Source organism: Limosilactobacillus reuteri subsp. reuteri (assembly GCF_000016825.1).
Taxonomy (GTDB): Bacteria; Bacillota; Bacilli; order Lactobacillales; family Lactobacillaceae; genus Limosilactobacillus; species Limosilactobacillus reuteri.
The window spans coordinates 818,014-875,684 of record NC_009513.1; the positions used below are offsets into that span (position 1 = coordinate 818,014).

Genomic DNA, 57,671 nt, shown 5'->3' on the forward strand with positions numbered 1-57,671 from the left:
TCGATACAATTACGATTGCCGGAATGGGCGGGAGTTTGATTGCTTCTATTTTAGAGAAGGGCAAGGATAAGTTAACGGAAATTAAGCGACTTGTCCTGCAGCCGAATGTAGGGGAAAGTCAATTGCGTGAATGGTTAATGAATAATCATTACCAAATAATGACCGAAAAAATAATTGAAGAAGACAATCATATTTATGAAATTATCGTTGCGGAGCCATCAGTTGTCCCATTTAGATACAGTAAGTATGAGCTTGATTTTGGACCATTTTTATTGGAAAACAAAGGGCCTGTTTTTAGGAAAAAATGGCAAGAATATCTTCAACGTGAAGCCCATGTTATTGATCAGATGCAAAGGGCTCAACAGCCACCAGTAAAAAAGATTAATGAGATAAACGAGTTTTTATCACAAGTAAAGGAAGCGATCGCCGATGACAACCGGTAACCAATTAATTGCGCGTTTTGAAAAATTTGCTAATCCGCAACTAGCAGAAAAATGGGACCATGTTGGCCTGCAAATTGGCAATCCAGATCTCCCAATCACTCGCCTAATAACCACCCTTGATGTTCGCCCAGAAGTGGTTGATGAAGCAATTGAGCAAAATGTTGACTTTATTTTTGCTCATCATCCCATCATGTTTCATCCAGCAAAAGATCTAGATACGCGGGATCCGCAAAATGCAATGTACGCTAAACTTTTGGCGAATAATATTACTGTTTATGCAGCTCATACGAATTTGGATACTGCTAATGGCGGAATGAATGACTGGTTAGCAGATCAACTTCACCTAACTAATACTGTGCCTTTAGTGCCCGCAGGAAATGATCCAATAAGCGGTGAACCAGTTGGGATGGGGCGTGTTGGTGAGCTGGCTGAACCATTAACACTGCAAAAATTTGCAAAATATTGTATGGATGTTTTTGGTATCCGCGGATTACGGTTAATTGTCAACCCGCTTGACCAAGAGAGAGAGATTAAACGTGTTGCAGTACTTGGTGGTGCTGGTCAAGACTTTTATCAACAAGCTCTTGAAGCTGGAGCAGACGCTTATGTCACCGGGGATGTAAGTTACCACTTTGCGCACGATATGATTGCTAATCACCTTGTTGTTATTGATCCTGGACATCATATTGAAGTGGTAGCTGCCCACCAGCTTGCTAACTTAATCACCCAGTGGAAGAATGAAAATAATTGGCAGTTTGAGGTGCTAGAGAGTAGAGTTAATACAGAGCCGTTTACTTTTATTACTAAATAGGTTTTAGATAAGGAGATGCTAATCATGAGTGAGGAAAAGTATGAGGGGTTATTACCACGTTTTTTGAAGTATGTTAAAACTGAAACAAGGTCAAATCCAGATTCAAAAACAATTCCTTCTGATCCTAAAGAAACTGCATTTTTAAATGAATTAAAAGCTGAATTGATATCTTTAGGGTTGAGTGATGTTCATATTAATCCACAAAGTTCATATTTGGTAGCCACAATTCCAAGTAATATTGACAAGGATGTACCAACGGTTGGCTTCATTGCCCATATCGATACTGCAGATTTTAATGCTCATAATGTTAATCCACAGATTGTCGAAGATTACGATGGCAAGTCAGATATTAAGCTTGATAAAGATGGCCAATATGTCTTAACTACTACTGAATTTCCATCATTGAAAAAATATCAGGGCAATACTTTAATTACTACTGACGGGTCTACTTTGCTTGGGGCTGATGACAAGTCAGGAGTAGCGGAGATTGTTACAATGGCTGCTTACCTGATGGCTCATCCTGAAATTAAGCACGGAACAATTAAGATTGGCTTAGGACCTGATGAGGAAATCGGTACCGGGGCTGATCATTTTGATGTTAAAGATTTTGGGGCCGATTTTGCCTATACGGTTGATGGTGGCCCACTTGGCGAATTGGAATATGAAACATTTAATGCAGCTCAGGCAGAAATTGAGATTCAAGGAAAAGATGTTCACACTGGGGTTGCTAAGGGAACAATGATCAATGCTATTCAGGTTGCAATTGACTTGCAAAATAGTTTGCCGGCACATGATCGCGCAGAACGGACAGATGGACGGCAAGGATTCTATCACTTATACAAGTTTGATGGAACTGTTGATCATGCTTCAATGACTTATTTAATTCGTGATCATGATAAGCAAACGTTTATTGAACGAAAACATTTACTCGAACGGGTTGTTGCTGGCTTAAATGATGAACTTGGTGCAGACCTAGTAACGATGAATCTTTATGACCAATACTACAACTTAAAAGATGCGCTTAAAGATCACATGGAAGTTGTTGAAATTGCGAAGAAAGCTATGGAAAATCTTGATATTAAACCTGATATCTATCCAGTTCGTGGCGGGACGGATGGTTCAACAATTTCTTATAAGGGCTTACCAACTCCTAATCTTTTTGCTGGTGGAGAAAATATGCATTCGCGTTTTGAATATGTATCACTGCAAACAATGGAACGCGCATTGGATACCCTGCTTGAGATTGTGCGGTTGACTACGGAAGAAGATAAATAAATTAAAAAGGATCGAGCCATTTTGGACTCAATCCTTTTTAATTAATCTTCATTTTTGCTAGGATTTGCATCTGCGGTAATTTTATCCACACAATTGATAACAATTAATCCCATAATTACAGAACACCAGCCGACAAGGGTGTAGTCTGGTGTCATCGATTCTAGTTGACTTGTGATGTAAGCTAGGACCTCACCCAGAATAAGTGCCCAAATACCAGCCACGATATTCTTTGATAAAAAGTTCATGTTGGTCATCCCCTTTGAAGTCATACCATATTCTAGCATATTTATTAATGCTTTTGAAAGGGTTGGGTTAATTTCTCTATTTAGTCTGATTTGATATAATTTTATTGAGAGGTGAAATGAAGTGGATTTTACGCCCTTAGATGTTAAGAGTAGTTATAGTTTGCTAAAAAGTCCAACCCGGATTTCTGACCTAGTTACAACGGCTAAGGAACGAGGGTATAAGGCATTAGCGTTAACAGACGAAAATGTTTTATATGGGGCTGTCGAATTTTATAATGCAGCTAAAAAAGCAGGAATTAAACCCATTCTCGGCTTGCGGCTGGTAGTTGCATTAAATGAGACAGATGGTACCAAGCTAGATTTAGTATTTCTAGCTAAGAATCAACGAGGGTACCAGCATCTGATGGACTTATCGACGCTTCAGCAAACACGAAAAGATAAAAAAATATCTTTAACGATTGCACAAATTAGTCCTTTATTGGGTGAATTGTTTATAATTATTCCTCCTCAAAGTACGGTTTTTAGTGTACTTGCTCAGCCAACATCAATTTTAACTGAGCTTGCTAATCTGGGGGATGATGATAGCGTCCTGTTAGGAGTCAATTCGCGGTTAGATGACGTTCAAATAGATACCTTGCAGCAATTATCAAAACAATTATCTTTACCATTAGTAGGGACGTCTCCAGTTGATTATTTAAATGCTAATGATCTTTTTGCTAGTCGGGTTTTACAAGCGATTGATGCCGGAGTTGAGTTAAAAGATCCGACAATAGAAGCGGGACGAAGAGGACAACATTATCTTCATTCGAAAGAACAGATTGTCCAAGATTACAATGCAAAGGGGCTTAGTGCAGCCGCGCAAAAGACAGTTGAAGTAGCAGCCCTGTGCAACGTTGAACTTCAATTTAGGGCCCCGGTCCTTCCTCATTTTAAAAATCAAGCAGGGATACCATCGCAACAATATTTACGTTCCCTATGTATTCAAGGATTGAAAAAAAGACGAGTAGCACCAGGAAAAACTATTCAACAGTACCAAGAACGTTTAGCGATGGAATTAAAAGTAATCCATGAAATGGGCTTTGATGATTATTTCTTAATTGTATGGGACGTAATGAATTTTGCTCACCAGCAAAAGATTACGACCGACCCTGGACGAGGATCAGCTGCGGGATCGTTAGTTGCCTATGCTTTAGCAATTACAGAAGTTGATCCTTTGCAATACGACTTATTATTTGAACGCTTTCTGAACCCAGAACGAGCTCAAATGCCCGATATTGACTTAGATATTCCTGATAATCGGCGTGATGAAGTTTTGCAGTATGTACATCAAAAATATGGTCACCAACGCGTAGCCCAAATTATTACTTTTGGAACGTTGGCTGCTAAACAGGTCGTTCGTGATGTGAGTCGGGTCTTTAACTTACCCCGTTACGATATGCAAAGGTTAATCGATGCATTACCGCATGGCCTTCACGTGACACTCAAAGATGCATTAAAGGAGTCACAACAATTAAAAAATCTTCTTGATGATAATCCTAAATTTCGTTTGCTGATTCAAGTTGCACAGCAATTAGAGGGATTGCCGCGTCATTATTCAATTCACGCGGCAGGTATTGTCCTTTCTGAGCAGCCATTACATGAAATTGTGCCGTTACAAGATGGTAGTGATGGCTTATTAATGACGCAGTTTGCCAAAGACACAGTAGAAGCGCTGGGGCTATTAAAAATGGATTTTTTGGGATTGAAGAACCTTTCAATCATGGATAACACCCTTCAAATGATTCGGCAAGAAGACCCTACTTTTGATTTGCAAAAAATTAACTTTAATGATCAGTTGACTCTTCAACTGTTCCAGCGAGGAAAAACTGAAGGGATTTTTCAATTTGAATCAAGTGGGATCAGAAATGTATTGGTCAATCTTCATCCAACGAATTTTGAAGATATTGTGGCAGTGAATGCACTTTATCGTCCGGGCCCAATGGAAAATATTCCTCACTTTACCGCCCGCAAAGCTGGAAAAGAGAAAATTACTTATCCTGCTCCTTCACTTGAAAAAATTCTGGGACCAACTTACGGTATTTTGGTCTATCAAGAGCAGGTAATGCAACTGGCCTCGGTAATGGCTGGCTTTACCTTGGGAGAGGCGGATCTTTTACGCCGGGCAATGAGTAAGAAGAAAAAGGCCACAATGGAGGATATGCGGACAAAATTTATTGCTGGCGCAACAGAACACGGATATTCAGCACAAGTTGCTCACCAGGTATTTGAATATATCGATCGCTTTGCTAATTACGGGTTCAATCGTTCGCATGCAGTTGCCTATTCTATGATGGCGTTTGAGATGGCATATTTGAAAGTTCATTACCCTGCAGCTTTTTTTACAGCCCTAATGAATGCAGAAACTAATATTGAGAAATTGAAACGTCACGTGGGGGATGCAAAGCAATTTGGCGTTAAGATTAGTAGTCCGCGAATCAATATAAGTGAGAGTAGCTTTCTGTTGCATGATGAGACAGTTTACTTTGGCTTCTCTGCTATTAAAGGAGTACGTCGTGATTTTATCGCCGCAATTCTGGAAGAACGGCAGGAAAATGGTAAGTTTACAGATCTTCGTAATTTTATTGCGCGTATTCCAGAACGTTGGCAAAAACAAGAATTAATCGAACCGTTAATCTATAGTGGGGCCTTTGATAAGATGGGATATAACCGAGCGGAGATGATTGACGCCCTTCCTAAATTAATTTCCGGGATTGAGTTGTTTGCTGGTTTTGCTAATTTTGACGATCCAGCTCTCCAAACGGCAATTGACCAACGAAATGAATTCCCTCTGTTGACCCGTTTAACGAAGGAGAATGAATACTTAGGAGTATATCTTTCCGGCCACCCGGTTACTCAATATTACCAATTAGGACAGCAGCTCCATGCAACTAAAATTGCTGATTTATACCCGAATTCAGAAGCGACAATAATTGTCCTTACAAATCATGTTAAGACTATTTATACTAAACGTGAACATCGAGAAATGGCCTTTGTTAATGGAACAGATGAGACCGGAGCAATTGATATTACTGTCTTTCCTAAACAATATCAGCAGTTCAAAGAGCAACTAGAAACAAATAAGATTTTAATTGTCAGAGGTCGAGTAGAATATCGTGAGGGACGGGGTCTACAATTAGTTGCTAATCAATTGCAGGATGTTAAAAAAGGTCAACAGAAACGCCGCAAGCAACGATGGGTTTTACGAATCTTACCGTCATTGGACACTGAGATGGTGCATCGAGAGTTAAATAATATTTTTAATGAATACCATGGTTCAATTCCTGTCTTGTTGTTTTATCCAGCAACCGATAAGAAGATCCTGCTTGACCAAAAACGATGGTTAGAAAATTCTCAGAAAGCAAAAAAGGCGCTTGGCGCCGTTCTTGGCCAAGAAAACGTTGTCTTACAACAGCTTAATAGTAATCACTGAAAGCTATAAAATTAAATAACAGTTAGAAAAAATAACTAATTTTAGAATGATAGCGCTTTTTTAAAACCTTTTGCATAAAAAATAAAGACACGTTATTTGAAAAGTGCTATCATAACAGTGTGCAAATGAGGCATACAATTACAGATTGTGATTGATGCTATAGATGCAAAAGGAGAGATTCATTTATGAAGAAAACCAAGATTGTAAGTACACTTGGTCCTGCAAGTACTGATGTTGATACGATCGTTAAGTTGATCAATGCGGGAGCTAACATTTTCCGTTTCAACTTCTCACACGGTGACCACCCAGAACACTTGGGTCGGATCGAAAACGTACACAAGGCTGAAGAAATTACTGGCAAGCACGTTGGTCTTATGCTTGATACTAAGGGTGCCGAAATTCGGACTACTGTTCAAAAAGAAGGTAAGATCAACTTTGAAATTGGCGACAAGGTTCGCATTTCAATGGATCCTTCAATTGAAGGTACTCATGACAAGATTGCTGTTACCTACCCAGGCTTATACGATGATACTCATGTTGGTGGCCATGTTCTTTTTGATGATGGTTTAATTGACATGGTTATTGATGAAAAAGACGATGCAAACAAGGAACTTGTATGTCACGTCTTAAACCATGGTGTTCTTGGTTCTCGGAAGGGTGTTAACGCCCCTGGTGTATCAATCAACTTACCAGGTATTACTGAAAAGGACAGTAGCGATATTCGGTTTGGTTTGGAAAACAAGATCAACTACATTGCTGCATCTTTCGTTCGTAAGGCTCAAGATGTTCTTGACATTCGCGAATTACTTAAGGAAAAGAACATGGAAGATGTTCAAATTTTCCCTAAGATTGAATCTCAAGAAGGTATCGACAACTTTGAAGAAATCATTGCTGTTTCTGACGGTTTAATGGTACCTCGTGGTGACATGGGTGTTGAAATTCCTGCCCAAAATGTGCCAATTGTTCAAAAGCACATGATCAAGCGTTGTAACGAATTAGGTAAGCCAGTTATTACTGCTACCCAAATGCTTGACTCAATGCAAGAAAACCCACGTCCAACCCGTGCCGAAGTATCAGACGTTGCTAACGCCGTATTTGACGGTACTGATGCTACTATGCTTTCTGGTGAAAGTGCTAACGGTGACTACCCAGTTGAATCTGTTGCAATGATGAACGACATTGACATCAAGGCTGAAAACCACCTTTGGGAATTCGGTACTGAAAAGTTCGATTGGGACAAGTCTGACGTAACTGAAACTATCGGTTCTGCTGTTGCTAACGCAGCTAAAGACTTAGACATTCACACAATTGTTGCTTACACTGCTTCAGGCTACACTGCTAAGATGATTTCTAAGTACCGTCCTAATGCTGATATCGTTGCATTAACTCCAAACGAACGTGTAGAACGTGGACTTATGATCAACTGGGGTGTTCAACCATACGTTGTTGATGAAATGAAGAACACTGATACAATGTTCGACTTAGCTGCTAAGAAGGCTGTTGAACTTGGCTTTGCTAAGAAGGGCGACAAGATCATCATCGTTGCTGGTGTTCCTTTGGGTGTACCAGGTGCAACTAACATGATGCGTGTTAAGACTATCGACTAATATTTTATAATATTGTCTGCAAAAAGATCGGTCATTGGTAACCGGTCTTTTTTTATACCAATGATAATCATTGATCTTACTAGCAAAATAAGCCTTTACCGTGTAAAATCGATATAGAATAAAAAAGGATAAGTGATAAAAATGAATTCAGCATTAGGAAAAGTTGTTACAGCGGTAATGATTGATGAAAATGATACCGATTATTTTGTTCAACCAGATCGTAATGGGCAAACGTATCGATTACCGAAAAGCGAAAGTTCTCAAGAATTACATATTGGTGGACAGGTACGCGGTTTTGTTTATGAAAATGAGGACCACCAACTACAGATGACCTGTAAGCACATTCCAACGATCCAGGTTGACCATTACGATTATGGTACAGTAGTTAATGTTCGTCGTGATTTAGGGGTTTTTGTTGATATCGGTCTTCCCAATAAGGATATTGTCGTCTCTTTAGATGATTTACCAAGCTTGAAACACTTATGGCCACAACCAGGTGACCGTTTATTAATGTCCCTTCAAGTTGATGATAAGGACCGTCTATGGGGTAAATTAGCAGATGACCAAATCTATCAAACTATTTCAGCAGCTCCAGATAAACGCCTGCTCAACCATGATACTTATGCCACAGTTTACCGCCTTAAGATGAGTGGAACCTTTGTTATTACTGATGATTATCGTTTAGGATTCATCCATCCCAGTGAACGAGACCAAGAACCACGATTAGGTCAACGGGTTAAAGCGCGGGTTATTGGAATTTCGTCACATGGTAGTCTCAATCTCTCCCTTAAGCCTCGTGCCTACCAAGCTATTGGTGAAGATGCACAAATGATTTTGACAATGTTAGAACATGATATAAATCACCGCTTGCCATACACTGATAAGACGGACCCATCGATTATTCGCGATGTCTTTGGCATAAGCAAGGGGCAGTTTAAACGTGCTATTGGACATTTACTTAAAGAAAAATTAGTAAAACAAGAAAATGGCCAATTAATCCTAGTAAAAGAGAATCAAGATTAATGAATAACGAAGTGGCTGCGTTTTTAGCTTTTTTAAAAGATGAACGACAATTAAGCGATAATACCTTGATGAGTTATCAACGTGACTTAGAACAAACTGTGACTTATTTAGAAGATCGAGGGATTGTCGATTGGCAACAGGTGGACCACTATTTACTAATTGACCTTCTTAATAGTCTTCGTCAGCAGGGGAAAGCTAATTCAACAATTAACCGTGTGATTTCAAGTTTACGGCAATTTTATAAATACATGATCCGTCACCATAACCTAACCATTAATCCAATGGAAATGATTGATCACCAGTATACCTTTAACCAACCACCTGCACCGGTAATTTTAACTGAAAAAGAAATTGAACAACTGCTGGCAGTCCCGGATGTTTCAACCCCAATTGGCCTTCGTGATCGAGCGTTGTTAGAGATTATGGATGCAACGGGAATGAGGGTTAGTGAAGTAATTGCTTTGGATCTGACAGCACTTCATCTCGACGTTAAGCTTCTACAACTAACGGGAAAGAATGAACGTGAACGAATGATTCCCTTAAGTCAACCAGCAGTTAAGTGGCTTACCGACTACCTAGACCGCGGTCGACCACGTTTACTCAGAGATGAGCACGAAACGCGGGTGTTCTTAAATGCTCATGGTTATCCTTTGACGCGGCAAGGAATTTGGAAAAAAATGAAGGAATGGGTTAGTGAGGCTAAAATTAAAAAAGAAGTTACTCCTCAAACCATGCGCTATTCTTTTGCTGTTCATTTAATAGAAAATGGCGCCGACGTCCAATTAATCCAAGAAATCCTTGGTTATAACGCGATGAAGGCTCTCCAACCATATTTACAGGTTTCGCCGCAACAGTTATCTGCTAACTATATGAAATATCATCCGCGTGCATAGAAAGGAAAATACGATGTTAGTTCGTTATCGAAAAGATTACCAAAAAATCGCCCTAGGTTTATTGTCCTTAGTAAAAGACCTTCGAAAAGATAATCGCTTTATGGAGGAGATGGACTGGGCACTTGCTAATGATTGGCCAATCTTTTTGTGGAAAGACATGGATGATAGCCACTTTATTGGAATTGTGATTTTAGAAATAGGAGATTGTTACGTACTGATTCGCCGCTTATCATTTACGCCAAGCGAACGAACGGGGCATAATATTTTTTCCTTATTAGATGGCGTTCACGATCAGTATCCTCATAAACGCCTCATGGGAACCTTAGCAACCCAACCAATAATTAGCATGTGGGAGAGAAATAATGAATAAGCAAGTGCAACCACAAAATCTATTTCAACCAGTCATAAAAGTTCATGACTTTGAAGGGTCACTAGATTTATTACTTCATTTAATAAAGCAATCTGAAATGGATATTTATGATATTCAGATTTCGCAAATTACAAGCCAATACCTTGATTACCTTCACCAAATGCAAAGCCACCAATTAGAAGTCGCGGGTGAATATTTTGTAATGGCTGCGACTCTGATGGACATTAAAAGTCAGATGCTGTTACCTTCGCCGCCAGTATTGGATGATGAGCCAGAAGTAGAGGAGATTGATCCCCGGCAAGAATTAGTGGAACAGCTTTTGGAATATCAGCGTTATAAAAAAGCGGCAGATCGATTAAAAGATAAAGAAAATCTGCGTCAACAGGAGTATACTCGGCCAGCAATGCAGGTTCCTCGTGAAATGGTAAAATCTCATGTGGAGCCGGGCATCAAATTAACGGATTTGCAACAAGCTTTTGCAGCAGTTCTCCGCCGCCAACAATTAGCTACTCCATTAGTTGAAACTGTTGCAGCTGAAAAAGTAAGCATTGGGCAACAAATGAACCACGTGATTGAAATTGTTCATGATGGTCCGGTTAGATTTGAAGACTTGTTTAAAGATTTACATACTCGTGATGGCTTAGTTACAACTTTTTTAGCAATTCTTGAACTAGCAAAACATCAAGCAATTACTATTAACCAAGGTGGCTTGTTTGAACCAATAATTTTAGTGGAGGGACCTAAGAGTGACGAATACGAAACTAACCAACCAAGCGCAGATTGAAGGGTTACTTTTTATTAGTGGGGATGAAGGAATTACCCTAGGCGATTTAGCAAAAATTTCTGGTTTTATGAAACCGGCTGTTCTAGCAATATTACAAGAGCTAAAAAAGAAGTATGAAGATGATCCCACGTCTGCTTTTATCTTACTTGAAAGTGATCAGACCTATCGTTTAGCAACCAAGCCCCAGTTAGCAGAGGTCATTAAACATTACTTTGAAGTTCCATTAACGGTGCCATTAACTAAAGCATTACTAGAAGTATTGGCCATTGTTGCTTATCGGCAACCAATTACGCGGCTAGAAATTGATGATATTCGGGGAGTGCAAAGTTCAGGATCATTACAAAAATTAATGGTTCGTGGATTAGTTGACACCCATGAACGCTTGGATGCACCTGGCCGGCCATTTTTATATTCAACAACTCCGGCTTTCTTAAACTATTTCGGGTTAAGCGATTTGGATGAACTTCCACCGCTACCTGATCAAGATGAATTAGAAATGAGTAATTTTAATGGTGATATTTTCCTCGAAGCGTTACAAGCGCGAGAAGAACGAAAGGACGATAATTAATGGAACGATTACAAAAGGCAATGGCGGAAGCAGGAGTAGCTTCTCGTCGGGCATCAGAAAAACTTATCCTTCAAGGGAAAGTTGCAGTTAATGGCAAGATTGTGACTGAACTTGGGACTAAAGTTGGTGTTCATGATGAGATTGTAGTAAATGGGGTTCCAATCCATCATGAACAACACGTTTACTACTTGCTAAATAAACCGCGGGGTGTTATCTCAAGTGCTCATGATGATAAGGGGCGGCGAACAGTCGTTGACATTATTCATGATGCTGATATTGATGAACGCATTTATCCAGTTGGTCGATTAGACTATGACACAACCGGGATTCTTCTCCTAACAAATGATGGTACTTTGGCAAATAAACTGATGCATCCTAAATATGAAGTTGAAAAAACTTATGTTGCTAAGGTTGAAGGAATCGTCAAAAATGATGAGTTAAAACAATTACGTTTAGGGGTGATCATCGATGGCCGAAAGACAAAACCGGCTAAATCGAAGCTCCTGAATGTTGACCGTGCCAAGAAGACAAGTCTTGTTCAATTAACAATCCATGAAGGACGAAACCACCAAGTTAAGAATATGTTTAAGGCAGTAGGACATCCGGTGACTAAACTTCATCGTGAAACATATGGACCATTAAATTTGTATGGTCTTCAGCCGGGTGAATTCCGTGCATTAAAGCCTGAAGAAGTGCAGTTATTAAAGAAAAAGTAAAATTGAATTTGTGAAATAATCCGAAGGCGCATTGAGGGGGCAGAAGATACCTGGTTTTACGGGAAACTACGGAATAGTACGGAAATTGAGCCAAGTTATAAACGTTGACATGACAGTAAAAGCCTATTAGAATAGGACTTGTAAAAATATAAAACGTTTGTCTTCAAGGCGTGGTGAAATTCCCGACCGGCGGTGACAGCCCGCAACCCATTGTTAATGGTTGATCTGGTGTAATTCCAGAGCCGACAGTACAGTCTGGTATAAAGAAGATTTCTGTATTAAATAATCTTTAAATGGTTTATTTGCGTTGCTGACAAACAAATGTTAAGTCAGCAACGCTTTTTTAATACAGGATGCCAAATGGAGACAATCTCAAATGGAGGTTGTTATTAATGACAGTAACGCATCAACGTATTCAACGATTGGTAGGTATAGCATGTTTGGGTGCCTTAGCATTTATTTTAATGTTTTTTGAGTTTCCAGTTTTGCCGATGGCGCCCTACCTTAAACTGGACTTTTCTGATGTCCCTGTTTTGCTAGGGGGATATATCTATGGGCCAGTTGGTGGAATTATTATTGCTGCAATTAAATGTTTAATTCATGGAAGGATTCACGGCTTTTCTCCAGCTGAATTAATTGGAGTTACCAGCGACTTCATTTCATCCCTCGCTCTTCTGCTTCCGTTCTGCTGGGTATGGCGTCATCATAACTGGAGTAAGAAAAGACAAGCGATTACTGGAATTGTTTTGGGAACAGTAATATTGACTGTCTTAATGTCCCTGTTGAACTTGTGGATCCTTACGCCTTTATATATGGCGGTTTGGAACTGGAAGTCGACATTACCAGTATCCCAGTTAGTGGCGATTGGTGTGTTGCCTTTTAACATTATTAAGGGTTTGGTTGTTACAATTGTATATACAATTATTGCGGGTCGGTTACGTTCATGGCTAGATCAGCATAGAATGATCTAAAAAGATAAATTAAGAGGGTTGAGATTTTTCTTGGCCTTTTATTTTTTATGGTAGAATTTTTAAATAAATTACGTATATAAATATATAGGGGGTGAAATCCGTGAATAAATTATTGCGCTTTTTTAGCTATCATCAGCCACGGCGAATTCGTGTAATTGAAAACACTCTGCGAAGCCGGCGAACAGTCGCAACCCTCTTTTGGGCGCGACAATATGGAATCTTAGAATGGTTAGGGGCAGATCGAACACTGAATCGGCAAGAATATGATCAGCTTATTAATCAACTTGTTGCTGATAAACTATTAGCGATTGATGATCAATCCCAAGCAATTCTTACAGAAGAGGGCGCGAAAGTTTTAAAAAACGAAGAAGAGAGTTTCTACATCCCATCGTTTTACGACTGGTACTGGTTAACCAATACGCAACGAATAATCCAACGACTTTTTTTAGCTATTCAAGTTGTATCAGAATTCTCTTATCATCAAAGAAAGTATGTTCCATTGGCGATTTCATATGGTGAAATGGTTGCGGTGAAGCAGTGGTTTCGACAAAATTATCATCACGATCTGGTTAAGACTCTCTATACTGATCTCCATCGGTTTGGCAGCGCGTTGGAAAGTGAAGATCCACGAATGACAACAGACCTTTTTAATGTCATGATTGGTTATCAGCGATCAGGATGGACAATTAATCAAGCAGCTCAAGAATTGAAAATAAAAATCGACGATATCCAGTACTTACGTCATGACGAGATGTTAGCGGTTAGCGCTTATGCTCGTAATTTTCCTGGTCCACTGCAACAATTGCTCCTTCCGCTGATCAATGAGAGTCCACTAAACCGGAGTGCCCAAGTAACGTTTGACTTATATACCCAGGGAGAGCCAATTGAACTGATTGCTCAAGAGCGACGGTTGAAAGAAAATACAATTAGGGAGCATCTCTTGGAAGCGGCAATCCTTATTCCTGACAAGCTAGATTGGGATATCCTTTTGCCAGAAAGTAAGCGTGACGAACTTAGTCGATTCTATAAGGGCGAACCGACCGCATGGAAATTTGACGAGCAAATTGCCAGTTTTTATGAATACCGCCTATATCAAATATTTCAAGGAATAACAAATGAAAAATAAGCAAGAAATTCTAGATGTTTTACAAAATTATTTTGGCTTTGATGATTTTCGTCCAGGCCAAGAAGAGACAATTAACGCCTTACTGGAAGGAAAAGACACTTTATCGATTCTTCCCACTGGTGCCGGGAAATCCCTTTTATATCAATTGCCAGCTTATTTATTGTCAGGAACGATCCTCATTGTTTCACCGTTAATTTCACTAATGCAGGATCAAGTTGACCGTCTTCATCGGCAGGGAGAAAAACGAGTCATTATGTTAAGCGGCCAGCTTGTCGGAAAAGAGCGAGCAAGTGTTCTCCGCAATTTGAAATCATTTAAATTTATATTTACTTCTCCAGAAATGCTTGATAACCAGCAAGTTTTAACTGCACTTAAGAAAAATAAGATTGCGTTAATGGTTATTGATGAGGCCCATTGTATCTCACAGTGGGGTCCTGATTTTCGTCCTGAATATTTATTGCTAAAGGAAGTTCGGCAGCAATTAGGATCGCCGACAACATTGCTGTTGACGGCAACTGCTACCCCTCGTATTCGACAGGATATTTTGAAAAAAATGGGGATGGCGACTGCTTATCAGGTAATTAAATCTGTTGACCGTCCTAACATTTTTTTAGCTGTTAAGTCCATCGCTACTCAAAAGGAAAAGGATGGTGAACTTCTGAAACTAGTTCAAAAATTCACTGGTCCCGGGATTATTTACTTCGCAAGTCGCAAGCTGGCTTCTCAGATGGCAGAATGGCTTGAAAACCAAACTGATTTAAATGTGGCAGCTTATCATGCTGGCGTTGCTCCAATTGAACGATTTCGAATTCAAAATCAATTTATGAATAATGAATTACAGGTGATATGTGCAACGAGTGCCTTTGGGATGGGAATTGATAAAAATGATATTCGTTACGTTATTCATTATCATTTGCCAAGTAATTTAGAGAATTATTTACAGGAAATCGGTCGGGCTGGTCGTGATGGTAAGCAGAGTTTGGCAGTTCTTCTATATGCAAATGGGGATGAAATGATTCAACGGCAATTAACAAGCGTGGATGTCCCACCAGTTACAGTCCTAGAGCAGATTAAGAATGGTGAGTTATCAGCAAGTGTTTTGGGGGAGCAAGCATCTTTATTTGAGTTTTATCTTGAACATTCTTTTACACCGCAGCAAATAATTACGATGTTCGAACGACGTAAAATTCAAACAGAAAAAGAATTGCAAGAAATGGTTGCTTATATCAAAGAGAATGGTTGTAAACGAGAATATCTTTTAACATACTTTGGTGAGCAATTTGATGGTTCAAATGAATTTTGTTGTGATTATGAGCTTTCAGATTGGGCAACTAAACTGATTTTGCCGGTAAGTCAGCCGCTTTCTGAAAATAATAAAGTAGGATGGGAAGACCGCTTAAAAGCCTTATTAAATATTACCGAAAGTTAAAGTTTCATGTTGTTGCTAGACAATCATCAAAAGTTTGCGATACAATCAGAATGTTAATTCTCAAAATAAGGAGGCATGATTACTTTGAGTGAGGAACGGAAAGAGAGCCGACGAGCTAATGATGAATTATGGGATAAAAAGTTTACAGATAACGAAGACCTTGATAGTGATGGCCATTTATCACGAACAGAACACCGTAAGCAACGATCGCATAATTCAATGATTACTACGATCTTAATCGTGTTAATTATCGTTCTCGCCGCTACACCACTTATTTATTGGATTAATAATAAACAGTCCTTTAATCATCCGGTGAGAACAGAACAAGTAGCCGCTAGTTCTGAAAATAGTAAAAAAAAAGAATCTCACAGTTCGAGTACCTCTAGTGAGCATTCAAAGAAAGAATCTAGTGTAAGCAGTAGCGAATCCTCTTCTTCAAGTATTGAAGAATCAAGTTCGACGCAAACCAGCCAAAGTTACAGTGCTCCGCAAAGCAGTAGTAGCTATTATCGATATAGTAGTAGTTATCGTTACGGTAATGGGTATCAAAACCGGACTACTCCTAATCGCTACAGTAGTTATCAGCAGCGTTATAACAATAACCAAACCTATAATCGCTACAATAATAATGCAGAAAATACAAACCGTTATCGTTAAAAATAGAGTATTAGCAGCAATTTTCTGATAAAGTAGTGTATTGGATTGAAAATAGAGGAGTGAATAACTAATAATGTGTAAAGGATTGCAAGTAGCAATTGATGGTCCGGCCTCAGCAGGAAAGAGTACGGTCGCTAAATTAGTAGCAAAAAAGTTTAATTATGTCTATTGTGATACTGGCGCAATGTATCGAGCTGTTACATTAGCAGTATTAAATCAGGGCATTGATCCAAAAGATGATAAAAAGGTTGCTGAAATTGCTCGGCAAATAAAAATTGACTTTGAACCTGGTGAAATTGAACAAAGAGTTTTCTTGGATGGCAAAGAGGTGACTCATGATATCCGGTTGCCGAAAGTAGCGGCAAATGTATCTGCTGTAGCGGCAGTTCCAGCTGTTCGTGAAGAGATGACTAAGCAACAGCGGCAAATTGCTGAAAATGGTGGAATTGTGATGGATGGACGGGATATTGGTACAACTGTTTTACCACAAGCACCTGTAAAGATATTCATGGTAGCGAGTGCCTATGAACGGGCACGACGGCGATATGCTGAAAACCAGGCAAAAGGGATTAATACAACGTCGCTTGAAGAATTACAAAAAGCAATTGAATTAAGAGATAAAAAAGACTCAACGCGAAAAGTTTCACCTCTTACACAAGCACCCGATGCAATCAAATTGGATACAACAAATATGACAATTGATGAAGTTGTGAGTGAAATCAGTAAAATAATTAAAAAAACACAAGATGAATTAGCCTAAATACTGGAAATGTGAAACAAATTTTAGTAAAATATCTTTTAGAGTTGATTGTTGCAAGGAGGATTTTTTTTAATGGCTGAAAACAACGAAAATAAAAACGATATGTTAGAAGCGCTTGATAGCATTGAACAAGTTAAGGTGGGCGATGTTGTCAAGGGTGAAGTTTTGGCAATCGATGACGATCGTCAAGCTATCGTTGGTATTAAAGATGCAGGGGTTGAAGGTGTCGTCCCTGCTAAGGAATTATCAACCAAGCCAGTTGAAGACATCAATGATGCTGTAAAAGTAGGTGACGAATTAGATTTAGTTGTCATTTCTAAGATCGGTAACGATAAGGAAAATGGTAGCTACCTTCTTTCTCACCGTCGTCTTGAAGCCCGTAAGGTATGGGATGACATTCAAAAGAAATTTGATGAAGGTGAACACATTACCGCCAAAGTCACTCAAGCTGTTAAGGGTGGATTAGTCGTTGATGCTGGAGTTCGTGGCTTCGTCCCTGCTTCAATGATTACTGATCACTATGTTGAAGACCTTAATCAATTTAAGGGTCAAGAACTTGAATTTAAGATTGTTGAAATCGAACCAAGCGAAAACCGTTTGATTCTTTCACACAAGGAAATTATTCAAGCTCAACACGAAAAGGCTGCTGAAAAGGTATTTGCTGAATTACAACCAGGTGATGTTGTTGAAGGTAAAGTTGCACGGATGACTAACTTCGGTGCATTTATTGACCTTGGCGGCGTTGATGGATTAGTTCACGTTTCTGAAATTTCATACGATCACGTTGACAAGCCTTCTGATGTATTGACTGCTGGTCAAGATGTTAAGGTTAAGGTATTAAGCGTTGACCCTGAACGGGAACGGATTTCATTATCCATTAAGCAAACTTTACCAGGACCATGGGATGATATTGAAGAAAAGGCTCCAGTTGACAGCGTATTAACTGGTACTGTTAAGCGTTTGACTAGCTTTGGTGCTTTCGTTGAAGTATTCCCTGGTGTTGAAGGTTTAGTTCACATTTCACAAATCTCACACAAGCACATTGCTACACCTGCAGATGTTCTTAAGCCAGGCCAAGAAGTACAAGTTAAGGTAATCAATGTTGATCCTGAACACCAACGTCTTGGCTTATCAATGAAGGCTCTTGAAGAACGTCCAAAGGAAGACGAAAACAACAATAACAACGGTGAAAACTACCGTGGTCGTCGTCGTTCACGTCGTAACAATAACAACCGGAGCTTCATGAATAACGCTCCAGAAGAAGAAAGTGGCTTCTCAATGGGTGACTTAATTGGTGACAAGCTTAAGGACCTACGGAACTAGTTTCTTAAATTAATTATCTTTTAAGGGGAGGCTGGGAATTAACTCAGTCTCTTTACTTTTTTAAAGGTATTTATACAGTAGCGCGGTAGCTGGCTGGATTCCGAACGTTGATAAATCAACGTCCGGAACGCCTAGCCATCCTCGCGGGGGTGGGAAGACGAAGTCGCAAGCGACTTCTTTCCCACTCCCTCTTTAATCATTTAAAATAAAATGAAAGAAGGTGGAAAGATTGGCAAATCCAATCGTAGCAGTTGTTGGTCGTCCAAACGTTGGAAAATCAACATTATTCAATCGTATTGCAGGAGAACGGATTTCAATTGTTGAAGATACTCCTGGAGTTACTCGAGACCGTATTTATGCTCATGCTGAATGGTTAGGAAAACATTTTAGCATGATTGATACTGGTGGGATTGAAATATCAGATCAACCATTATTGACACAGATTCGTCAACAAGCAGAAATTGCTATTGATGAAGCAGATGTAATAATCTTCGTTGCTGATGTAGAAAACGGTGTAACTGATGCTGATGAGCAAGTAGCACGAATTTTATATCGCTCCAATAAACCAGTGGTCTTAGCTGTTAATAAAGTCGATAATCCAGAACGCCGTAGCGATATTTATGATTATTATTCCCTTGGTTTAGGGGAGCCATATGCTGTTTCAAGTGTTCATGGCATTGGAATGGGTGACCTTTTGGATGCTGTTATTAAAGAGTTTCCTGATAACGCCGCTAATGATGAAGACGACTCCATCCACTTTAGCTTTATCGGTCGTCCTAATGTCGGAAAATCATCACTAGTTAACGCAATTTTAGGTGAGAACCGGGTAATTGTATCTAACGTTGCTGGAACTACCCGTGATGCCATTAATACTCAATTTGAAACAGCAGATGGACAAAAATTTACAATGGTTGATACTGCTGGAATCCGCAAAAAAGGAAAAATTTATGAGAACACTGAGCGTTATTCATTAATGCGTTCCATGCGGGCAATTGATGATAGTGATGTTGTACTTGTTGTCCTAAATGCAGAAGAAGGTATTCGCGAATTAGATAAGCATATTGCTGGATATGCCCACGAAGCAGGGTGTGGGGTTATTATCGTCGTTAATAAGTGGGATACATTAAAAGAAAAAGATCACCGAACGATGACAGACTTCACTAATTTGATTCGACAAGAATTCCAGTACCTTAGTTATGCACCAATTATTTTCGTTTCGGCGAAGACAAAGCAACGGTTAAATCAATTACCGGGATTAATCGAAGAAGTATATCAACACCACCGTCAACGGATCCAATCGGCAGTCTTAAATGATGTTTTGATGGATGCAATTGCTGCCAATCCGACTCCAACACAAAATGGTCGGCGTTTGCGAGTATACTATGGGACACAGGTTGCAACCGAACCACCAACATTTGTTATCTTTGTTAATGATCCAGAGTTAATGCACTTCTCCTATGAGCGTTATTTGGAAAATCAAATTCGGAAGGCCTTTGACTTTTCTGGTACACCGATCCATTTAATCAAGCGTCAACGGCAGTAAAAGTTAAAGAATTCATTGTAAAATGAAAAAACATTAAAAATGCGGCTAGAAGTTGAGAAAACCGCTTGTCAGCAGGCTTTCACTATGCTAATCTTAACAATGAAATGATACGAACTTCTCGTAGTTATTTCGTTAATTTTGGACCACTCAAAATTAACATTCACAGACGTGAGTTTAACACTCTCGTTATTTGTGGGAGGTGAAACAACATGGCAAACAAAGCAGAATTAGTAAGCAATGTTGCTACTGCAACTGGCTTAACCAAGAAGGATGCTACTGCAGCTGTAGATGCTGTTTTCAGTTCAATTCAAGCATCTTTAGCTAAGGGTGAAAAGGTTCAATTGATCGGCTTCGGTAACTTCGAAGTACGTCAACGTGCTGCACGTAAGGGCCGCAACCCACAAACTGGAGAAGAAATCAACATTCCTGCAAGCAAGGTACCAGCATTCAAGCCTGGTAAAGCTTTAAAGGACGCTGTTAAGTAATTAACAGTTAAATGTTAAAAAGAGACTAGGAAAGAATTTATCCTTCCCAGTCTTTTTTCTTTTTAAAGACTTGTTCAATGCTTAAAATCATCGATTGTGATATATTTAAAAGTGATAGTAAAAGGAGGGCATAATATGACCTACTCAGAACAAATGCTTGATCAATTAGAAGCAGGAAAGTTAAAAGAAGCCCAAAACTCATTTAAACTCGCACTAATTAATGATGATGATGATATGTTATTTAGCCTTGCAGAAGAATTATATGCATTAGGCTTTCTTCAACAGGCACGAACGATTTACTTAAAATTATTAGATCGTTATCCAGATGAAGACGAATTAAAGACTAATTTAGCGACGATTGCAATTGATGAAGGACATAATGACGAAGCTTTATCATACTTAGCCCAGATTAAACCAGACTCGCCAGCTTATGTTCAATCATTACTGGTTGCTGCGGATTTATATCAGACTGAAGAAGAATTTGAAGTGACGGAGGAAAAGTTAAAAGAAGCTTACGCCTTGGCTCCCGATGAACCAGCTGTTGAATTTGCGCTCGGTGAATTTTACTTTATGGTTGGCCAATATTCTGAAGCAATCCAATATTACTTTCAACTAATTAAAAATGGATATACTGACTTTGCGAAAGTTGATATTGCGGGACGTCTAGGGATTTGTTACGCTCAGAGCGGTCAGTTTAAGAAGGCTTTAGGGTACTTCAATCAGGTTAAACCGGAATACCAGACTAGTGATATTCGTTTCCAAAAGGGATTGACCCAACTTCAATTAGGAGATACTGAAAAGGCAATAAAGACTTTAGAGGATCTTATCAACGATGATAACCAATATGCATCCGCTTATCCTGAACTAGCAAAGGCGTATGAAAAGGAAAATAAGTATCAGCAAGCATTACGGGTTGTCCAAGAAGGGCTCAGTGTTGATCAATACAATGAATACCTTTATTCATTAGCAGCTGAAATTACCAGCCACCTTGGCGATCAAAAGTTAATGAAGAAATACTTGGTAAAGGCGCATGAACTTGCTCCAGAGAATATGACGATTACTTTGCAATATAGTAATTTCTTGCTTCACCAACACGATGATGAGGCAAATATTAAACTCCTGAGTCCATTGGTAAAAGAAGATGAAACAGATCCACAATTATATTGGAATCTAACGCGGTCATATCAACGAACTGATCAGCTTGAATTAGCCGGAAAATATTATGAAGCTGCTTTGCCGGCATACAGTGAAAATCCAACATTCTTAAAAGAATTAATTAATTACTACCGCGAAACTGGTGAAACTGATAAGTTAATGGATGAATTGGAACACTATCTTCGGTTAGTCCCAACAGACACTGAAATGCAAGATCTTTATGACCAATATGAAGATTACAAATAATTTTTAATTTAAATGAGACAGGAAACGTTAACGATTTTAACCGTTCTTTACGCTTCCTGTCTCTTTTTAGTAGTAACTTAATTTGTTATAATCAACTTTGATTATCAAAATGAGGACATGATTAAATGAAAATAAAACAATTACCAGCTATATTTGAACCAGCACGACCTGTCTTACAAAAAATAGAGGAGGCTGGCTACGAAGCATATTTTGTTGGCGGTTGTGTCCGTGACACTATCTTGCATGATGAGATTCATGATATAGATATAGCGACGAGTGCTTACCCTAGTGAAATAAAGGCGATTTTTAACCATACTGTTGATACCGGAATTGAACATGGTACAGTTATGATTCTCGACCATGGAACGGGATATGAAACAACTACTTTTAGAACCGAGTCAGGTTACCAAGACTACCGCCGTCCTGATAAAGTAACTTTTGTTCGTTCATTAAGTGAAGATCTCCAGCGTCGAGACTTCACAATCAACGCCCTCGCCTTACGTGAAGATGGGGAAGTTATTGATCTATTTGACGGACTAGAAGACCTGCAAAAACATCTTATTAAAGCGGTTGGCAACCCTAATGAACGTTTTCATGAAGATGCTTTACGGATGATGCGGGCCGTGCGTTTTGCAAGTAAGCTTGATTTTGTCATTGATACTGCAACGTTAAAAGGAATCAAAGAAAATGCACCATTATTAGAAAAAATTGCAGTTGAACGAATCCGGGTTGAGTTAGAAAAACTATTGTTGGGTCAAAATCCAGTAGCGGGCTTAAAAGATTTTATTGCGACTGGATTGTATCAATATTGTCCAGGGTTGGAAAATGCTCAAGCTGCTTTATCGGCTTTATTAATCCTTAACCAATGGCATTTGGAAAATGAGGCTCAATTATGGTCAGTTTTAGGCTTACAACTCCAGCTTGATCAAAAAGAAATTGGTAAATTCTTAAAGAAGTGGAAGACAGCAAATGATTTAATTGCACAGGTCAAAAAAGTAGTTCCAGCAGTCCAAGCAATTCGTCAACGTGCGCTTACACCAACACTAATGTTTAATACCGGTGAAACAGCCCTCCATGATGCTAACCAAGTAGCTAAGTTATATGGATGGGCAATTGATGATGAAGAATTGCAAAAAGCTTATCAAAAGTTACCAATTAAAAACGCTAAAGAATTAGCAATTGATGGTCGAGTATTAATTACCAAAGCGGGGGTAAAACCAGGACCATTGATGGGGAAGATTCTTCAGCAATTAACGCTGGCAGTGGTAAATGGTGAGATAGCTAACAATGCAACAGTCTTATTAGAAAAAGTAGAAGAGATAACGAAAGAGGGATAATATGCAAACAATGCGTGCAGAGGGTCTAACCAGCACATACGGTGAGAAGACCTTATTTGATGATATTTCGTTTATTATCAATGAAAATGATCGAATTGGACTGATTGGTGTTAATGGAAGTGGAAAAACCAGTCTTCTTAACGTAATTAGTGGGGAAGTAAATCCAGAAGGCGGCGGGCAGATCACTAAGCCTAATGATTACACGATCGGTTATTTAAAACAGCAGCCTGAACTTGATGAAAATAAAACAATCATGGAAGCTGTTTTTGAAGGTAAACAACCAGTCTTTGAAACAATTCGTCAATATGAGCTGGCTCTTGAACGTTTTACAAAGCATCCAGAAGATCCACAAGCAATCGACCGTTACACAAAAATGCAGGCACGGATGGACCAAGAAGATGCATGGGAGGCAGATAGTCGGGTGAAGACGATTCTGACCCAGTTAAAGATAAAAGATGTAAGTCAAAAGATTGCTCAACTTTCTGGAGGACAAAAGAAACGGGTTGGGTTAGCGCAAGTCTTAATTCAACAGCCAGACCTCTTATTGCTCGATGAACCGACTAACCACTTAGACCTTGATTCGGTAGTTTGGCTCCAGGATTTCCTTCGCAGTTATAAGGGTGCTGTCCTCGTTGTTACCCATGATCGGTACTTCCTTGATCAAATTACAAATCATATCTGGGAGCTATCTTTTGGTAAACTTTATCACTACGAGGGAAATTATCAGGACTTTGTAGCAAAAAAGGCGGAACGAGTAGAGTTAGCTAAAGATACTGAGAAAAAGAATCAACAGCTGTATAAAAAAGAATTAGCCTGGATGCGGACAGGTGCAAAAGCCCGTTCTACAAAACAAAAGGGACGGATCAATCGGTTCCACGAATTAGAAGGAAAAATCGGTAATCTTAAAACCGATGAAGATATTGCTATCAATCTTGGATCACAACGTCTAGGGAAAGATGTTATTCAATTTAAGGATGCTAACTTAAAATTTGATAATCACCAAATCCTCCATGACTTCAATTGGCTTGTTCAGGCAGGCGATCGAATTGGAATTACTGGTGAAAACGGAGCGGGTAAGACGAGTTTATTAAATGTGATTGCCCAACGTGTTCCCCTAGATAGTGGTGTCCTTAAGATTGGGGAAACCGTTAAGTTAGGGTATTATACCCAGCAAACAGAAGGAATTGACAATGATAAGCGGATGATTAGTTTCTTGTCTGAAATTGCTGATAATGTTACTGATAAAGATGGCAATAAGCTCAGCGTTACCCAATTATTAGAACGCTTCTTATTCCCTCGTTTTATGCATGGTACTTTGATCCGAAAACTTTCTGGGGGTGAAAAGCGGCGATTATACCTCTTAAAGATCTTAATGCAGCAGCCCAATGTCTTATTACTAGATGAGCCAACTAACGACCTTGATATTGGAACATTGACAGTTCTTGAAGATTACCTAGATAATTTTGCGGGAACTGTAATTACGGTTTCTCATGATCGCTATTTCTTAGATAAAGTGGCTGACAACTTGCTAGTCTTCAACGGGAATGGAGATATTGAGCGTTATACGGGACGCTTTACTGATTATCTAACTGCTAAAAAGGAAGAGGCAGATAAGGATAAAGGGCTTAAAAATGATCAAAAAGCCCTTGCCAAAAAGCAGGTAAATAAGCAAGAACCAGCTAAGAAAGAAAAAACAAAACTTACTTATGCTGAACAACTTGAGTGGGATCATATTGATGAAGAATTAGATGCCCTTGATCAACAGCATCAGCAATTAGAAAATGAAATGGCTGAAGCAGCAAGCGATTATACGAAAATTGCTAAGTTACAGAAGCAGCTAAATGAAATACAAGAAAAAATTGATGAAAAGACAGCTCGTTGGGAGTATTTAAGCACATACGTTGACGAGTAAAGGAAGGGACAAATAAGGATGGCAACAAATGTAAATGAAGAGCAATACTTAGACTTAATCCGTTATGTTTTGGCGAATGGACATCAAAAGGGTGATCGGACAGGAACAGGTACTAAATCTGTTTTCGGATATCAGATGCGATTTGACCTAAGCAAAGGTTTTCCTATTTTAACGACTAAGAAAGTCCCATTTGGCTTGATTAAGAGTGAATTACTATGGTTTTTACGCGGTGATACCAACATTCGCTTCTTACTTCAACACAAGAATCATATTTGGGATGAATGGGCATTTAAGAAGTGGGTGGAAAGTGATGAATATCAAGGTCCAGATATGACGGACTTTGGTCACCGCTGGCTTAAAGATCCAGAGTTTAAGCAGGTCTATCTTCAAGAAAAGAAGGCTTTCTGTCAGCGAATTCTTGAAGATGATGATTTTGCCCAAAAATATGGCGACTTAGGACTTGTTTATGGAAGTCAGTGGCGAAAATGGAAGACGAGTCAAGGCGACACAATTGATCAAATTGCTAATGTTATCCAGCAGATTAAAACTACTCCGGATTCACGACGGATGATTGTTTCGGCTTGGAATCCAGAAGATGTTCCTTCTATGGCTCTCCCTCCATGTCACACCATGTTCCAATTTTATGTTAATGATGGAAAGCTTAGTTGTCAGCTCTATCAACGGAGTGCCGACATCTTTTTAGGGGTTCCATTCAATATCGCTAGTTATGCCTTATTGACGCATATGATTGCTCACCAATGCGGTTTAGAACCTGGCGAGTTTGTTCATACATTAGGGGATGCTCACATTTATCTGAACCATCTTGATCAAGTTAAAGAACAGCTGACAAGAACACCTCATGAAGCTCCTAAATTGATTTTACCTGCTGAACCAAAACCAATCGATCAATATGAAATGACTGATATTAAGTTAGAAGGCTATACTCATGAGCCGGCAATCAAGGCTCCCGTAGCAGTTTAAAAGGAGTGGTTCAAAATGAGTGAGCTGAATTTAATCTGGGCCGAAGATTTAAATGGCTGGATTGGCAAAGATAATACAATTCCATGGCATGTTTCTGCTGATATGAAGCATTTTAAGACAAAGACTACTGGTCACCCAATTATAATGGGGCGAAGAACTTTTGCCTCACTTGGCAATAAACCGTTGCCTAAGCGGGAAAATATTGTGCTTACCAGTAGGAACATAGATGCTGAAGGAGTGGAAGTCGTTCATTCTTTAGCTGCCCTTAAAGAATATCTTAAAGCAAATCCAAACGAATATTTTGTAATCGGTGGGGCAACGATCTATCAGCAATTACTTCCAATGGCGACAAAGCTAACACGAACGGTGATAAATAAGCAAATTGTTGGAGATACAAAAATGCCAACGATCGATTATGACCGTTGGCACTTAGTAAATCACAATAATTATGAAAAAGATGACCAGCTAATTTGTCGTTTTGAAGAATGGGAACTAAACGTATAAAAGAATTGAAAAATACATTAATATCGTGCCGATGAGGACAAAAATATGCCAAATCAAATGGGTATATGCCGTTGGACGACTGTAAAAGAGGGCCCCAAGAGTAAAGGAAAGTCCTCCTAGTAAAAGCAAGCCGAAGCCAACTGGACCAAGTGCACGCCAGAGAGGCATGAAGGCGACTAGACATAGCCAGCCCATAAGAATGTAAATAATGGTTGAATATTTACTTTTATGTTTTAACCAAATACATTTATACACGATTCCGATAACGGATAGGCCCCAAATCACTCCGAAAATTGTCCAACCTAACCAGCCGCGAATGCTAACTAAGCAATAGGGGGTATAAGTTGCGGCAATAAGCACAAAGATCATTGAATGGTCGAGAATTTGAAAAACCCGTTTGGCTCGTGTAAAGATCAAGGCATGAAATAAGGTTGACGAAAGGTAAAAAAGAATTAAAGCACTTCCGTAAATAGTAAAGGTAACAATTCGCATGGGACTACCAGTATGAACAGCTCTAATAATTAACAAGATCAAGCCAGCGATCGATAGTCCTGCCCCGATCCCATGAGTAACCGCATTACCTATTTCTATTAACAAAGTACGCCGATCTCTTGTCTCTTTTTGTGTATCCATCAAAAAACCCCTTTCCAAAGACCAATGAATTTTTAAAATATTTTTGTTATACTAAATAAATAGTAATTGATCCTACAAAATTAGATAAAATTTAGTATAATAGTACTTGAAATAAAATATCTAGTTCTCAATACTAGATAATTATAGCACAAATTGTTCAGGAAGAGTGGTAAGTTTCATGGCAAAGATAAAAATTGTTTGTGACTCATCAGCAGGATTAACTGATGAAGAAATTAAAAAATATGACATTACAATTATACCATTAAGTGTAATGATCGATGGGACGGTATACGTTGAGCGTGAAACAATTACAAACGAACAGTTCCCTGAAATGATGAAGAATGCTAAGTCACTACCAAAGACTTCCCAACCACCAATTGGAAAGTTTGTCGATGCGTTTGATAAGCTAGGCGAAGATGGTAGCGAAGTATTATGCGTTACAATGATGGAATCAATTAGTGGGACCGTCCACGCGGCTGAACAAGCGGCTGGAATGACGAAGACAAAAGTTACAGTCTACGATTCTCAAACGACTGATCGGGCAATGGCTTTTCAAATCATTGAAGCGGCAAAGGTAATTGAAAATGGTGGCTCAGTTCAAGAGGCTATTGAACGAATGAAGTATATATTTGATCATTCAAAAGTTTATTTGGCAATTGATAACTTAGATAATTTAGTTGCTGGGGGCCGAATTAGTAAGTTTGCTGGTGCTTTGTCTAACTTACTAAATATCAAAGTGATGCTTCAAATTGCTGATGGACAAATCCATATTATTATGAAGGGACGAGGAAAGAAAGCTCTTCATAAGGAATGGGATCGAATCTTGAATGAAATGAAGAATGGGCCAAAAGTTATGGGTGCCGGAATCTCCCATGTTGAAGGGAATAGTGAGGTTAATCGTCTTCTAACAAAGATCAAGGCATTTGAGCCTAACTTAGACATCGTTGTTCGAGAGACAGTGCCAATTATTGCAACCCACACTGGAATGGGTGCTTGTTGTTTGCTATACTATACGGAATAATCTTTGATAAAAATAAGTGGAGGCTGAGAAAAATGAAAATTTTTCCCAGCCTCTATCTTCTTAAAATTTTAAAATAAAGGACTATAGAATAGATGAAAAAGTGGACTAAATGGCTATTATTATCGCTTTTGGCTATTATGATTATTGGTGGAGGATGGTATACTGTTAACCACTTTACAAATTTAACTAGTAATAGTTCAAAAGTTGTTAAACCAAAATATGTTGAAAAGAAAAATGTAAAGCTTGTTGCACTAGGTGATTCCCTTACTCACGGTCAAGGGGATGAAACTAATAATGGTGGGTACGTTGGCGTAATTAAGGGAAAAATCGAACATCGTTACCACCAAACTAAGGTGACAACAGTCAATTACGGGGTAACAGGGGACCGATCCGACCAGATTCTTGACCGGTTAAATCAGCAATCTCAATTACGTAGTGACTTACGGAGCGCGGATGTGATTACGATGACTGTTGGTGGAAATGATCTAATGCAAATCCTGGAAAAAAACGTAATGGGCTCTGAACGGCAAGTTACCAGTAGTGTTGAAAGTGGCGAAAAGACTTATCAACAAAAATTAATTAAGCTATTTGATGCAGTTCGAAAGGAAAATCCTAAGGCTCCTATTTTTGTAATGAGTATTTATAATCCTTTCTATACCTATTTCCCAGATGTAACAATTATTAACAAGTCAATTAATCAATGGAACCAAACTACGCAAGATACAATGAATAATTATAAGTCAATGTATTTTGTGAACATTAATAAGTTGATGTCATATGGTCAGTATCAGACTAAGAGTCAGCAACAACAGCTGATCAAGGAAGAAGAGAAGGCTAACCAAGGGCAGGTCAGTCAAAAGCGGGTCATTGAAATTATGAATCATAAGGATAAGAACCTTAATAAATATATTTCAACAGAAGATAATTTCCATCCTAATCATACGGGATACGTCGAAATTGCTGACCAATTATTTAAGGTAATGCAAAAACATGATAGCTGGGAATTCACACGGAGGTAAAAATGAAAAATTCTGAAGAAAAAAAGATTAATTGGTGGAAGTGGGCCTTTTTTTGCTTAGTAGCCTTGATTGTAATTAGCTGTGGGGTTGTATTGAACAAGGCGACTGCACCGACCCCTGCTACTACAACTAGCAAAGCAGTAAAGCCAAGCGATTCATCAGTAACGGTTGAATTGAATAAAAAACAGGTGAATGCTTTAGCTGCTAATTACCTGAATCAGTTTTTAAAAGGGCAAAAGATCCGTTATGATTTTATTGTTGGCGATCAGTATGCTACCCTGACAGGGAATACTAAGTTTCTAGGGGCTAAAGTGCGATTTGCCATTAACTTTATTCCTGAACGGTTAAGTAACGGAAATGTCTTGTTGCGGGCTAAGGGACTTTCAGTTGGACGGTTAAATATCCCAATCAAATTTGTGATGGGTTATATTGCAAAGAATTATAATATTCCTAAATGGGTAACAATTAATCCACAAAAGAAGACAGTTTTATTAGACCTTAACCGTTATAGCAAGCACCGTTCTCTTAAGTACTCAGCTCAGGAAATTAACATGCAAGAAGGACGGTTTAAGTTTTTAATCACGGTCCCAACAAGCAATGAATAAATATTGGAGGAAATCAAAATGAGAATGAGTTTTTATCAGTTTTTAATGACTCAACGAAACCCGAATAGTGCAGATGAAGTTCAACAGTTTGCAAACAACGCTTTTTTTGATACTACTTTTCCTAAGCATTCAGAGGATTTTGATGAAATTTCGCATTATTTAGAAGAAAATGCTGACTATTTGCCATCAATGACAATTTTTGATGAAGCTTGGCAACGGTATATTGATGCAATGAATTAGAAAAGAAGGGAGAAAGTCAAATGGCAACAATTCAATGGTTCCCAGGACACATGGCAAAAGCATTACGCCAAATTCGTGAACAAATGCCACTAGTAGATATTTTATTTGAGCTAGTAGATGCTCGTGTCCCTTATTCGTCACAAAATCCAGAAGTGGCACTAGCTGCAGGAGAAAAGCCCAAACTTTTAATTATGACAAAAACGGACCTAGCAGATCAAAAACGATTAAATGAATGGATTAAATACTTTGAGCAGCATAATCAACCAGTTCTTGCCCTCGATTCACGCCAAAATAACGTGGCAAAAGTTGTAACGGCTAAAAGTAAAGAGATATTAAAAGATAAATTGGCAGAAGAAAAAGCCAAGGGAATGAAAAAGAGGCCAATTCGGGCAATGTGTGTTGGTGTTCCCAATGTAGGAAAATCAACCCTTTTAAATCACCTGGTAAAAAAGAACGTTGCGGCTACTGGAAACCGTCCCGGAGTCACTACTGGACAGCAATGGTTGCGGTCATCAGCAGAATTGGAATTACTCGATACTCCTGGTGTCCTTTGGCATAAATTTGCTACTCCTAAGCAAGGGATAATGCTGGCTTTAACAGGAGCAATTAAAGATAGCTTATACGCAAAGGATGATGTAGCGTTGTTTGCCCTTGATTACTTGCGGCAGCACCAGTCAGAAGTGTTAAAGCAACGTTACCACTTAACTGATGCAGATCTGGATGAATCAGTTACCAATCCAGATTTACTATTAACGATTACTGCTAAAATGGGCTTTCGTGATGATTATGACCGGGCTAGTGAACGGTTGATTTTTGACTTGCGAAAAGGAAAATTAGGACCAATCACTTTGGAAGTACCCGCTGACCTAAATGAGGATGGACTAAATGAATAAGGAAACCATTAGTCAAATTAAGGCCCGTTTACAAACTATCACAGATACAACTGATCCTTACTTGCAAACTATTCATGATGATTCGCGAAAAGGTGTTCAAACGGCAATTCAGCAATTTGAGCGGCGGCTTGCACGGCAGAAGGAAGCTGAAGAGGCGTTCAATAACCGGTTCAAATACGAAAAGTACTATTGGGAAAATGGATGTCAGTATATTGCAGGGATGGATGAAGTAGGAAGAGGACCATTGGCTGGGCCAGTGGTTACTTGTGCAGTAATTTTAAATGCAGATTTTGACCTGATAGGGGTAACTGATTCTAAACAATTAACTAGGCATGAACGGGAAAATTTATATTTACGGATTGTTGATGAGGCGGTTGAAGTTAGCATCGCGGTGAATGATGCGCCAGTGATTGATCAAATGAATATTTATGCTGCTACCCAGGATGCAATGATTCGGGCAGTTAATCACCTTCACCATCGGCCAGATCATCTGATTGTTGATGCTGTCCCGTTAGCAATTGATATTCCCCAGACGACTTTGATCAAGGGGGATCAAAAGAGTATTAGCGTTGCTGCAGCCAGTATTGTCGCAAAAGAATACCGTGATCACCTAATGCGAGACTATGATTATGTTTATCCAGGGTATGGTTTTGCACAAAATATGGGTTATGGAACTAAAGAACATTTAGCCGGCTTAGAAAAAATGGGGGCAACTCCTATTCATCGGCGTTCTTTTAATCCCGTTCCAAAATATTTAAATTAAAAAATGCATTTTCAAAAAGCTTTCGTATATAAATATAAGGAGGCTTTTTTATGTTACAAGTAAACGATTTTCTATTACGGTTAAGTTTGTGTCGCGGAATTGGCTTAGTTTCAAAGTATCGCCTATGGGAATGTGCTCGACAGGCACGCTGCTTTAATAATATTGACTATTTGATTGACCATGCAAATGTTAGCTTACGAAGTGCATCGTCATTAAAAAATAATTGGGCCAGTCCAGAGCTTGATCAAGCAGTGGCCTTAAACAGTCAGGAACAATTTATTACGATTGCGGATCCGTTATACCCGATGACCCTGAAAGAAACGTACTGTCCGCCCTTGGTATTGTTTTATCGTGGTAATCTGAGCTTGCTCCATCAGCCTTCAATTGGTGTTGTTGGCACTAGGCAGATAACTAATTATGGACAGAGCGCTTTACGAGGATTGCTGCCACCAGTAATTAAGCGGCAGATAGTAGTAATCAGTGGTTTAGCTCAAGGAGTAGATGGTTTTAGCCATGAACTGGCGCTAAAACATGGTGGCCTTACTATCGGAGTGATTGGGACGGGTTTAGATCAAGCTTACCCACGAAATCACCAAGTCCTTCAAGATGAGGTTGCCAGACAAGGATTAGTAATTTCTGAGTATGGGCGGGGTGAACCACCTGTGGCTTATCACTTCCCAGAAAGAAACCGAATTATTGCAGGTTTAAGCGAAGTGATTTTGGTTGTCGAGGCAAAGAAAAGGAGTGGGAGTTTAATCACAGCTAATATCGGCTTAGATGAAAATCGGTCTGTATGTGCTATTCCTGGAAGGATTGACGCTCCCTTATCGGTAGGATGTAACAGTTTAATCGCAGCTGGCGCGAAACCAATTCTCAGCGCCCAAGATCTGCTAGATGAGTTTCGGCTGTATGATTCAAGACCTTGATTTCTGGTAAGAAGTTGATTAAAATATTTTGTTCAGTTAGAGATTATATTTGACAGATGGTAGTCAAATGGATTAATAATATTATTGAATGAAATATTAAAAATGTTAGGAGCCTACCAGAATGGCAACCAAAACAACCAAATCAACGGCGAAAAAGACAACTCGTCGCCGTTCAAAAACTAAAAAAAATCTGGTGATCGTGGAATCACCATCAAAGGCAAAAACAATCGGTAAATTTTTAGGCCGGTCCTATAAGGTTGTGGCTAGTTTAGGCCATATTCGGGACTTGCCAAAAAGCCGGATGGGGGTAGATATTGAAAATGATTACACCCCTGATTACATTTCAATTCGGGGAAAGGGTGATGTAATTAAGGAACTACGGAAGGACGCTAAAAATGCGAAAGCCGTATATCTTGCATCTGACCCGGACCGTGAAGGGGAAGCAATTGCCTGGCACGTTTCAAATATTTTAAAGCTTGACGATGATCAAAAGAACCGGGTTACCTTTAACGAAATTACTAAGGATGCTGTTAAAGAAGCTTTTAAGGAACCCCGAGAGATTAATATGGATCTCGTAGATGCCCAACAGGCACGACGGGTATTGGATCGATTAGTTGGATATTCAATTAGCCCAATTTTATGGAAGAAAGTCAAAAAAGGCTTAAGTGCTGGTCGTGTTCAATCAGTTGCCCTTTATCTGATTATTCAACGTGAAAATGAAATTAAAAACTTCAAACCAGAGGAATACTGGACAATTGATGCTGATTTCAAGAAGGGCAAAGAAGAATTCAAGGCTAGTTTTTACGGTGAAAATGGTAAGAAGGTTTCCTTGAAGAATAATGATGACGTTCAGGCAATTCTTTCTAAAATCGATAAAAAGAAAGATTTCGATGTTACTAAGGTGACTAAAAAAGAACGTCGGCGGCAACCACAGCCACCATATACGACCTCGACCATGCAACAGGATGCTAACCGTCGTTTGAACTTCCGAACACGAAAGACAATGATGGCAGCACAAATGTTATATGAAGGGATCGACATTAAAGAAGGAGCACCGGTTGGGTTAATTACCTATATGCGGACGGACTCGACTCGAGTGGCGTCAATTGCTAAGCATGAAGCATCTAACTATATTCATGAAAACTATGGCGCGGAATATGCGGCAATAAAACCGGTTAAGGGTAAATTACCTGAGGGGGCACAAGATGCTCACGAAGCTATTCGGCCAACTTCAGTCTATCGGACACCAGCTAAAATGAAGCAATATTTAACCTCCGACCAGTATAAACTTTATAATTTGATTTGGTCGCGGTTTGTGGCTAGTCAAATGACTGCGGAAGTAATTGATACGATGAGCGTTAACCTCCAGCAAAATGGGGTTGATTTCCGTGCAAATGGATCAAAAGTTAAGTTCCCTGGGTTTACGAAAGTATATAAGCGAGGAACTGAAAAAGATAACTTGTTGCCAGAATTAACTGAAGGTGACAAGGCAAAAATGATAAAGGACGATCCAGCTCAGCACTTTACCCAGCCACCTGCCCGTTATACAGAAGCGGCTCTTATTAAAACCTTGGAAGAAAATGGCGTCGGTCGGCCATCAACCTATGCGCCAACCCTTGATACGATCCAGCGACGTTATTATGTTCGCCTTGTATCACGCCACTTTGAGCCAACTGAACTGGGTGAAATTGTTAACCGAATTATCGAAAAACAATTCCCTGATATTGTCAATGTCCAATTTACTGCCGATATTGAAGGTAAACTTGATGAGATTGAAGAGGGCAAGCAGAACTGGATTAATGTTGTTGATAAATTCTATCAGCCATTCTCAAAAGAAGTTGATGCAGCTGAAGAAGAGGTCGATAAGATTGAGATGAAAGATGAGCTTGCTGGCACAGATTGTGAAATTTGTGGAGCCCCCATGGTTATTAAAATGGGTCGTTATGGTAAGTTCTATGCATGTTCTCGCTTCCCAAATTGTCGGAATACCAAAGCGATTGTAAAAGATACCGGAATTACATGTCCAAAGTGTGGGCAAGGGACGGTTGTTGAACGAAAGTCAAAGAAGAACCGAACTTTCTATGGTTGTTCCCGTTATCCAGATTGTGACTTTGTTTCATGGGATAAACCAATTGGACGTAACTGTCCTAAGGATGGGCACTTCCTCGTTGAAAAGAAAGTCAAGGGTGGTAAACAGGTTGTCTGTCCAAATGGGGATTATAAAGAAGAAGTTCAAAAGTAAAAATTATACTTTATTTTTTACTGAATTTTACTTAAATATTTATTGAAAAGGTTTCCAAAATCTGCTATTGTGCGTTTGGAACCTTTTTTATATACTTAATGTTAAACGATTATCAATTGAAGGGATCGATAACAATGATTACTTTACAAAACCAACAATTAATTGTGCAAATTGATGAATTAGGTGCTCAATTACATAGTATTAAACGGCAGGATAACGAAATCGAGTACTTATGGCAGGGGGATCCTGCTTCATGGAATCGCCAAGCACCAATCCTTTTTCCGTTCGTTGGCCGCTTAAAAGATGATCAATATCAATATGGCAACCAAACTTATCATCAAACACAACATGGTTTTGCACGTGATCGAAAATTCCAAGTTATTGAGCAAACACCATCGATGGTTGTGATGGAACAGCATGATGATAGTGAAACTAAGAAGGCTTTTCCTTTTTCATTTAGTCTTCAGGTAAAATTCGAATTAGTTGTTGATAAGGTTGAAATCAGTTATATGGTAAAAAACCCGAGTGGAGATGAAACATTAATCTATGCTATTGGAGCACATCCTGGTTTTAATATGCCATTAACTGGTGTCGGGAGTTTTGAACAAACAGAATTAAGCGTTAAACCGGCAACAGAATATTCACGGATCGTTTTAGATGGCGCCTATAACGATTCAACTCATCCAAAATTGATTGATATGAAGGATTCATTATCACTTAATCATGATCTTTTTAATAAGGATGCTATTATTTTCAAAACAGATGGCGGCCATTTTACAGCCAAATTAACAGATACTGTTGCTAATCATGGGGTCATAGTTGATACCTTTAATACGGAATACGTGGGAGTTTGGTCGCAATATCCAAGTACAGCTCCATTTGTATGTGTGGAACCATGGTGGGGAATAGCAGATAATGTTAATGCTGATGGGCTCCTTCTTCACAAGCAAGGGATGCACCGTCTTGCACCAGATGAAACAGATAATTATCACTTTAGTATTAAGCCATTTTAACTAAAAAATAGGAGACCGTGAAAATGATTATTTCCAGTCTCCTATTTATTTTGTTTTTTTTCTCGTAAATAATAGCCAAGGCCAAAACTTACCATCGATTCTTTTCCTGATAAAATTCGGTGAATGTTTGATCGGTGACGGTAAAAGACCACTCCTGTTAATATTCCTGCCACGATTGCTAAAATCCAAGCATGAATGAAGAGGGCAATAATGAAAATTGCACTAATCCCAACCATACTGGCGGCACTAACCATACTTGTCAAGCACAAGACAAAGATAAAAATCAAACAGGCAACAACAAAGAGGAGGGGGTTATAGGCTAATAGAATTCCCGCGCTAGTTGCCACAGCTTTCCCACCATGAAAATTATCGAATATTGATACAGTGTGACCAAGACTAGCAAAGAGTCCGATCAATAGTGGGTTAACGGTTCCAGATATCCCTAAAAAGTATGGCTGACTGGCAGCGAGTGTTCCCTTTAGAATATCGATAAATAAAACAACAACGCCTGCCTTAAACCCCAATGTCCGAAAGGTATTCGTTGTTCCGATATTACCGCTACCTAACTTGCGAATATCCTTATGATAAATATACTTACCGATCCAGAGACCAGTTGGGATTGAACCTAATAGGTAAGCGATAATAATCATCCCAATAATTTCAAAAAACATATAAATAGCTCCTTAATAATAGCTTATACAGCTTTTAAGCATAGCATGAATATTTAATTTTAACCACTAGGAAGGCACAATTTGCCATTCTCCAAAGTTTTCAGTATCATTTTAATTATGAATTGAAATTGTGGCCAGTTTAGCTTTACAATTAACAAATGTAAATGGTAAAATAATCTTTCGAACATACGTTTAGGTATAATATTGGCAATGGGAGGTCATTTTGTGGCCAAAGAAGAAGTAAAATATGATGCCTCATCTATACAAGTATTAAAAGGACTTGAGGCGGTACGAAAAAGACCAGGGATGTATATTGGATCTACTGATTCTCGTGGATTGCATCACCTGGTATATGAAATAGTGGATAATGCCGTTGATGAAGCGTTATCCGGTTATGGTGATGAGATTAACATCATCATTGAAGCAGACAATGCAATTACAGTTCAAGATCATGGTCGGGGGATGCCGGTGGGAATGCATGCTTCTGGCAAACCGACACCTGAAGTTATTATGACGGTTCTTCATGCTGGAGGAAAATTTGGTCAATCAGATGGTTATAAGACTTCAGGGGGACTTCATGGTGTTGGAGCTTCCGTTGTAAATGCCTTATCATCACATTTGACCCTGACAATTGTCCGTGATCACGTCCGTTACCAAGAAATTTTTAAGGATGGCGGTCAACCAGTTGGAACATTGAAAAAATTAGGAAAAACCAAAGCGGAGAACGGAACGACCGTCTCATTTAAGCCGGACCCGAAGATTTTTTCAACTACTGTTTATGACTATAATACCTTAGCTAATCGTCTTCGTGAGTCGGCCTTTTTATTGAAAGGGATTAAGATTACCCTTACCGATAAGCGAGCTGGTCAAGAAAAACAAGATGTATTCCAGTTCGCCGATGGAATTCAAGAATTCGTTTCTTATCTTAACGAGGGTAAGGATGTTTTAGGAAAGACGCTTTACTTTGATGGAAAACAAGACGGGGTCGAAGTTGAAGTGGCAGCTCAATATAATGATGGTTATTCTGAGAGCTTGTTATCATTTGTCAACAATGTTCGAACTCCAGATGGTGGTACTCATGAAGCTGGATTCCGGAGTGCCTGGACGAAGACTTTCAATGAATACGCAAAAAAGGTTGGTCTGTTAAAGGCTAATGATAAAAATCTGGAAGGTAGTGATGTTCGGGAAGGGTTAACAGCCGTGATCTCAGTCCGGATTCCAGAACGTCTACTTCAATTTGAGGGTCAGACAAAGGATAAACTGGGAACTCTTGAAGCACGGAAAATTGTTGATGCGATTGTCAGTGAGCAGCTTAACTATGCCCTAATGGAAAATGGTGACTTTGCCCAGATGTTAATTCGTAAGGCATTAAAGGCTCGTGAAGCCCGAGAAGCTGCCCGCAAAGCCCGTAACCAAGCCCGTGGTGGCAAACGAAAGGGTAAAAAGGAACGAAATCTTTCTGGAAAATTGACTCCTGCCCAATCAAAAAATGCTAAGAAAAATGAATTATTCCTAGTCGAAGGGGATTCGGCCGGTGGTTCAGCCAAACAGGGGCGTGACCGTAAATTCCAAGCAATTTTACCATTACGAGGGAAAGTGCTAAATACAGAAAAGGCGAAGTTAGATGATGTCTTAAAAAACGAAGAATTGAATACGATTATCTATACTGTTGGCGCTGGTGCCGGTTCTGAGTTTAATGTTGAAGATTCAAATTACGATAAGATTATTATTATGACTGATGCCGATGATGATGGTGCTCATATTCAGATCCTTCTTCTTACCTTCTTCTACAAGTATATGCGGCCAATGATCGAAGCTGGAAAGATCTATATTGCTCTTCCACCACTTTATCGTTTGCAACGAGGACGTGGAGCTAAGACTAATATCACATATGCGTGGACTAATGAAGAATTAACAAAATTGACTAAAAAGATGGGTAAAGGAGCACAGTTACAACGGTTCAAAGGGCTTGGTGAAATGAATGCCGATCAGTTGTGGGAAACAACAATGAATCCAGATACCCGGACGCTGATCCAAGTTCGTATCGAGGATGCTGAATTAGCTGAGCGTCGTGTAACTACTTTGATGGGTAATAAGGTGGAACCACGGCGAGAATGGATTGAAGAAAATGTCCAATTCACGTTAGCCGATGATCAAGAATCCGATCAATTAGTTGAGAATAAAGGACAATTACCTCAAACTAAAGGACCGACAATTAGTACATGGAATAAATAGAGAAGGGAATCAAGTTTTGTGAGAAACGGAAAAATTGAACATATGACGCTCGAACAGATCATGGGTGATCGTTTTGGGCGTTATTCCAAATCAATTATTCAAGAACGAGCTTTACCTGATATTCGTGATGGATTAAAACCGGTTCAGCGCCGGATTTTATTTGCCATGAATAAAGATGGAAATACTTATGATAAAGGGTTTCGTAAGTCTGCTAAATCAGTTGGGAACGTAATGGGTAACTTCCACCCCCACGGTGATAGTTCGATTTATGAAGCATTAGTCCGGTTGAGTCAGGATTGGAAATTACGTGAACCCCTAATTGAAATGCACGGTAATAATGGATCGATGGATGGTGATCCACCAGCTGCCATGCGTTATACTGAGGCTCGGCTTAGTAAAATAGCAGGTTTAATGCTTCAAGATATCGACAAAGATACAGTTGAGATGGCCTTAAACTTCGATGATACTGAAAAGGAGCCGACAGTTTTACCAGCACGTATTCCTAACTTACTCGTTAATGGAGCAACTGGAATTTCTGCTGGATATGCTACTGAGATCCCAACGCATAATTTAAGCGAAGTTCTTGATGCATTGATTTATCTTATCAAGCATCCAACTGCTTCTTTAGATAAGTTAATGGAATTTATTCCTGGTCCTGATTTCCCAACTGGTGGAATCATTCAGGGGATTGATGGAATTCGTAAGGCATACCAGACTGGTCGCGGTCGAGTGGTAGTGCGAGCAAAAACGGAAATTGAAACCTTACGAGGTGGTCGTCAACAAATTAATGTGACGGAGATTCCTTATGAAGTAAATAAGGCGCAACTGGTTAAGCGAATCAATGATCTGCGCCTTGCCAAAAAAGTTGAGGGAATTGCGGAAGCCCGCGATGAAACTGATCGTAGTGGATTACGAATTGCAATCGAACTCAAGCGGGGAGCTAATGCAAACGGCATTCTTAATTACTTATTAAAGAACACCGATTTACAGATTAACTATAACTTCAATATGGTTGCGATTGATGACCAGCGACCAATGCGTGTTGGCTTGAAGCGAATTTTGACTTCCTATCTCGAATTCCAGAAAGAGATTATTCGTCGACGGACACAATATAACCTAACGAAGGCTCAGCAACGTTTGCATATTGTCGAAGGGTTAATCAAAGCACTATCAATTTTAGATAAGGTCATTAAAACGATCCGCGCAAGTAAGAATCGTAAGGACGCAAAGGAAAACTTAGTAAAAGAATACAACTTCACACCTGAGCAGGCCGAAGCAATTGTTACCTTGCAACTTTATCGCTTAACAAATACGGATGTAACTGAGCTAGAAAAAGAACAAGAGCAACTAAACTCGCGGATTAATGAATATCAGTTAATCTTAACTAACGAAAATGAGCTAGCAAAAGTCCTTACTAAGGAAATTAGGGCCATCAAGAAGGAATTTGGCAATCCGCGACGGACTAAGATTGAAAATCATGTTGAAAAACTTGAGATTGATACTAAAGTTACGGTTGCAAATGAAGATGTTGTAGTCTTGGTTTCACATGCGGGCTATATCAAACGAAGCAGTATTCGCTCCTTCAAGGCTTCGGAAGCAGAAGAAAACGGTCTCCGGGAAGACGATTACCCATTATTGATTCAACAAACGAATACCTTATCGCATTTATTTATGTTTACCAACCTTGGGCATATTATTTACCGCCCAATTCATGAAATTGCGGATGCGCGGTGGAAGGATACTGGCGAGCATATCTCACAAACAATCGGCTTAGCAGATAATGAAGAGATCATTAAGGCAATGATTTTTGATAAACTGGATCAACCGGGAACAATTATCATGGGAACCAGCGATGGTCAAGTAAAGCAAACGGCCTTTAATGACTATAAGCCCGGTTCTCGTTACAAGAGTCATGCAAGTGTTGCAATTAAGCTCAGGGATAATGCGCAAGTTGTAAATGTTGATTACTATGAACCAACAAATGAGAATTGTTCACTATTGACGATTAGTCGCCAAGGATATGCGGTGCGGTATGATGTCGCAGATGTTCCTGTAACAGGGATCCGGACAGCTGGTGTACGGGCCATTAACCTGAAAGATGATGACCAAGTGGCAGACCAAATCTTGGTTAAAGATGGTCAAGATATTGCTGTAATTACCCAACGAGGTGCATTTAAGGAAATGCCCGTTGATGAGATTGAGGTTGGGGCACGAGCACGACGAGGAGAACTTGTCCTTCGGAGGTTAAAATCACATCCTCATGAAATTGCGGACTTCCTTGCTTATGACCCTGATTATCAGGGAGCTTTTGAGGCTATTACTAACCGGCCGGCATTCCAAGATATAATGGCTACCGACCATCATCTAAGTTCGATCAAGTCAAACGGGACTTTTGTAATCGACACCGATACGCAAGGGGAACCAGTAAAGCTTCGATTGAAACAAACTAATATCTTAACGGAAGAACCTGTTAGTCAAAGCTAAGAAGAAGGCGAAAAATTTGGCATACATTAAAGAAATTCGTGATCTGGTGGGGCATCGTCCTTTAATCATGACTAGTGCTTCTGGAGCGCTTTTAGACCAGCAAGGAGCTGTCTTGCTTCAAGAACGCGCAGATACTGGTGATTGGGGCTTTCCAGGCGGCTATATGGAATTTGGCGAATCTTTTGAGCAAACTGTAAAGCGCGAATTTAAAGAAGATGCGGGAATTGAAATTGTGCCTGTCAAACAACTAGCAATTCTTGACCAAGATTTTTATACTTATCCTAATGGTGACCGCGTTCAACCAATTAATGCATTTTACTTAGTTGAAGAAACTAGCGCTAAACATTATCAGCCAAAAGTTACAGAAACGACAACCACTGAATATTTTTCATTAGATGAAGAACCACCACGCTTTTTTAACGGCCAGCATGAACAAATGTGGCAGATCTTAAAAGATTTTACCCATAATAGAAAAGATATTTAATAATTGTTCTTTAATCTATTAACTTCCATGATAGAATAGAAAATGTAGATTGTTTCACCTACTAGAAATAACTAGGATTAAAGTAGTGAACAAACAGGAGGAATTTATATGAGCAAAGAATTAGTATTTGGACACCAAAAGCCTGATACAGATGCGATTACCGCTGCAATGGCATTTTCATACTTCCAAAACCAATTGGGATACGAAACTGAAGCAGTTGCTTTAGGTGAACCAAATGATGAGACTAAGTTTGCATTGAAGACTTTCGGTATGGAAGCACCACGCGTAATCGAAACTGCTGCAAACGAAGTAGATAAGGTAATGCTTGTAGACCACAACGAACCACAACAAAGTGTTAGTGATATCGACAAGGTCACTGTAACGCACTTAGTTGACCACCACCGGATTGCCGGCTTTGAAACTGCTCAACCACTCTGGGCAACTGTTCGTCCTTACGGTTGTGTAAGTACAATCATTACAGAATTGTTCCAAGAAAAGCACATTAATATTCCCGCTAACTTGGCTGGGATGATGCTTTCTGCTATCATTTCTGATACCTTGCTTTTGAAGTCACCAACTACAACTGACCACGATCGTGAAGCTGTTAAGTACTTAGCAAAGATCGCTGGTGTTGAAGATTACGAAAAGTACGGCATTGAAATGCTTAAGGCTGGTACTAACCTTGGTGCTAAGTCTGATGCTGACATCGTTGATGGTGATGCTAAGACCTTTGAACTTGGCGGCAAGAAAGTTCGTATTGGTCAAGTTAACACTGTCGATTTAGATGATGTTTTTGCTCGTCAAGCTGATCTTGAAAGTCAAATGCAAAGTATGATGGACGATAACGATTATGACTTATTCTTATTAATCGCTACTAATATCTTAAACAGTGACTCAGAATTATTAGTTATTGGTGATCCTGCTGAAAAGGTTGAAGCAGCCTTTGGTAAGAAGCTTAACGAAAACAAGCGGATGAATTTACCAGGTGTTGTATCACGGAAGAAGCAAGTTGTTCCTCCTTTGACTGATGCATTCGAAGGTTAATAAATAAATTAAACCTGAAATGTCAATTTAAATTAGAAAAAAGGTGAAAGTTGTTCTTCTGTGACATGACTCAAGAATACTTCTAATGGTGTACGATAATTAAGAGATTTTCGTGGGATATTGTTGCGACGATGCATTAGCTGAGTGACTAGTTCGTCTGGTAAATCGCGAAAATCTAGCTTTTTACTAAGACCATCACGACGCAAGAGGCCGTTATTATTTTCGTTTAACCCTCGTTGATTGGGAGCACCGACTTCCGCAAAATAGGTGTGAAGATCATACTTATTGGCTATTTCTCGCCATCCAGCAAATTCTTTCCCGTTATCAAAAGTAATTGATTTAACAAAGTGACGTGGCAGTTTAGCGAGCCATTGATCAAGCTGGCAATTCACTGCTTCGTCTGTTTTATGATGAATATTAAGGACAATCATTACTTTGGATTGTCGCTCTACTAGCGTCATTACCGCTCCGCGGTGAGCTTTACCTTGAACTGTATCAGCTTCAAAGTGCCCAAATTCATGTTGGTAATGCGGAAAATCACGATATCGTTGATAGATACTGCGTCCTAATTGGCCAGCTTTACCACGATGTTCCACATAGCCATTGGGATGGCGTTTTCCTTTCATCGGTAGCTGTTTAACGGAAAAGCCATACTGATTGCGGGCAAACATGCGATAAAGGGTGCGCATACTGCAGCTAATTGGGTGTTCATGACGACCAATAATAGTATCAGGAGTCCAACCTGCCTTGATTTGCGCATGGATATAGTTAACTTCGATAGTTGGCAGTTGGGTCTGCTTCCGACCACAACGACGCTTATGTCGCTGATAAGTCTGAAGATATTGGTCGATGGTTTTACCGTCGTTGAGGAAACGATAAACACGATAGATGGTTTCTTGACTACGCTGAAGTAATTTAGCAGCCCGATAAGCTTTAGTACCTTGATACCAAAAATCAGCTATGAGAGTTAATTCACGTGTGGTAAGATGTTTATAGGTCATTTGTGATTGCCTTTCTTTTGATTAGGGATATTCAAAAGTCTATCACAAATGGCTTTTTATTTTTTCTAACTTAATTTTACAAACGACGAAATTAAAAACTGAGGAAAATCGCAAAATTTTTCTCAGTTTTTTTGAGCTTTAAATTTCAAAGCTTATTCTTAATTAGTTAAAATATAAGTACTGATTTTAAGAAATGGGGTTGATATTAATGAATATCACATTTACTGATCAAGCTATTGAACGTTTACAGCGTTATGAATTATCTTCTAAGAAGATGCTCCTAGATTTTGATGATGGGGTGGGCCCATTTTCTGCCGTTGGGAGTTGCAGTTTAGATGGTGATTATCGACTAATCCTTGTTAAAGAGGATTTAGATACCCCAGATTATAATGAAAAAATTACCTCTAATTTGGGGGATGTTTTTATTAAAGACCATACAGCAGTTCAATTTGATGATGAAATGGAAGTAAGGTTTAATCCGCGATACTTTACAATGCCACTTGTCAGTCCTAAACGCGTTTTAACGGATAATCTTGAAGTTCTGGATCTTAGTAAGACAGACTTAAATTCTCAAATTGATCGAGCGCATGATTGCTAACAATATAATAAGGGAGCGTGATAGAAGCCAGATACGACTTCATGATCATGCTCCCTTATTGCTTTTAAAGGATAATCCTGAAAATAAAAGTGATGATAATTGCAAAAATTCCAATAATCGTTGCATAGGAAAAATGTTTACGTTGAGCTGGTTTAATTAATGCTTGCCTCCCCCATGAAAATTGTGAATAAAGCCCATAAAAAAGCGGCAATAAGCAAAATATATAATTTCCAGTTAATTGGAAGATGATGGTAAAAATCGCCATAAAATACCATCATGCCGATAAACATCACAATAGCATAGGCATAGTTATCGCGGTGAAAGTTAAAATTAAAAAGATAAGCAAACGCGCAAAATAATAAAATACTAATAATATCGTTTAAAATCATACCCTCTACACACTTCCTTATGGTTTTTATTATAGTCATTAACAGGATAAAGATAAAATATTAAGAAGCAATCGCAAATAATATGATATGATGGTCTTGTTAGAATTAATGAAGGCGGTGCTTACAGTGAAGAAAAAAGCTATGCGACGAGAAATAAAATTATTAACTGAAGAAAATCAACAATTACGTCGATATACCTTACTAGCATCAATCGGAATTTTATTAAGTATGATGATTGGGTTAGTTCGAATGGTTCAAAAAAATTAGTTAGGAAATTTTTTAGAGGGAAGTATAGTGGAGTTAGGATACCGAAAAGCGACACTTGAAGATTTACCAAAAATTGTTGAAATTTATAACCAAATTATTCCGTCAAGGTTAGCGACTGCAGATCTTACTCCGATAACGGTTGAGAAACGGAAAGAGTGGTTTGAAGCGTTTGACGAAAATTATCCAATCTGGGTAATTGAATATCAAAAAGAGGTTCTCGGGTGGGTTGCCCTTGAGCACTTTTATGGTCGTCCAGCCTATGATCATACTAGTGAAATTGCCATTTACCTTGATCAACGGTTACGGAAACAAGGGGTTGGTACAAAAACCATGGAATTTATTATCGGTCAATTGCCTAAATTAACAGTTGATACAATCGTGGCTTATATCTTTGGTCATAATATTCCAAGCCTAAAGTTATTTAAATCGTTTGGTTTTACGCAATGGGGGCTTTTACCACAAGTAGCAGAGCTTGATGGGATTAAACGTGATTTAGTTATTTTAGGACGTCATTTTAAATGATTATTGTGTAAATATGACATAAGTAAAGCCACGTCCATAAGAAGTAACCAGAATAGGCCTCCAACGCCCGGTAAAGCCGAATGCTGGAGGCCTATGGTGCATATGAGAGCTTCGTATTGAAAACGAAGGTGCCCGTGATGCTTTGCTCGTTCCCTTATTTTGTATCTTTTTTTACTTCTTCTTTTGTTTTAACATCATTGATATGTAGCTCAAACTTAACTAAATTTAAACCAGTCATCTTATCGATTGCACGCTGCACCTCAGAACAAACAGCCTTAAAAATTTCTGGAGCACTTTTACCATATTCGATGGTAGCTTCCATTTTTAATGCGACTTGCTTTTCACCAACATCAGCATCGATTCCCTTTGTTGGATTGCTTCCGGAAGTTACTTTATCTGCTAATTCACTAAACATATTTCCGTCGAGGGAAAGGATCCCAGGGACTTTGCTAGCGGTAATTCCAGCAATTTTTTCAATTACCTGATCATCAAATGTTAATTGTTCATCAATTGTTTTATTATTTGTAGTGGTTGTCATATTAATTCCTCCTTGAATTAGTTGGCAAATTTATCTAACATTTTTATCGCGAGTTTATTTAATGAATAGCCTTTTGCATCAAGAACATAGCCAATTCCGCCTAAGATAGTGACAGCTAACAGAATGCCAATCATTGGGAAAAAGCCCCACATAATCCAACTAATGCTGATAAGCAGTCCTAAGATAACGCCAATTGTAGCAAGTTTCATAGTGTACCTCCTTTTTAGACAATGTTAACTGATTCTTTGTTTGAGTATGGACTTAACTTAATATGTAATTTATTAAGATCAATGTCGAAGTCTCGTTTAAGGTTTTCTTTAATTGTCTGGAGTAGTACTGTATGAATTAGTTTTGGATTGGTTCTATTGGACATCATTCCGTGAATGGTAACATCTGCATTATGATTGTTACGGTGCATTTTGAGTTTAATTACTGGGTTATAAAGGTCAAATTTAGCAATTGAAGTAGTTAAGCTATGTTCAACTGCATGTTGATCAATTTGAACTTTATTAGCACCATCCTTAGCGATTGTCATTTGTTTAGTCGTTGTTGGGCGAAAAACGGCAATTGCTATTACGGTTAAAGCAACGATAATTAAAAATACTGCGACTCCGGCTGAGAAACTTTGACCGATGGGGCTGTGAAGCCAATCGTTAACTGGAATCGTCCAAGTTTGGTCACGATAAAACCATAATGATACGACAACGATTCCAATAATTACCTGAAGCATCATCACAAATGAAACCCACCATTTTTTCCATGCGGCCATTAGTACCACTTCCTTTCTATAAATGTTTTTTTGCTATGAATTAATAATAACATAAGAGAAAGCGTTTTACGTTGATTACAAAAATGCTAAAGGTAATATTAAGAACCTATTAACAGAATAGTCATAATTAAAAATCGATCTTACAATCATGTTCCGATGTAAGATCGATTTTTAATTCTTTAATTATTTTGGCGCTCTTGTAGTTTGGCAATTTCAGAATAAGCAGGGGCAAGCATATCTTCAATTTGTTGGAAGAGTGGAGTATAACGTTGATATACTTTTACTGCGGTTGGATCTGGTTGGTAAGAACTGACCTTACCAATGAACTTTTGTGGTGTATCAAGACTATCGATCATTCCCAAACTTTGCATAGCCATAACTACTGATCCAAGGCAGCCTGATTCAAATGAGTCTGGAACATTAACAGGACAGTTTAAGATATCGGCAAGCATTTGACGCCATACTTTTGAACGGGCAAAGCCACCTGTTGCGGTAACGCTTGCTGGTTCGCCAACTAAAGCCCGTACTGCTTGGAAGACTGTTGCAATATTCATGCTAATTCCTTCCATGACTGCCCGTAGCATATCAGCCCGTGTATGAATATGAGAAAGGCCAAAGAAACTACCGCGCGCTTTGGCATTCCACAATGGCGCCCGTTCACCGCCCAGGAAGGGATGGAAGAGAAGTCCATGTGCCCCTGCTGGTACTCCTTCAATAACGTGATTTGCTAAAGTATAAGGATCCACCTGTTCGTTCTTAACAGCGCTACTATCGACAAGGTGTTTTACTGCCCATTCATAGACATCGCCACCGTTATTAAGCGGGCCACCAACGACCCACAATCCTTTATTAATAGCATAGCAGAAGAGGCGTCGTTCTGGATCAATAACAGGATGGTCAGTTACGACTCGTACAGCTGCAGAAGTGCCAATTGTAATTGCTACTGTGTTTTGCTTGGTTGCACCAACACCAATATTTGAAAGGGCACCATCATAAGCACCATAGACAAATGGCGTATCAGCGGGTACTCCTAGTTTTTCTTGGGCTTCGGGCACTAAACCAGTTGCTTGAGTTGTTCCATCAACAATTTCAGGCAGTTGATCTTTGGTTATCCCTGCAACCCGGAGTGCCTGGTCATCCCAATCACAAGTTTTTAGATTCATCAAGCCAGTTGAGGAAGCGATTGACATATCAACCTTAAATTCATTAAATAACCGATAGAGAAGGTAAGCTTTAATATCAGCAAAATATGCTGTACGGCTAAATAAATCTGGTTCGTCTTCCCTTAACCAAAGGAGCTTTGTCAACGTTGACATGGGATGAACAGGAACCCCTGTCTTCATATATAATTGTTGTCCTTCAGTCATCATCTTGAGGTTATCTGCCGCGCGCTGAGCTCGACTATCAGCCCAGGTGATTAACCGTGAAAGGGGCTTCTTATTCTTATCTAATAAGAGGAGGCTTTGGTTTGCACTTGAGATTGAAACTGCTAGTAGTTTCCCTGTACTGAGATCAGCTGCCGTAGCCACATCATGGATAGCTTGTTCAGCAGCATTGATTACTTCTTCTGGCTCTTGTTCTGCCATTCCCGCGGCATTGCGGTGCAACTCGTAGCCATAGTTAGCTTGTGTGATCACCTGTGCATCTTGATCGTATAAAACGGCCTTTGTGCTAGAGGTTCCAACGTCAACACCAATTAAGTAGTTCATTTATTGTTCTCCTTTAAAACTCAATTTAATTCTCTTTGTAATATTATATGCTAAAGTGACTGGTGTGCAATGATTTCAACTGGTAAAAGGGTAGTGGAACTGATCGTGCTTTGTTGGTTAATTTGCGTTAAAAGTTTATTAGCTGCTAAGCTACCCATTAGCTCCATATCTTGCTTCAACAGAAAAATTCCATTAGCGACATATTGCGACCATTCCCAATCATCAAAGCTAACTAAGCCAAGATCTTCAGGGAAAGAAAGGTTTAATTCCTTAAAAATTGCTAAAAGGTCAAATAAAATGGGTCCCATTAATGAAACGACAGCAGTTTTGCCTTTAAGCTCATTTAACTGTTGCAGAAACGTTTTAGCAAGCCACTGCCGATCATGTCCTCGGGTTTCAATATTGTGATAGCTTAGCCCGTTATCAGCAGCAGCGACCTTTAAACCGGCAATTCGAGGAATCTGACCAGATGCCTCCGCAAAGTGTGCGCTGACAGTTAAAATATTCTGATAACCATTTTGATACAGAATCTTACCGAGGTTATAACAAGCATCACGATTAGCAGAAGTGACCTTGCCAACTGTAGAAGGCTGGTCATCAACTTCACGGTCGACAATTACGAGGGGAATGTCGTTATGAATAGCAGGGGCGAATTGACTAAAGTGACGGGAATTAGGCTGGACAATAATTCCGTCAACTCGTTGTTGGTATAGTCGCTGAAGAGCACGACTTTCATTTTCCCGTGAGTTGTTCGTATTCATGAGGAGGATATCATAGCCCGCTTGTTGCAAAACATCATCGATTCCTTTGGCAAGTAAAGATGAAAAGGGGTTAGAAATATCTCCAACGAGGATTCCGACAACGTGACTATGAGTTTGTCGAAGCTGTCGTGCGGAAGCGGTTGGAACAAAGTGAAGGTCTTTAATTGCTTTTTCCACCCGTTTCCGCGTTGCTGGGCGCATTTTATCATAACGACCATTGATAATACGTGAAACGGTAGTCACTGAAACACCAGCTGCTTTAGCAACGTCAGCGATAGTAGTATGTTGCGTCATTTGTTTATTCATCATCCTTATTAGTTCTACTATTAAGAATACCAAACCATACAAAAAGCGTCACTAGCTAATTCGCTAGGACGCTTAAATTGACTTAGACAAATAATGAAATGGCGTAGACGGCTCCTAACCCAGCAAGGGCTAAGACGGAAGTAAGAGTTGTCCACGAAAGTAAAGTTTCCTTTAATGAAAGGCCAAAGTATTCCTTAATCATCCAGAAACCGGCATCATTAACGTGTCCACAAAAGACAGAACCGGCACCGATGGAAAGAACCATTAATGTTGCCATAATTGAGTTACTACCAAATTGGTGAGCCATTGGAACAACAAGCCCGGCAGCAGTCATCGCAGCAACCGTTGAGGATCCGAGTGACATCCGTAATAAAGCAGTAATTAACCAAGCAGCTAGAATTGGTGAAATGCTAGTTTGAGCAAATAGTCCAGAAATGTACTTAGAAATTCCACCATCAACAAGAACTTGCTTGAAGGCACCACCACCACCGATGATCAAAAGCATAACTGAGATTTGCTTAATTGAGTCGGCAAGGGATGTCGAAATATCTTCCATTTTTTGGTTTCGTTGTAGACCCATCGTAAAGATTGCAAAAATTAATGAAAGAAGCATTGCAAGGTCAGGAGCACCAATAAATTGGATGAATTCATTAACGGGATTGTTCTTAGGGAAAATAAATGAACAAATAGTAGCGACGGCGATTAAGATAACTGGCATCATTGCAGTTAAAACGGAGATACCGAATTTAGGCGTCTCTTCAAGCTTGAATTCTTTATATTCGCCAAGAACTGAAATATCAATATTTTTACGGTAGACACGCGGATATACTTTTTGTAATACCCAGTTATAAACAGGACCAGCAATAATGATTGTTGGGATCGCGGCTAAAATACCAAGCAGCAATACGTGTCCAAGGTTAGCGCCAAGAATGTCTGTAATAGCGGTTGGAGCGGGGTGTGGTGGTAAGAAAGCGTGGGTAACGTTTAAGGTAGCCGCCATTGGAATACCGAGGTACATCAATGGCATATCGAGTTCCCGGGCAATGATAAAGATAATTGGTAAAACAACGACAAGCCCAACTTCAAAGAATAATGCTAACCCAATGATAAAGGAGGCAAGGATAACAGCAACTTGGATCCAACGCCGACCAAACTTATTAATCAGGGTTGTTGCAATCCGATAGCCACCACCAGCATCAGAAACTAATTTCCCAAGCATTGAACCGAAACCGAAGATGATAGCTAAGTGTCCAAGCTGGCCCCCGATCCCAGTTTCAATTGGAAATACCTAATATACGAAAAAAGGCGTAAAGCGCCTAAAAAATTAAATATTCCAGTGGATCTTAATTTTATTATCGTTCCATACGTCTATTTTTTTAATTAACTTTTTTACGATAAATTTCTGCTTATCATAGTCGAGACTATCAATGTCCTTTATTTGAGCTAATATTTCGTTAAAAGCTACAATTTTATCGTCATCATTTGGCTCTTCAAGCGGTGCGAGTTGTTTTTTTAGCGTTTCTTCTTGAAGCTTTAAATCAGCGCTTTTCTTACTGATATTATCAATATTGACATCATCAGAAATAACGTAGAGGTCAATCAACCTTTGTTGCTGTTTTCTGACTTTCGCTAATTCTTTTTGAATTGCTTCCACATCAATATCAGGTTTCTTCTTAACCGGTTTCTGTATTGATTGAGGATTCAACGCTAAATTCTTAATTTCATTTATCACAGCAGGCTCTAAGTCTTTAGCATATACGAGCTTGAAAGGACAATTAGGATCCATTATTTTATACGTCCTTGTCTTTTGCTTTGATTTGTATGTGCTAGGACAGTTATAACGAAGTTTGCGTTTACCGTTATATACGTAAGAGTTAACGAAGAGAGTAGCACCACAATAGCCACAACGTAGTAATCCTGATAGCATGTATTTTGATTGGAAGGGTCTAAGCTTCATATTGAAACGTTTATAGGTGGCCGTTTGGCGTTCTTTTAATTCATTCTGTGTCTTGTTGAACGTTTCCTCGTCAATAATTGGAGAAAATTTACCATCATATGTTTTTCCATCATATCTTATTTTGCCAAGGTAGGTTGGATTGCTAAGAATATACCTTATTCTAGTATCAGACCAGTTCTTTTTATTTCCGATATGTCCTTCTAAGTTAAGTGTTTCTTTTATCTTATTAATTGACGTGCCACTAAGATACATCTTGTAAATTCGTTTCACTATTTCAGCTCTTAACGGGTCTACTTTATAATTGTCGCCATCAACTTCATAACCAAATGCAGGATTATTGAATTCCATAATCTTACCAGACTTAGCACGACCAACTCTTCCCATTGACATGCGCTCTTTGATTTGCTCACGTTCTAATTGAGCGAACACACTTAGTATTCCGATCATTGCCTTACCAAATGCGGTTGAAGTATCGAAATTCTCTGATAAGCTAATGAAATGGATATTATTCTTTTGGAAGACATCTTCGATAAGGTAAAGAGTGTCCTTTTGACTTCGGCTCAATCTGTCAAGTTTATAGACAAGCACAGCATCGTATAATCCTGTATCTGCATCTTTGATAAGCTGTTGCATGCTGGGGCGATTGATATTTGATCCGGAGCGACCAGGATCTACGTACTCTTTAACAATCGTCCAATCTTTAATTTCACAATATTTTTTAAGTTTATCTTTTTGTTCATTAATTGAGTAACCTTCTTCTGCTTGTTCTAGTGTCGATACCTGACACGGACATAAAGTGCTACTTTCATGTCCCTAATCACGTCCTTTCGTACATGTGTTCTTTATGGTGTCTTTTTAAACCGGTCGAATTCGACCGGTTTAAAAATTGAGCTAATTCATTTTAATAATCATAGTTGATATAATAATCAAAAAAGGTGGTGATTGTTTTGAAATTGTTTAAGCTATTTAATACATTAAAAAAAGAACATGATCTTTTAAAAAAACAAGTTCATAATAATCAGTCCATCATTGAGAACAGGCAAAGTAAATTTCATAATGATTTTCTACAAAAAAAGAAAGATTTTGAAAATAAAAATTAATTAAAAATATAGTGCAATTGGCTTTACGAAACTATCGCCATTTTTAAGGAGTCCAGAAGAAAAGAAGGTCATTTCAGATAATGCAGGCACGATATTGCCGAATTTTGACAAATCTTGAATATCATTGTTGGCCCCTAAAACATTAGAAAAAATTGACTCTATACTTACATCTTCTGTTTTAGCTTCAACAATTCCCAATACGGTTATAGGGCGAGAAGAATAAGCAATAGATTGTAATTCTCCATTGTTCATTCTGAAGTGATCATTATTTGCTAAAATAGTTGCTCCATCCATATGAATTAAAATATTCCCTTGAGTCATTAGATTTCCAAAACTCATAAAGTGTGCCATTAACTTAAAATTGCTTTCCAATTCTTTGCTCCATCCATCGGTAGCTTGCATCATATTTTTTAAATTAGAATTGAGTCCATTTCCACGATCTGAGCTCAAAACTTCACTTGAGAATTTAAAATCAATTAATGAGAACGGGGAAGTGGTTAAAACAAAATCTCCTTCGCTAGCAGTACCTAATTCTTTAATCAACTGCTTCTCATTTAGAAGATTAATCAAATTATTTAAATTGTAATCGTTTAGTACCACATTAAGATCTTTACCAAAACTTTCCGAATCTTCACTAGCAGCTGTATGTGTATCAGCTCCTTTATATTCGCCCTTAATAATAGACGGAATACCACCGCTAATGCCAGAAGTATTACTACTAGTATCCGAAGTTCCACTTTTGCTATCATTACTTGATTTGTTAACTATTGAATCAATATATCCTTTGTTTAACTGCGCGAGAGCAGAATATAATTCAGTTTTATTAAGAAAAATTATTTCTTTATATTTATCATCCATAGTTTCAGTATTTCCTTTCTTTATGGCACTTGACCATTAGCAATTCGTTCTGCTGCTTGGTTCATCTTGATATTTGTTTCGTATTGAGTATCAGGATCACCACAATAAGACCCTGCATCGTTCCATTGCGTCATCTTGTGACCATCAGTTGTGTAAGATGTGTATTCTTTGAAATTAGCAGGAACGTCATCAGGGCGCTGATCTTGTGAAGGCGTCGCTTGTTGCTGTGGCTGTGCAGGAGATTGGCGTTGAGTATTATTTTGTGCTGTGCTAGCATGTTGTGTGCTACTTACTTGAGTAGAAGATTGTTGATTGCTTGAATTACTATTTGCATTAGAAGAAGTAGAGCTTTGATTATCATTGCTTTGCTTCTTCTTTTTATTTTGCCTGTGTTTCTTGCTTAGTTGCTTCTTTAAAGAAGAATTTTCAGCTTTTAGGCTACTATCATTAGAAGTCTTTGTGCTTTTTGATTGCTGATTACTACAAGCTGCTAAGCTAACACCCGCTAGCAATGTGGCACATATTAAACCTATCTTTTTCATAAAATCCTCCAAATTATTTCTTGAATTGCTTTCCACAGTCCATACATACAAAATCAGTTTGATTTGTATTTTTACCTAGAAAGCCAGCGACAGCACCAATCCCACCGGTTAATACAGCGCCGCCGATAGCTTTCCCGGCAGAGAAGTTCTTATGATGTTGTCCTAATGGTTGAACGTTGCTACTACCGCAATAAGGGCAGAATAATCTTCCGGTGTTTTCTCGATTAATAGCTTCTAGTATTGCAGTGCTTGTCATCTGATTAATTTCTCTTTTAAGGTCAGCAGGAACAAAGTGCTTACGAGCTTTATCAGTATCGAAAAGTTTATTAACGTCTTGATAACAGATAAATTTATGGTCTTGGGTAAATCCTTTATCATCAAGAAATCCGATCTTATTTTTGCATACAAAGCATTTCATTAATCTATTTCTCCCCCGTATAGCTTTTAACGTCGATCACGCTTGGACGTATATTAATAATTTAAGATAACTTCTTTAACAATATTTTCATCGCGCGACGGGATATCGTTTTGGCGCATAAACTCAAGATAATTCACCGAGTGTGGATCATCGCCAGTGACGTCAATGTAATTAGAGAAAAGGTATTTAATCATAAATTTGTTAGCGCCATATTCCATTTTCATCTTCATAGAAATTGTTACATCATAAAGTTCTTTTTCGTCACGTTGCTTAGCAAGATGACCTAATTCATGAATTAAAACTGTTTTTTGCTGAGTTTCAGTTAATTTAGTATCTATGTATATAACTGCTTTCCCTTCTAAAATAGGTGGAAAAGCAATGCGTCCCGGGCAATCAAGGCTTCCATACATTACTACGGCATTCAATTCTTCGAGAAGTTCTTTCAACTTATTATCCATAAAGCAGGGCGACCTTTTACTCTTTATTTCTGAGATAACTTTCTAGTAAATCTTTCATTACTTTCTTATCATGTTCAGTAACGGGTTGGCCTTCGAATGACATAATTGTTCCGAGAGCTTCATCAACAGTCGCATTATGTACTTGATCTGCTTTACTCTTGCGCCCTAATAAATAATCAGTAGAAACATCGAAATAATCAGCTATTTTATTTAAGACTTTAGGGCTAGGCTTTCTTTTATTCGTTTCGTACATTCCTAAAGTGCTTGTTCCAATTCCTAATACTTTTGCTAATTGGAATTGTGACATATGATTATTTGTCCTTAAATCGGCTATTCTATTACCTATGGACATATCCTTCACCTTCTTATAATTACTAACTGTGATAATCATATCACTATTTGTGATGAAAGAAATATCAAAATAGTCACTAAAAGTGGTTGACTTATCACTATTAGTGATATATTATAATAGCCGTAAGATAAATCACTCTTAGTGATAAGGAGGCGATGTGATGAGCGTCACACCTAACAAAGTCTTAATTGATTTGAGACATGAAAAAGGTGAATCTCAGGCTCAAGCAGCTAAGAATATTGGTATTTCACAATCAATGCTCGCTATGCTTGAAGCTGGTTATCGTAAAGGCAGCGATGACACTAAAATCAAGATTGCTAACTACTACGATAAGTCAGTGGACACTATTTTTTTTGCAGTTAATTGTCACTCTTAGTGATAAGGAGGTAATCAAATGCAACAACTATTTAATTTTAACGGACAGCAAGTCCGCACAGTAACTATTAACAATGAACCTTACTTTGTAGGTAAGGATGTGGCAACGATTCTTGGATATAAGAAGCCTGAAAATGCCATTGCCAATCATGTAGAGAACGAGGATAAAACCACTACCCTGATTCAGGGGACTGGTTCTAATTACAAATCCAAGTCAGTAATTATCAATGAATCCGGCTTGTACTCATTAATTCTTAGTAGCAAGTTACCAACCGCTAAAGAATTCAAGCACTGGGTAACAAGTGAAGTTCTACCAGCTATTCGTAAACATGGTGCCTATATGACACCACAAACAATCGAAAAGGCTCTCCTTAATCCAGATACAATTATCAATCTTGCTACTCAGTTGAAAAAGGAACAAGAGCAACGTAAGCAACTTCAAGCAGAGAACGAACAGATGAAACCTAAGGCTTTATTTGCGGATGCGGTTTCTACAAGCAACTCAAGCATTCTAATTGGACAGCTTGCCAAAATCCTTCGCCAAAACGGAGTAAATATTGGGCAAAATAGACTGTTTGCTTGGATGAGAAAGAATGGCTACTTGGGAACAAGAGGAAGTAATCGTAATGTTCCTACTCAGCGTTCGATGGAGTTAGGACTATTCAAAACTAAAGAAACAGTAATTAATCATTCTGACGGGCATACAACTGTCAACATTACAACGAAAGTAACTGGCAAAGGACAACAATATTTCATTAACAAGTTCTTAAATGCACCAGTAATTGAAGCTTAGGGGGTGATCAGATGGAGATAATCAACGTAGACAAGGACGGGAACGTTATTCCTGACCTTTCAAAGAAAACAATTCCCAAGGATTTAAGCGATGTAATCGTTGAAATGATCTATGAAGCACGTTCTAAGGAGGTGATTTGATGTTAGGACTAGCAATTCCTTGGGTGGTAATTATGGTTTGCTTCTTAATTGGAGCAATCGTCAACGTTATCGAGGGCGAGAAGCTGAATGTGCTGAAAGAAAAGTACAGAAAGAAACATTAGGAGGTAAAGAAAAATGAAAGACGGAATGGAACGAATTAATCAACTGCTTGATGAGTATGATTTCCCATTAAATGCCATACAAATGGTACGGGAACGCTTAGGCGATTGGTTCATCAGTGGCGGTAAGCCGACTGATGGCTATGTTTGGCAACAAGCACGCTATCTTGAAAATCTAATTCGCTACGGACTAGCTGAACGAAAGGCGGTGATTGAATGAGCAAGCTGAGCGATTTTTTGTTAAAGCGACGTCATGAATTGCGAATGACTCAAGTTGAGTTAGCGCAATGGTTCAATCTTACTGACAGAGCAATAGCAAATTATGAGAAAGGAAGGCGTGAACCTAGCTTAGAAATTATGTTGAAGTACTCACGTGTCTATCACGTAAGTATTTACAAACTTGTGGACTTACGAATTGAAGATATTAAAGGAGGTGAAACAAATGACATTAACAAAAATAGTTAATTCTAAGCTCTTAGCAATGCTAATGGGCGCTTGGATAGCTTATTGCGCAGGCGTTGGTGATTATGGCGGAGCGGTATTCCTGCTGTTCTTCTATTCGCTGATGCTGTGGGATTTGAACGCAAAAAAAGCCACCGGATCCGACGCATCCGATGGCAATAGAAAACAAAATAAATATATTTAGGAGTTCATTATACCATGTTTGACGAAAAATTGAAAAAAGCAGAGGGATTTATCCTTCTACAAAATAATCTAATGAACGCAGTATTTGTTAAGCAAGCAACCCCCGTAGGTGATGTTGAAGCACTTACTCGCTATTACGAATCGCAAC

Annotated in this window: 64 protein-coding genes, 1 pseudogene and 1 riboswitch (2 of these 66 only partly in view); of the genes and pseudogenes, 48 read left to right on the forward strand and 17 right to left on the reverse strand. The window is 38.9% G+C overall.

All coding sequences use genetic code 11. The features are described from left to right. The 3 genes in view from LREU_RS04000 to pepT are tightly spaced (at most 24 nt apart) and all read left to right on the forward strand, a layout consistent with a single transcriptional unit that may run on beyond the window. Positions 1 to 443 carry the 3' portion of a tRNA (adenine(22)-N(1))-methyltransferase gene (locus tag LREU_RS04000; protein WP_011953441.1) on the forward strand. Its footprint begins 265 nt before the window's first position, so the window shows 443 of its 708 coding nt (coding positions 266-708); its start codon lies beyond the left edge, outside the window; its stop codon occupies positions 441 to 443. After that, complete coding sequence (locus tag LREU_RS04005; protein WP_003668121.1) at positions 430 to 1,254, forward strand: Nif3-like dinuclear metal center hexameric protein; 825 nt, start codon at positions 430 to 432, stop codon at positions 1,252 to 1,254. The genes LREU_RS04000 and LREU_RS04005 overlap by 14 nt, the downstream gene beginning before the upstream one ends. Positions 1,255 to 1,278: 24 nt before the next feature. Then, the gene (pepT, locus tag LREU_RS04010; RefSeq protein WP_011953442.1) at positions 1,279 to 2,529 is read left to right on the forward strand and encodes a peptidase T; all 1,251 of its coding nucleotides are present in this window, start codon (positions 1,279 to 1,281) and stop codon (positions 2,527 to 2,529) included. A gap of 41 nt (positions 2,530 to 2,570) precedes the next feature. Here the strand turns inward: pepT and LREU_RS04015 are convergent, their stop codons facing one another. After that, positions 2,571 to 2,813, reverse strand: coding sequence for a YjzD family protein (locus tag LREU_RS04015; RefSeq protein WP_003668118.1), 243 nt, complete (start codon positions 2,811 to 2,813; stop codon positions 2,571 to 2,573). 82 nt (positions 2,814 to 2,895) lie between these two features. Here LREU_RS04015 and dnaE point away from each other — a divergent pair, with 82 nt between their 5' ends. The 21 genes from dnaE (at position 2,896) to LREU_RS04120 (ending at position 26,633) form a co-directional block, all read left to right on the forward strand. Next, positions 2,896 to 6,243, forward strand: a complete 3,348-nt coding sequence (gene dnaE, locus LREU_RS04020; RefSeq protein ID WP_003668117.1) for a DNA polymerase III subunit alpha — start codon at positions 2,896 to 2,898, stop codon at positions 6,241 to 6,243. 185 nt (positions 6,244 to 6,428) lie between these two features. Further along, positions 6,429 to 7,850 (forward strand): pyruvate kinase, encoded by a 1,422-nt coding sequence (pyk, locus tag LREU_RS04025; RefSeq protein WP_003665875.1) that lies wholly within the window; start codon positions 6,429 to 6,431, stop codon positions 7,848 to 7,850. A gap of 141 nt (positions 7,851 to 7,991) precedes the next feature. Beyond that, positions 7,992 to 8,873: a CvfB family protein gene (locus tag LREU_RS04030; protein WP_003668116.1), complete on the forward strand. Its 882-nt coding sequence runs from the start codon at positions 7,992 to 7,994 to the stop codon at positions 8,871 to 8,873. After that, positions 8,873 to 9,766, forward strand: a complete 894-nt coding sequence (locus LREU_RS04035) for a tyrosine-type recombinase/integrase (RefSeq protein ID WP_003665877.1) — start codon at positions 8,873 to 8,875, stop codon at positions 9,764 to 9,766. The genes LREU_RS04030 and LREU_RS04035 overlap by 1 nt, the downstream gene beginning before the upstream one ends. Before the next feature lie 13 nt (positions 9,767 to 9,779). Beyond that, positions 9,780 to 10,136 carry a hypothetical protein gene (locus LREU_RS04040; RefSeq protein WP_003668115.1) on the forward strand — a complete coding sequence of 119 codons (357 nt, stop codon included), beginning with the start codon at positions 9,780 to 9,782 and terminating at the stop codon, positions 10,134 to 10,136. After that, a complete protein-coding gene (locus LREU_RS04045; RefSeq protein WP_003668114.1) occupies positions 10,129 to 10,920 on the forward strand; it encodes a segregation and condensation protein A in 792 nt (263 codons plus the stop codon). The genes LREU_RS04040 and LREU_RS04045 overlap by 8 nt, the downstream gene beginning before the upstream one ends. Beyond that, complete coding sequence (gene scpB / locus LREU_RS04050; protein ID WP_003668113.1) at positions 10,883 to 11,488, forward strand: SMC-Scp complex subunit ScpB; 606 nt, start codon at positions 10,883 to 10,885, stop codon at positions 11,486 to 11,488. Before LREU_RS04045 ends, scpB begins: the two co-directional genes overlap by 38 nt. Continuing rightward, positions 11,488 to 12,204: a pseudouridine synthase gene (locus tag LREU_RS04055; RefSeq protein ID WP_003668112.1), complete on the forward strand. Its 717-nt coding sequence runs from the start codon at positions 11,488 to 11,490 to the stop codon at positions 12,202 to 12,204. The genes scpB and LREU_RS04055 overlap by 1 nt, the downstream gene beginning before the upstream one ends. Before the next feature lie 155 nt (positions 12,205 to 12,359). Continuing rightward, positions 12,360 to 12,479: riboswitch (FMN riboswitch) on the forward strand. Between the two features lie 117 nt (positions 12,480 to 12,596). Further along, positions 12,597 to 13,175 (forward strand): ECF transporter S component, encoded by a 579-nt coding sequence (locus tag LREU_RS04060; RefSeq protein WP_011953443.1) that lies wholly within the window; start codon positions 12,597 to 12,599, stop codon positions 13,173 to 13,175. Between the two features lie 100 nt (positions 13,176 to 13,275). Continuing rightward, positions 13,276 to 14,301, forward strand: coding sequence for a helix-turn-helix domain-containing protein (locus LREU_RS04065; RefSeq protein WP_003673247.1), 1,026 nt, complete (start codon positions 13,276 to 13,278; stop codon positions 14,299 to 14,301). Beyond that, complete coding sequence (locus LREU_RS04070; protein ID WP_003668109.1) at positions 14,291 to 15,730, forward strand: RecQ family ATP-dependent DNA helicase; 1,440 nt, start codon at positions 14,291 to 14,293, stop codon at positions 15,728 to 15,730. Before LREU_RS04065 ends, LREU_RS04070 begins: the two co-directional genes overlap by 11 nt. Before the next feature lie 84 nt (positions 15,731 to 15,814). Then, complete coding sequence (locus tag LREU_RS04075) at positions 15,815 to 16,387, forward strand: hypothetical protein (RefSeq protein WP_003668108.1); 573 nt, start codon at positions 15,815 to 15,817, stop codon at positions 16,385 to 16,387. Positions 16,388 to 16,460: 73 nt separating this feature from the next. After that, positions 16,461 to 17,147 (forward strand): (d)CMP kinase, encoded by a 687-nt coding sequence (cmk, locus tag LREU_RS04080; RefSeq protein WP_003668107.1) that lies wholly within the window; start codon positions 16,461 to 16,463, stop codon positions 17,145 to 17,147. Between the two features lie 72 nt (positions 17,148 to 17,219). Beyond that, the gene (gene rpsA, locus LREU_RS04085) at positions 17,220 to 18,470 is read left to right on the forward strand and encodes a 30S ribosomal protein S1 (protein ID WP_003666049.1); all 1,251 of its coding nucleotides are present in this window, start codon (positions 17,220 to 17,222) and stop codon (positions 18,468 to 18,470) included. Between the two features lie 229 nt (positions 18,471 to 18,699). After that, positions 18,700 to 20,013, forward strand: a complete 1,314-nt coding sequence (gene der, locus LREU_RS04090) for a ribosome biogenesis GTPase Der (protein WP_003666051.1) — start codon at positions 18,700 to 18,702, stop codon at positions 20,011 to 20,013. A 209-nt stretch (positions 20,014 to 20,222) separates the two neighbouring features. Continuing rightward, positions 20,223 to 20,498 (forward strand): non-specific DNA-binding protein Hbs, encoded by a 276-nt coding sequence (locus tag LREU_RS04095; protein WP_003666054.1) that lies wholly within the window; start codon positions 20,223 to 20,225, stop codon positions 20,496 to 20,498. Positions 20,499 to 20,633: 135 nt separating this feature from the next. Next, a complete protein-coding gene (locus LREU_RS04100) occupies positions 20,634 to 21,899 on the forward strand; it encodes a tetratricopeptide repeat protein (protein WP_011953444.1) in 1,266 nt (421 codons plus the stop codon). Between the two features lie 125 nt (positions 21,900 to 22,024). After that, positions 22,025 to 23,236, forward strand: coding sequence for a CCA tRNA nucleotidyltransferase (locus tag LREU_RS04105; RefSeq protein ID WP_003668104.1), 1,212 nt, complete (start codon positions 22,025 to 22,027; stop codon positions 23,234 to 23,236). Position 23,237: 1 nt separating this feature from the next. Then, complete coding sequence (locus LREU_RS04110; protein ID WP_003668103.1) at positions 23,238 to 25,148, forward strand: ABC-F family ATP-binding cassette domain-containing protein; 1,911 nt, start codon at positions 23,238 to 23,240, stop codon at positions 25,146 to 25,148. Positions 25,149 to 25,166: 18 nt separating this feature from the next. After that, positions 25,167 to 26,129 (forward strand): thymidylate synthase, encoded by a 963-nt coding sequence (locus tag LREU_RS04115; protein WP_003668102.1) that lies wholly within the window; start codon positions 25,167 to 25,169, stop codon positions 26,127 to 26,129. Positions 26,130 to 26,144: 15 nt separating this feature from the next. Beyond that, the gene (locus LREU_RS04120; RefSeq protein ID WP_003666061.1) at positions 26,145 to 26,633 is read left to right on the forward strand and encodes a dihydrofolate reductase; all 489 of its coding nucleotides are present in this window, start codon (positions 26,145 to 26,147) and stop codon (positions 26,631 to 26,633) included. On the opposite strand, the gene trhA is transcribed toward LREU_RS04120, so the two are convergent. Further along, positions 26,622 to 27,266 (reverse strand): PAQR family membrane homeostasis protein TrhA, encoded by a 645-nt coding sequence (gene trhA, locus LREU_RS04125; protein WP_003666062.1) that lies wholly within the window; start codon positions 27,264 to 27,266, stop codon positions 26,622 to 26,624. The genes LREU_RS04120 and trhA overlap by 12 nt on opposite strands. A gap of 178 nt (positions 27,267 to 27,444) precedes the next feature. Here trhA and LREU_RS04130 point away from each other — a divergent pair, with 178 nt between their 5' ends. The 9 genes from LREU_RS04130 to LREU_RS04170 all read left to right on the forward strand — a co-directional run bounded on the left by LREU_RS04130 (position 27,445) and on the right by LREU_RS04170 (position 35,988). Then, the gene (locus LREU_RS04130; RefSeq protein ID WP_003668100.1) at positions 27,445 to 28,287 is read left to right on the forward strand and encodes a DegV family protein; all 843 of its coding nucleotides are present in this window, start codon (positions 27,445 to 27,447) and stop codon (positions 28,285 to 28,287) included. Positions 28,288 to 28,379: 92 nt separating this feature from the next. Next, on the forward strand, positions 28,380 to 29,306 hold the full coding sequence (locus LREU_RS04135; protein WP_003668098.1) for an SGNH/GDSL hydrolase family protein: 927 nt from the start codon (positions 28,380 to 28,382) through the stop codon (positions 29,304 to 29,306). Between the two features lie 2 nt (positions 29,307 to 29,308). After that, positions 29,309 to 29,911: a YpmS family protein gene (locus tag LREU_RS04140; protein ID WP_003668094.1), complete on the forward strand. Its 603-nt coding sequence runs from the start codon at positions 29,309 to 29,311 to the stop codon at positions 29,909 to 29,911. An 18-nt stretch (positions 29,912 to 29,929) separates the two neighbouring features. Further along, positions 29,930 to 30,151 (forward strand): YozE family protein, encoded by a 222-nt coding sequence (locus tag LREU_RS04145; protein ID WP_003668092.1) that lies wholly within the window; start codon positions 29,930 to 29,932, stop codon positions 30,149 to 30,151. 20 nt (positions 30,152 to 30,171) lie between these two features. After that, on the forward strand, positions 30,172 to 31,044 hold the full coding sequence (gene ylqF / locus LREU_RS04150; RefSeq protein WP_003668091.1) for a ribosome biogenesis GTPase YlqF: 873 nt from the start codon (positions 30,172 to 30,174) through the stop codon (positions 31,042 to 31,044). Beyond that, entirely contained in the window at positions 31,037 to 31,807 is a 771-nt protein-coding gene (locus LREU_RS04155) for a ribonuclease HII (RefSeq protein ID WP_003668089.1), read from the forward strand. The genes ylqF and LREU_RS04155 overlap by 8 nt, the downstream gene beginning before the upstream one ends. A gap of 50 nt (positions 31,808 to 31,857) precedes the next feature. Then, positions 31,858 to 32,733 carry a DNA-processing protein DprA gene (gene dprA / locus LREU_RS04160; RefSeq protein ID WP_003668087.1) on the forward strand — a complete coding sequence of 292 codons (876 nt, stop codon included), beginning with the start codon at positions 31,858 to 31,860 and terminating at the stop codon, positions 32,731 to 32,733. Between the two features lie 121 nt (positions 32,734 to 32,854). Continuing rightward, entirely contained in the window at positions 32,855 to 34,975 is a 2,121-nt protein-coding gene (topA, locus tag LREU_RS04165; RefSeq protein WP_003668086.1) for a type I DNA topoisomerase, read from the forward strand. A gap of 134 nt (positions 34,976 to 35,109) precedes the next feature. After that, a complete protein-coding gene (locus LREU_RS04170) occupies positions 35,110 to 35,988 on the forward strand; it encodes an aldose 1-epimerase family protein (RefSeq protein WP_011953445.1) in 879 nt (292 codons plus the stop codon). Positions 35,989 to 36,029: 41 nt separating this feature from the next. On the opposite strand, the gene plsY is transcribed toward LREU_RS04170, so the two are convergent. After that, the gene (gene plsY, locus LREU_RS04175) at positions 36,030 to 36,659 is read right to left on the reverse strand and encodes a glycerol-3-phosphate 1-O-acyltransferase PlsY (protein WP_003666074.1); all 630 of its coding nucleotides are present in this window, start codon (positions 36,657 to 36,659) and stop codon (positions 36,030 to 36,032) included. Between the two features lie 210 nt (positions 36,660 to 36,869). Between plsY and parE the strand changes: the two genes are divergently transcribed. The 4 genes from parE (at position 36,870) to LREU_RS04195 (ending at position 42,906) form a co-directional block, all read left to right on the forward strand. Then, positions 36,870 to 38,894: a DNA topoisomerase IV subunit B gene (gene parE, locus LREU_RS04180; protein ID WP_003668081.1), complete on the forward strand. Its 2,025-nt coding sequence runs from the start codon at positions 36,870 to 36,872 to the stop codon at positions 38,892 to 38,894. An 18-nt stretch (positions 38,895 to 38,912) separates the two neighbouring features. After that, the gene (gene parC / locus LREU_RS04185; protein WP_003668080.1) at positions 38,913 to 41,378 is read left to right on the forward strand and encodes a DNA topoisomerase IV subunit A; all 2,466 of its coding nucleotides are present in this window, start codon (positions 38,913 to 38,915) and stop codon (positions 41,376 to 41,378) included. A 16-nt stretch (positions 41,379 to 41,394) separates the two neighbouring features. After that, positions 41,395 to 41,862 (forward strand): NUDIX hydrolase, encoded by a 468-nt coding sequence (locus tag LREU_RS04190; protein ID WP_003668077.1) that lies wholly within the window; start codon positions 41,395 to 41,397, stop codon positions 41,860 to 41,862. A 108-nt stretch (positions 41,863 to 41,970) separates the two neighbouring features. Continuing rightward, on the forward strand, positions 41,971 to 42,906 hold the full coding sequence (locus tag LREU_RS04195; RefSeq protein WP_003668076.1) for a manganese-dependent inorganic pyrophosphatase: 936 nt from the start codon (positions 41,971 to 41,973) through the stop codon (positions 42,904 to 42,906). Positions 42,907 to 42,938: 32 nt separating this feature from the next. Here LREU_RS04195 and LREU_RS04200 read toward each other — a convergent pair whose 3' ends face one another. Next, the gene (locus tag LREU_RS04200) at positions 42,939 to 43,907 is read right to left on the reverse strand and encodes an IS30 family transposase (RefSeq protein ID WP_003668074.1); all 969 of its coding nucleotides are present in this window, start codon (positions 43,905 to 43,907) and stop codon (positions 42,939 to 42,941) included. 208 nt (positions 43,908 to 44,115) lie between these two features. Between LREU_RS04200 and LREU_RS04205 the strand changes: the two genes are divergently transcribed. Then, complete coding sequence (locus LREU_RS04205) at positions 44,116 to 44,505, forward strand: iron-sulfur cluster biosynthesis family protein (RefSeq protein WP_011953446.1); 390 nt, start codon at positions 44,116 to 44,118, stop codon at positions 44,503 to 44,505. 152 nt (positions 44,506 to 44,657) lie between these two features. On the opposite strand, the gene LREU_RS04210 is transcribed toward LREU_RS04205, so the two are convergent. Further along, positions 44,658 to 44,894, reverse strand: coding sequence for a hypothetical protein (locus tag LREU_RS04210; RefSeq protein ID WP_225355121.1), 237 nt, complete (start codon positions 44,892 to 44,894; stop codon positions 44,658 to 44,660). Between the two features lie 126 nt (positions 44,895 to 45,020). On the opposite strand from LREU_RS04210, the gene LREU_RS04215 reads away from it, so the two are divergent. Together LREU_RS04215 and LREU_RS04220 are read left to right on the forward strand one after the other, a co-directional pair. After that, positions 45,021 to 45,161 (forward strand): hypothetical protein, encoded by a 141-nt coding sequence (locus LREU_RS04215; RefSeq protein ID WP_003666088.1) that lies wholly within the window; start codon positions 45,021 to 45,023, stop codon positions 45,159 to 45,161. 27 nt (positions 45,162 to 45,188) lie between these two features. Continuing rightward, positions 45,189 to 45,683: a GNAT family N-acetyltransferase gene (locus tag LREU_RS04220; protein WP_003668064.1), complete on the forward strand. Its 495-nt coding sequence runs from the start codon at positions 45,189 to 45,191 to the stop codon at positions 45,681 to 45,683. Positions 45,684 to 45,837: 154 nt separating this feature from the next. On the opposite strand, the gene LREU_RS04225 is transcribed toward LREU_RS04220, so the two are convergent. From LREU_RS04225 to LREU_RS04285, 12 genes and pseudogenes are all read right to left on the reverse strand, one after another. Further along, positions 45,838 to 46,221 carry an Asp23/Gls24 family envelope stress response protein gene (locus tag LREU_RS04225; protein WP_003668062.1) on the reverse strand — a complete coding sequence of 128 codons (384 nt, stop codon included), beginning with the start codon at positions 46,219 to 46,221 and terminating at the stop codon, positions 45,838 to 45,840. 17 nt (positions 46,222 to 46,238) lie between these two features. After that, positions 46,239 to 46,430, reverse strand: a complete 192-nt coding sequence (locus LREU_RS04230) for a hypothetical protein (protein WP_003666092.1) — start codon at positions 46,428 to 46,430, stop codon at positions 46,239 to 46,241. A gap of 14 nt (positions 46,431 to 46,444) precedes the next feature. Further along, positions 46,445 to 46,990: an alkaline shock response membrane anchor protein AmaP gene (amaP, locus tag LREU_RS04235; RefSeq protein WP_003668061.1), complete on the reverse strand. Its 546-nt coding sequence runs from the start codon at positions 46,988 to 46,990 to the stop codon at positions 46,445 to 46,447. Positions 46,991 to 47,169: 179 nt separating this feature from the next. After that, a complete protein-coding gene (locus LREU_RS04240) occupies positions 47,170 to 48,699 on the reverse strand; it encodes a gluconokinase (RefSeq protein WP_003668059.1) in 1,530 nt (509 codons plus the stop codon). Between the two features lie 50 nt (positions 48,700 to 48,749). After that, entirely contained in the window at positions 48,750 to 49,769 is a 1,020-nt protein-coding gene (locus tag LREU_RS04245; protein WP_003668057.1) for a LacI family DNA-binding transcriptional regulator, read from the reverse strand. A gap of 79 nt (positions 49,770 to 49,848) precedes the next feature. After that, a pseudogene (locus LREU_RS04250) lies at positions 49,849 to 51,045 on the reverse strand (gluconate:H+ symporter); the annotation flags it as partial. Positions 51,046 to 51,090: 45 nt separating this feature from the next. Continuing rightward, the gene (locus LREU_RS04255) at positions 51,091 to 52,467 is read right to left on the reverse strand and encodes a recombinase family protein (RefSeq protein WP_080502968.1); all 1,377 of its coding nucleotides are present in this window, start codon (positions 52,465 to 52,467) and stop codon (positions 51,091 to 51,093) included. Positions 52,468 to 52,823: 356 nt separating this feature from the next. Continuing rightward, positions 52,824 to 53,681, reverse strand: a complete 858-nt coding sequence (locus tag LREU_RS04265) for a DUF6414 family protein (protein ID WP_003668052.1) — start codon at positions 53,679 to 53,681, stop codon at positions 52,824 to 52,826. 20 nt (positions 53,682 to 53,701) lie between these two features. After that, the gene (locus LREU_RS04270) at positions 53,702 to 54,223 is read right to left on the reverse strand and encodes a hypothetical protein (protein WP_011953447.1); all 522 of its coding nucleotides are present in this window, start codon (positions 54,221 to 54,223) and stop codon (positions 53,702 to 53,704) included. Positions 54,224 to 54,236: 13 nt separating this feature from the next. Further along, positions 54,237 to 54,641: a hypothetical protein gene (locus tag LREU_RS04275; RefSeq protein ID WP_003668049.1), complete on the reverse strand. Its 405-nt coding sequence runs from the start codon at positions 54,639 to 54,641 to the stop codon at positions 54,237 to 54,239. A 53-nt stretch (positions 54,642 to 54,694) separates the two neighbouring features. Next, positions 54,695 to 55,099, reverse strand: coding sequence for an ImmA/IrrE family metallo-endopeptidase (locus tag LREU_RS04280; RefSeq protein WP_003668048.1), 405 nt, complete (start codon positions 55,097 to 55,099; stop codon positions 54,695 to 54,697). Between the two features lie 16 nt (positions 55,100 to 55,115). Further along, positions 55,116 to 55,490 (reverse strand): helix-turn-helix domain-containing protein, encoded by a 375-nt coding sequence (locus LREU_RS04285; RefSeq protein WP_003668047.1) that lies wholly within the window; start codon positions 55,488 to 55,490, stop codon positions 55,116 to 55,118. A gap of 121 nt (positions 55,491 to 55,611) precedes the next feature. On the opposite strand from LREU_RS04285, the gene LREU_RS04290 reads away from it, so the two are divergent. The 8 genes in view from LREU_RS04290 to LREU_RS10440 are tightly spaced (at most 18 nt apart) and all read left to right on the forward strand, a layout consistent with a single transcriptional unit that may run on beyond the window. Then, complete coding sequence (locus LREU_RS04290) at positions 55,612 to 55,827, forward strand: helix-turn-helix transcriptional regulator (protein ID WP_003668046.1); 216 nt, start codon at positions 55,612 to 55,614, stop codon at positions 55,825 to 55,827. Between the two features lie 18 nt (positions 55,828 to 55,845). Continuing rightward, entirely contained in the window at positions 55,846 to 56,619 is a 774-nt protein-coding gene (locus LREU_RS04295) for a phage repressor protein/antirepressor Ant (protein WP_003668044.1), read from the forward strand. 11 nt (positions 56,620 to 56,630) lie between these two features. Continuing rightward, positions 56,631 to 56,759 (forward strand): hypothetical protein, encoded by a 129-nt coding sequence (locus LREU_RS10620; RefSeq protein WP_003668043.1) that lies wholly within the window; start codon positions 56,631 to 56,633, stop codon positions 56,757 to 56,759. After that, on the forward strand, positions 56,759 to 56,881 hold the full coding sequence (locus tag LREU_RS10625; RefSeq protein ID WP_258411273.1) for a hypothetical protein: 123 nt from the start codon (positions 56,759 to 56,761) through the stop codon (positions 56,879 to 56,881). The genes LREU_RS10620 and LREU_RS10625 overlap by 1 nt, the downstream gene beginning before the upstream one ends. A 13-nt stretch (positions 56,882 to 56,894) precedes the next feature. Continuing rightward, complete coding sequence (locus tag LREU_RS04300) at positions 56,895 to 57,098, forward strand: DUF6877 family protein (protein ID WP_003668042.1); 204 nt, start codon at positions 56,895 to 56,897, stop codon at positions 57,096 to 57,098. Next, positions 57,095 to 57,343 (forward strand): helix-turn-helix transcriptional regulator, encoded by a 249-nt coding sequence (locus LREU_RS04305; protein ID WP_003668040.1) that lies wholly within the window; start codon positions 57,095 to 57,097, stop codon positions 57,341 to 57,343. The genes LREU_RS04300 and LREU_RS04305 overlap by 4 nt, the downstream gene beginning before the upstream one ends. After that, the gene (locus LREU_RS04310; RefSeq protein ID WP_003668039.1) at positions 57,321 to 57,524 is read left to right on the forward strand and encodes a hypothetical protein; all 204 of its coding nucleotides are present in this window, start codon (positions 57,321 to 57,323) and stop codon (positions 57,522 to 57,524) included. The genes LREU_RS04305 and LREU_RS04310 overlap by 23 nt, the downstream gene beginning before the upstream one ends. A gap of 14 nt (positions 57,525 to 57,538) precedes the next feature. Beyond that, positions 57,539 to 57,671 carry the 5' portion of a hypothetical protein gene (locus LREU_RS10440; protein WP_003668038.1) on the forward strand. 44 nt of this gene lie beyond the right edge of the window, so only the first 133 of its 177 coding nucleotides appear in the window; its start codon is at positions 57,539 to 57,541; its stop codon lies beyond the right edge, outside the window.

Coding starts and splice junctions, on each gene's coding strand:
- LREU_RS04280 (WP_003668048.1), bottom strand. CDS start 55,099: ATGGATAATAAGTTGAAAGAACTTCTCGAAGAATTGAATGCCGTAGTA.
- LREU_RS04200 (WP_003668074.1), bottom strand. CDS start 43,907: ATGACCTATAAACATCTTACCACACGTGAATTAACTCTCATAGCTGAT.
- LREU_RS04040 (WP_003668115.1), top strand. CDS start 9,780: ATGTTAGTTCGTTATCGAAAAGATTACCAAAAAATCGCCCTAGGTTTA.
- LREU_RS04275 (WP_003668049.1), bottom strand. CDS start 54,641: ATGAAATGCTTTGTATGCAAAAATAAGATCGGATTTCTTGATGATAAA.
- LREU_RS04295 (WP_003668044.1), top strand. CDS start 55,846: ATGCAACAACTATTTAATTTTAACGGACAGCAAGTCCGCACAGTAACT.
- LREU_RS04060 (WP_011953443.1), top strand. CDS start 12,597: ATGACAGTAACGCATCAACGTATTCAACGATTGGTAGGTATAGCATGT.
- LREU_RS04105 (WP_003668104.1), top strand. CDS start 22,025: ATGAAAATAAAACAATTACCAGCTATATTTGAACCAGCACGACCTGTC.
- pepT (WP_011953442.1), top strand. CDS start 1,279: ATGAGTGAGGAAAAGTATGAGGGGTTATTACCACGTTTTTTGAAGTAT.
- LREU_RS04265 (WP_003668052.1), bottom strand. CDS start 53,681: ATGGATGATAAATATAAAGAAATAATTTTTCTTAATAAAACTGAATTA.
- LREU_RS04095 (WP_003666054.1), top strand. CDS start 20,223: ATGGCAAACAAAGCAGAATTAGTAAGCAATGTTGCTACTGCAACTGGC.
- LREU_RS04270 (WP_011953447.1), bottom strand. CDS start 54,223: ATGAAAAAGATAGGTTTAATATGTGCCACATTGCTAGCGGGTGTTAGC.
- LREU_RS04145 (WP_003668092.1), top strand. CDS start 29,930: ATGAGAATGAGTTTTTATCAGTTTTTAATGACTCAACGAAACCCGAAT.
- LREU_RS04130 (WP_003668100.1), top strand. CDS start 27,445: ATGGCAAAGATAAAAATTGTTTGTGACTCATCAGCAGGATTAACTGAT.
- LREU_RS04100 (WP_011953444.1), top strand. CDS start 20,634: ATGACCTACTCAGAACAAATGCTTGATCAATTAGAAGCAGGAAAGTTA.
- cmk (WP_003668107.1), top strand. CDS start 16,461: ATGTGTAAAGGATTGCAAGTAGCAATTGATGGTCCGGCCTCAGCAGGA.
- LREU_RS04135 (WP_003668098.1), top strand. CDS start 28,380: ATGAAAAAGTGGACTAAATGGCTATTATTATCGCTTTTGGCTATTATG.
- LREU_RS10625 (WP_258411273.1), top strand. CDS start 56,759: ATGTTAGGACTAGCAATTCCTTGGGTGGTAATTATGGTTTGCTTCTTA.
- LREU_RS04305 (WP_003668040.1), top strand. CDS start 57,095: ATGAGCAAGCTGAGCGATTTTTTGTTAAAGCGACGTCATGAATTGCGA.
- ylqF (WP_003668091.1), top strand. CDS start 30,172: ATGGCAACAATTCAATGGTTCCCAGGACACATGGCAAAAGCATTACGC.
- LREU_RS04290 (WP_003668046.1), top strand. CDS start 55,612: ATGAGCGTCACACCTAACAAAGTCTTAATTGATTTGAGACATGAAAAA.
- LREU_RS04170 (WP_011953445.1), top strand. CDS start 35,110: ATGATTACTTTACAAAACCAACAATTAATTGTGCAAATTGATGAATTA.
- rpsA (WP_003666049.1), top strand. CDS start 17,220: ATGGCTGAAAACAACGAAAATAAAAACGATATGTTAGAAGCGCTTGAT.
- LREU_RS04120 (WP_003666061.1), top strand. CDS start 26,145: ATGAGTGAGCTGAATTTAATCTGGGCCGAAGATTTAAATGGCTGGATT.
- trhA (WP_003666062.1), bottom strand. CDS start 27,266: ATGGATACACAAAAAGAGACAAGAGATCGGCGTACTTTGTTAATAGAA.
- LREU_RS04310 (WP_003668039.1), top strand. CDS start 57,321: ATGACATTAACAAAAATAGTTAATTCTAAGCTCTTAGCAATGCTAATG.
- LREU_RS04030 (WP_003668116.1), top strand. CDS start 7,992: ATGAATTCAGCATTAGGAAAAGTTGTTACAGCGGTAATGATTGATGAA.
- amaP (WP_003668061.1), bottom strand. CDS start 46,990: ATGGCCGCATGGAAAAAATGGTGGGTTTCATTTGTGATGATGCTTCAG.
- LREU_RS04230 (WP_003666092.1), bottom strand. CDS start 46,430: ATGAAACTTGCTACAATTGGCGTTATCTTAGGACTGCTTATCAGCATT.
- LREU_RS04110 (WP_003668103.1), top strand. CDS start 23,238: ATGCAAACAATGCGTGCAGAGGGTCTAACCAGCACATACGGTGAGAAG.
- pyk (WP_003665875.1), top strand. CDS start 6,429: ATGAAGAAAACCAAGATTGTAAGTACACTTGGTCCTGCAAGTACTGAT.
- LREU_RS04155 (WP_003668089.1), top strand. CDS start 31,037: ATGAATAAGGAAACCATTAGTCAAATTAAGGCCCGTTTACAAACTATC.
- LREU_RS04045 (WP_003668114.1), top strand. CDS start 10,129: ATGAATAAGCAAGTGCAACCACAAAATCTATTTCAACCAGTCATAAAA.
- LREU_RS04070 (WP_003668109.1), top strand. CDS start 14,291: ATGAAAAATAAGCAAGAAATTCTAGATGTTTTACAAAATTATTTTGGC.
- LREU_RS04005 (WP_003668121.1), top strand. CDS start 430: ATGACAACCGGTAACCAATTAATTGCGCGTTTTGAAAAATTTGCTAAT.
- topA (WP_003668086.1), top strand. CDS start 32,855: ATGGCAACCAAAACAACCAAATCAACGGCGAAAAAGACAACTCGTCGC.
- LREU_RS04140 (WP_003668094.1), top strand. CDS start 29,309: ATGAAAAATTCTGAAGAAAAAAAGATTAATTGGTGGAAGTGGGCCTTT.
- LREU_RS04015 (WP_003668118.1), bottom strand. CDS start 2,813: ATGCTAGAATATGGTATGACTTCAAAGGGGATGACCAACATGAACTTT.
- LREU_RS04245 (WP_003668057.1), bottom strand. CDS start 49,769: ATGATGAATAAACAAATGACGCAACATACTACTATCGCTGACGTTGCT.
- LREU_RS04300 (WP_003668042.1), top strand. CDS start 56,895: ATGAAAGACGGAATGGAACGAATTAATCAACTGCTTGATGAGTATGAT.
- LREU_RS10620 (WP_003668043.1), top strand. CDS start 56,631: ATGGAGATAATCAACGTAGACAAGGACGGGAACGTTATTCCTGACCTT.
- plsY (WP_003666074.1), bottom strand. CDS start 36,659: ATGTTTTTTGAAATTATTGGGATGATTATTATCGCTTACCTATTAGGT.
- dprA (WP_003668087.1), top strand. CDS start 31,858: ATGTTACAAGTAAACGATTTTCTATTACGGTTAAGTTTGTGTCGCGGA.
- LREU_RS04210 (WP_225355121.1), bottom strand. CDS start 44,894: ATGATTTTAAACGATATTATTAGTATTTTATTATTTTGCGCGTTTGCT.
- parE (WP_003668081.1), top strand. CDS start 36,870: ATGGGAGGTCATTTTGTGGCCAAAGAAGAAGTAAAATATGATGCCTCA.
- LREU_RS04055 (WP_003668112.1), top strand. CDS start 11,488: ATGGAACGATTACAAAAGGCAATGGCGGAAGCAGGAGTAGCTTCTCGT.
- LREU_RS04285 (WP_003668047.1), bottom strand. CDS start 55,490: ATGATTATCACAGTTAGTAATTATAAGAAGGTGAAGGATATGTCCATA.
- LREU_RS04035 (WP_003665877.1), top strand. CDS start 8,873: ATGAATAACGAAGTGGCTGCGTTTTTAGCTTTTTTAAAAGATGAACGA.
- LREU_RS04225 (WP_003668062.1), bottom strand. CDS start 46,221: ATGACAACCACTACAAATAATAAAACAATTGATGAACAATTAACATTT.
- LREU_RS04240 (WP_003668059.1), bottom strand. CDS start 48,699: ATGAACTACTTAATTGGTGTTGACGTTGGAACCTCTAGCACAAAGGCC.
- LREU_RS04205 (WP_011953446.1), top strand. CDS start 44,116: ATGAATATCACATTTACTGATCAAGCTATTGAACGTTTACAGCGTTAT.
- LREU_RS04115 (WP_003668102.1), top strand. CDS start 25,167: ATGGCAACAAATGTAAATGAAGAGCAATACTTAGACTTAATCCGTTAT.
- LREU_RS04195 (WP_003668076.1), top strand. CDS start 41,971: ATGAGCAAAGAATTAGTATTTGGACACCAAAAGCCTGATACAGATGCG.